Raw genomic sequence first — 48,749 nt, forward strand, 5'->3', positions numbered from 1 at the left:
GTCAATCCCCGGCAATCCCGAGGACTTCGATTCGCACTCAGTCACGATCAGCGATGTCAATGAAGCACCCACGATCACTCTGTCATCCGTGGTCAGCAACCTCGATGAAGATGCCGACACCAGTTCCGCGATTGTTGTCGCAACGATCGCTGTCAGTGATGATGCACTGGGCACCGAAACACTTTCACTGACCGGTACCGATGCGGGGCTGTTCGAAATCGTCGGCAATGACTTGCGATTGAGGGCCGGTTCGACTCTCAACTTCGAGACGAATCCGTCGCTCGACGTGACTGTTAATGTGGACGATGCGTCAATCCCGGGCAGTCCGGACGACTTCGATTCGCACTCGGTCACGATCAGCGATGTCAATGAAGCACCCACGATCACGCTGTCGTCCGTGGTCAGCAACCTCGATGAAGATGCTGACACCAGTTCCGCTATCGTGGTTGCGACGATCGCGGTCAGTGATGATGCATTGGGCACCGAAACACTTTCACTGACCGGTACCGATTCGGGGCTGTTCGAGATCGTCGGCAATGACCTGCGATTGAGGGCCGGTTCGACGCTTGACTTCGAGACGAATCCGTCGCTCGATGTGACCGTCAATGTGGACGATGCCGCCATCCCCGGCAATCCCGAGGACTTCGATTCGCACTCAGTCACCGTTGGTGATGTCAACGAAGCCCCCACGCTAGGCGACTGGACGGGTACGGTGGTTTCAGGTCAGCAACTAATCGTTAGCTCGGACGTTTTCCAAAGTCTCAGCAGTGATATGGACGGTGACCTCGTAACAGCGGTGCTTGTCACCAATCCGGAATCTGGAACTTTAACATTGGATGCAGACGGACAATTTCACTATCGGTCTCGGCTCGGATTTGTCGGCGACGTGAGTTTCCAGTGGAAGCCAAACGACGGGCTGCTGGATGGAAACACAGCGACCGTGGTCATCTCGGTCAGCCCCGCCCCTCTGCCACCACAACCTACACCACAACCGGATCCAGTTGAAACCACAGAAGACACCTCCAATGAAGATTTCGCTGAGGAAGCGGAAACCGATGACTCCGATGCGGACTCCTCCGAAGAAGACTTTGAAAACGAATCCGAACCGGTTGCAGAGCCAATCCCAACCGCTCAAGAATCCGTTAAGGGCCATCACCAAGCAAAGAATGCAACAAATGTACTCGATGAGATCAACACGGCACGGGACAACGACGATGTTGCCGTATTCACGAAACAGTTAAGTCTGAATACTGAAACACAATGTGTTAGAGATGCAAATGATTCTGCACGCAGCGAATATCGATCAGACACAATTGCATCATCGACATACAGTTCAAATGGATCGGTAGCCGTCGCAATCTCATCGGTTGACTACGCATTGATGACCAAGCCAGGAAAAATGTGGGATCAGTTAGACCATTGCCAAGAGGCACTGGAATCCCAGATCCGTGGTGACCTGATTGTTGTCGGTACCGCTGGAGCGGCCGCATCGAGCTTCACAATCGGCGTTGTTGCCTGGGCGTTACGAAGCGGATTCCTAGTCTCGGGCTTGATCGCTCAAATCCCAGCTTGGAGAGGTGTTGACCCGCTTCTAATTATGCAGGGATTAAGCAGCGGAGACACTGGCGAAACCTTAGAAGAGTTGATGGATCGTCGCAGCCGAGAAATCGAAGATCAAGAAGATTGAGCATCCTGCGGGCATACCGCCCACAGGGACAAAAGCACGGGAAAAGCAAGAGATAAACGATGAAAATATTTCAACGAATTCCTATACGCATTCGCATTTCCTTCGGACTCGTCGGTCTGATGGTGGGGAGCTTACTCGTGGCTAGCGCCGCTGGTTTTTTCCCCAATGAGCAAGAGGAAATCCTGCGCGGTCGCGCCAAGCTATGCGAAACGCTAGCGATTAGCGGCACAGCAATGGCATCAAGTGGGCAAATTGACAACTTGAATGTAACGTTGGCTTCGATTGTCCATCGCGATCCCCAAGTCGTATCGATTGGCTTGCGATCACGAGACGGAAATATGATCGTATCCGCAGGTCCCCACGAACAGAGATGGAACCCAGGTCTAGAGAACGGTATGGACCAAATGCACGTTCCGGTTTTTCGCTATGGAGAAAGATGGGGTGAATTGCAGATAACCTTTGAATCAACGGGCGGTATATTGGGGCTCAATTACTGGGCACCGGCGTGGTTGCTGATCGTGCTCGTCCCCGCTTGTTTTCTGCAATTTTCGTTCTTCCTCCGCAAAACTCTCGAGAGTCTCGACCCAAGCGGTGCAGTCCCAACGCATGTCGAAAAAGCGTTTGACACATTCACGGTAGGATTATTCTTACTGAATTCTCGTGGCCGGATCATTTTCTCAAACCAACGATTAGCGACATTATTGAACATCGAGTCTTCCAAATTGCTCGGCATGAAGCTCCGCGAATTGGAATGGATTGTTCCTGATGACTCAACGGGCGAATTGCCCTGGGATCAGGCGAAACGAAGCGGTGAATCCGTCCTCGACCAAATCATTCAATTCGACGTGGCCGACCGCCGTTTGACATTCAGCCTGAACTGCACGCCAATCGCCGGCCAGGGTTATTTAGTCACGTTTGACGACATTACGTTGATCGAAGAAAACAAGCTGGCTTTGGCCGAAGCACGCGACGCCGCTCAGAACGCCAGCGAAGCCAAGAGTGCGTTCTTGGCCAATATGAGCCACGAAATCCGCACCCCGCTGAACGCCGTGCTCGGTTTCACCGACGTGTTGCGACGCGGATTGGTCAGCGATAGCGAAGAAGCGATCGGTCACTTGAACATGATCCATACCAGTGGTGCACACCTTCTTGAATTGATTAACGACATTCTCGACCTTTCGAAAATCGAAGCTGGCCGATTACAGTGCGAATCGATTGAGACTCAATTGGATTTGATCGTTGAAGACGTTGCGAACGTTTTAAACGTCCGTGCGCACGAGAAAGGGATCGCGCTTCGAACCGAATTCAAATCGGCGATCCCCAAAATGATCCACACCGATCCAACGCGACTTCGCCAAGTGATTACGAATCTCGTCGGAAACGCAATCAAATTCACGGACGAAGGCGAAGTGACGATCGTCACAAAAATGATTGGCTCAGAAGACACCTCGCCACAGATACAGATTGACGTCAACGATTCGGGGATTGGCATGACGCCCGAACAACAAAGCAAGATTTTTGAATCTTTCGTCCAAGCCGATAGCACGACAACTCGAAAATTTGGTGGCACGGGATTAGGACTTTCGATTAGCCGACGCTTGGCCGAGGCGATGGGTGGCCAATTGACGGTCGCAAGCGAAGCCGGCGTCGGAAGCACCTTTACTATCTCGATCCCAGTTAACGCCAATAGCAGCCAAGAATGGTTAACGCCTGAGCAAATTCAAAGTGGGGCGGCTAAGCGAGCTGCTAATGACTCGGCCGGTGGCTTGATCCGCTTGCCAAACAAACCGATTTTGGTCGTCGATGATGGCGATGCGAATCGCCGATTGATCGAACTCGTTCTTTCCCGCGCAGGTGCCGTTGTTTCCAGTGCCGAGAACGGCCTCGAAGCCATCAAGGCTGTCAGCGAAAATGACTATTCGATCATTTTGATGGACATGCAGATGCCAGTGCTCGACGGTTACACAGCAACACGTCGATTGCGTGAAGCGGGCCTGACAACGCCGATCATCGCCTTGACAGGCAACGCAATGAAAGGCGACCGCGAAAAATGCATGGACGCCGGTTGCGACGACTTCCTTACTAAGCCAGTCGACATCGACAATCTGCTCGTGTGTGTCAGTTCTTACATCGGAACTGGCGAATCGTCGCCAGACGAACCACAAACGACAGAGGTAAATGCACTGGTTCAGCCCGCGGCTCCCCTCGCGTCCAGCGATTCGGTCCGATTCGATGCACCATCGGCGATTCACCCAACGCTGCCAATGGATGATGAAGATTTCCGTGCGATCACAACCGACTTTATTCACCGACTCGGTAGCCGGCTCGACCAAATTGAAATCGCCATCAAAGCGAATGACTTTGAAACCGTTCGATCGGACGCTCACTGGTTAAAGGGGGCTGGTGGAACAGTCGGACTGCCTGCATTTAACGAACCAGCCAAGTCACTTGAGGAAGCATCCAAGGTGTCCGATGTAGAGCGAGCAGAGGAATTACTAACCCAAATCCGCGACATCCATTCGCGAGTGGTCATTCCCGGGATGCCGCAAGCCCCAGCGGCGGATTCGAACACACCTCTACCCACAAAACCAACATCCGATTCGACCGAGATTTCATGCACGATGGAATCGGACGAGCATCCGATCTATTCGTCGCTACCACTCGATGACGCAGAGTTCTGTGCAATCATCATCGATTTCGTCACCAAATTGGATACTCGATTGTTGGAAATGCAAAATTTGCTTGAGTCCAACTCTTTTGTCGAGTTATCCGAACGAGCTCATTGGCTCAAAGGTGCCGGTGGAACAGTCGGCTACGGTGACTTTACGGAACCCGCCGCCGAACTCGTCAGTGCTTCGCGGGGTTGCGATTTCGAACATAGTGAACATTTGCTGAGACAAATCCAAGCCATCCGAAAACGCCTTGTGGTTCCAAAGATCGAAGTCGCCCATTCCCCCCAAGAACCATTGGATGCTCCCCACAACTGCGAGCCGATTTAATCGTCAAATTCGACAAAGCCAGCGTAGGCTTTCATCGTAATAGGTCGGCTCGATCATAGGATCGAACCAGCGTACCGTTTTGTAAGCCACGTTTAGATACCCGAGAAACAACCAATCCGGTTTTTCACACAATAACATGAGCACTCCAATACCAACCGCGACGCCACCCAACGCTTTCCCCACATCGGAATCCGCCGCCAGCATGCCTGTCGGCCACGGTAAACCAACGGTGGGGAATACGGCAGCGCGTTCGTTGCATGGCAAGATCATGATTGTCGACGATGAAATCGCGAACGTTCTCGTCGCGAAGAAGCATCTCGAGCGTGCGGGTTACTATATGTTCGAAACGACGACCGACTCTTCGGTCGCGGTCAATTTGATCTGCTCGACTCGACCCGACGTCGTGTTACTTGACATTAACATGCCGGACGTCAATGGCGTTGAAATTTTGCGACAAGTCCGCCACCGTCCCGAGTTCCGTCATTTACCAATACTGATTTTGACAGCGAATAACGACGCGGAAATCAAACATTCATGCTTAGAACTGGGCGCGACTGACTTCCTGGTCAAGCCAGTGGACCCAATGGAATTGGTTCCACGGGTTCGCAACTCACTGCAAATCAAATCCTATCACGACCAACTTGAAAATCATGCCGCCGACCTTGAAGAAAAGATCAGTCAACGGACGGCCGACTTAGAGAAATCACGACGCGAAGTGATCTATTGTCTCGCAAGGGCTGCGGAACTTCGTGACAACGACACGGGGAATCACGTGATTCGTGTCGGACGCTTCGCAGGCTTAATCGCGGCTCAATTGGATCTTCCTCAGTGGTACGTGGAAGATGTAGAATTGGCAGCACAACTACACGATGTCGGTAAGATCGCTGTGCCTGACGCAATTCTTTTAAAACCAGGCTGTTTGGAGCCTGAAGAATTCGAGGTCATCAAGAGCCACGTGAAGCTTGGACGACAAATCATCAAGCCACATACGATTAACGATGCCGATCTAATTCGAAGGCACGCAGATATTGGCTGCGAAATGCTGCGTGACGGAAGTTCGTTGATGAGATTGGCCGCCAGTATCGCGCAAACGCATCACGAGAAATATGATGGTAGCGGCTATCCAATCGGATTGGCCGGTGAAGACATACCACTTGAAGGACGCATTACCGCGGTAGCCGACGTCTACGATGCTCTGGCGTCCGAACGTCCCTATAAGAAGGCGTTGCCACGTCAGAAGTGCTTCGACATTCTCGAAGAAGGTCGTGGTACTCATTTCGACCCGAATGTTCTAGATGCTTTCTTTCGTGCGTCAAAAGACATTGTTCGAGTTCAAGTGGAATTCATGGACTTCTGCACCCCCGCAACAACACCCGCGTCGTAGTCTTGGCGATGCGACCGTCGTGAACGGATCGGCTTATTGGACGTCGTTGCGAAAAACACATAGCAACCGGACCAACATTGGCGTTTCGTTCGCTAAAGTCACGGCGAATTGTTTCTTGTTCACGTCCGAGGCGGAACACTCCAATTAAGGGCTGCGCGACTGTGGTCTTCGATACACCACACCGTCCTTACTGGGACAACGCCACTTTCATCAGCCGCAGCACGTTAACGAGTGGGAAGTTGCATGACAAAGCCCAAGAAACAAAGGGCATGAACTTAGTGAGCTCTCATTCGCTTGGATGATCGTCCTCGCCTTTGTTCAGGCATTAGGTTGAAAGAAGGAAGTCGTGAGTGGGTTGGTAAGCCGGGTTCTGTGACGAAAACCAAAAAATTTTCGCCGACGACCATTTATCTGTGCACGACGATTGCTCGCCGCCTCAATCGCGACCTACCCGAGTGTCGATAGCCGTGCGGATCACACGCCGGGACCGATCCGAAGACCGATTCACTGCACTCTGTTTGGTCTAGCTCCGGATGGGGTTTACCAAGCCGATCGAGTCACCTCGACCGCTGGTGCGCTCTTACCGCACCGTTTCACCCTTACCACGCATGTCAAAGACACCGTTCGGCGGTCTATTCTCTGCTGCACTTTCCCTAGCCTCGCGGCCGGTCGACGTTATCGACCATCCTATCCTGCGGAGCCCGGACTTTCCTCCAGAAATCGCCACCGCTTTCGCGGAAACGACTCCAGCGATCATCTTGCCCACTCACGACCACCAACACATGATAGATTAACCACAAAACGGCAAAAGGCTGACTCTCGCACAGCCGCCCATAATGTGGATAATTTCGGTTTGAAGCGGACAGAATGTTGAGCAAATTGCCCGAGGAGTAGTAACAAAGGCTCATGGTGGATCCCGACGACACGAATGATCGAGACGAGCAAGCTGATCGAGACGAGAAAACAGACTCGCTCGACGAAATCCGCGTCGCGTTAGTGGGGCGTTTCGGTTCGATGTCGCGCCGCGAGGCTGCCAATGTCCTGAGGTCGTTCGGTGCGACTGTGGTCGATCAGAAACAACCGGACGTCGATTGGGTGGTGATTGGCGCCGATCAATCGCCGCTCGCTGAAGCAGAACTTCTGACCGAATCGACGCAACAGCAGATTGCGATCGGCGCACGAGAATTAATTCACGAAACGGAACTTTGGCAACGCATTGGACTGTTGGATCTCGAGCAATCAAACCGCCAATACTACACACCGGCAATGTTAGCCCATTTGCTTGGCGTTTCCGTAAGGGTGGTACGTCGTTGGCACCGCTTGGGGTTGATCACTCCGGTGGAAACCTTGCACCGGTTGCCATACTTTGACTTTGCCGAAATTACAACGGCCAAGCGTTTGGCGCGTTGGATCGCCGAGGGGGAAAGCGCCACCGCAATCGAACACCGGTTGGTCGAATTGGTGGAATTATTACCGAATATCCATCGCCCCCTCGATCAATTGTCGATCTTGATCGAAGGTAAGCACGTGTTGCTTCGGGGCGGCGAAGGACTAATTGAGCCAGGCGGCCAAATGCGGTTCGATTTCGATTCGCTCGACGATTTCGTCCGCCAAGATCATGACCACCAAGCAACCACCGAGCCTCGCCAAGTGTTGTCGATGGTCCGAGAAGAAGATGCTTCGTTTCCTTCAAGGAGACAACACCTCGAACCCGAGGATTCTCTTTTAACAGCTGCCTATCAAGCCGAAGATGAAGGGAATTTGCAACGGGCAATCGACTATTACCATGCGATTCTTTCACGTGACGGCGCACACGCCGATATTTGTTTTCAAATTGGCGAGTTGCTCTATAGGCTCGGCGAGCCGGTGGCAGCACGCGAGCGATACTACGCCGCGATTGAATTGGACCCAGAATTTGTCGAAGCTCGCGCGAGTCTCGGCATCGTTTTGAATGAAACCGGACAGTTGGACTTAGCGATCGCCGCGTTTCGCGGTGCGCTGCAAATCTTCCCCGACTACTGCGACGTCCACTATCACTTGGCAAGAATCCTAGATGAAACCAACCTTGCTTCCGAAGCGACGCATCATTGGAAACGCTTTCTCGAACTGTTCCCTGACAGTCCATGGGCGGAAGAAGCGAAGATGCGACTAGAGGATCGGCAAGACTAAGATCAAGTATTCGACCGACTAATACGACCCCAGAGCCCGACGCTTCATACCCGACCCAATCAACACCAACGCCAAGGCCGTTCGTAATTCGCGAACCTTTAGCGGCAAACCAAGCATTTTGCGGTTTTCACCTCGAGTCGCTGTCGCGATCAAATTGGTTTGACGCCGGTCGACTAACAAAATGGTCGGAATGTCTCTGGTCAATTCGTTCTCGGCGAACCGGTTATGCGCGTCCAATGCGGCAGTTCCTAAGTCCGAAGCACCAAAAATCACGACGTCAGCGGGTCGTTCTTCGCCTTCGTCGAATCGGGCCAGCGCCCGATCGGGGTCTTGGATAATCAACACACGATATCCGCGTGCCTTGAGTCGATCGCGAACGGCGTTTTGCAGTGTTGGTTTGGATTCCACAAACATCACAACATAGCCTTCACCTTCATTGGAAGGCAATTCATCATCGTCATGGTGTTCTGCCATTGGTTGTTCATAACCATCGGCCCCAGTGACACTATGACCCTTTTCCAGAATCGTGATTGCCTTTTTAACTTCCGCCTGCATCTCGGCCGCAGTTTGAAAGCGTTCGTTCACATTGTACCGCATCGCCTTTTGAACGATTTGGTTCGCAACCCCCGGCACATCAGGCACAAGCGTTGGGAGCGGAACAATGTCAATGAACCGATTGATATTCAAACGCTGCAACCGGTCGCGAGTTTCCGTCAATGCGGGCTCACCGGCAAGCATGTGATAGAGCATATTGCCAGCGAAAAATACATCGCTACGCGGATCGTCTTTGCGAACCCCTGTACCACGTTCAAGAGCGGCATAATCGATCGCGCGGGCATTGGGGCAATCCGCAACCTGCTCAGGATTTTTACGATCCGCAAGCGCAGCAAGCCCAAAGTCTACTAACTTCGCTTTGCCCTCCGTCGAAATCAGTACGTTGGACAATTTCAAGTCGCGATGTGATATCCCGAGCGAAGCCGCATGAGCTAAGGCCGAACAGACTTCATAACTCAATTTTAACGCTAAGTCCGCTGGCAGCTTTCCGCGAACTTTCACGAGCTCTCGAAGCGTTTGCCCTTCGACAAACTCCATCACCAAAAAAGGATGACGGACATCAGGCACAACTTCGTAAATACTCACAATGTTTGGATGCCGCAGCTTCAACCCCATCTTGCCTTCACGCAAGAATTGTTCGAGCTCCTTGGGTTCGTCGCGAAAGCGTTTTCGCAACACCTTCACTGCGAAAACCTCTCCGTCTTTCGACGCTCGGTAAACGCGTGCGAAGGTACCCGCACCAATCATATACAAAACTTTGTATTGACCATAGAAATAGCCTGATCGATCACCCCGCAATATCTTTTCGGTTTGTAGCGTGCTGACAACACCAGCACGCTGCATCGCATCAATGATATCTTGGAGCGTATGGTCACCGGTTCCAATATCGCTACGTACACGATCGACCGTGCGACTGTCCGCAAGTCCAAGATCCTTGATCCGCAGGATAAATTGTTCGGGGGTAAGCGAACTCATACAGCTAAAAAAGTTAAAACGCCATAACTAGAAAAAAAATCGCTGTACCGCTGAACACATAGTCAGAGGGGAAGGGATCCAAAGCGAGACCATACTCAGTTTACACAAACCACTGCGTTTTGCGCCACTTCGTTTTTGTGGTTTCTCTCTTCAAATCAGCGGATCATGCGACAAACGAGCCCCAAAACCGGGTTTTCCGTCGCAGTCACCACAAGCCTAACGAGATACTGCCTCGAGCAGGTCGAGTGCTTGACGTGTCTGATCGTACCCACCCAATTGGTTGCTGATTTCCTTTAATTGCAACAAAGCCTCAAACGAAGTCGTTCTAACAGTCGAAGTTTTCCTGACCGATCGAGAGGCCGATGTCGACTTTTTGCCAGCCGGACGGCCGCGTTTTCGGCTCATGCCACTGCTCTTCCTAGCCTGCGATCGAATCGTGCTAACGTATTGGACACTAACGTTGACGCCATTCTTCTTCAATTCTGCAGCAACAACGGTCGGCGACGTGCCTGGATGGGCTTCGTCGAATTCACGGATTGCTGCAGCACGATTGACTTTCGACTTCTTTTTAGCCATCTGTTTAAATTACCTATTGGTTAAAAAACATCCATGTCTCAGAAACTGCCTATTTTCCGTCTCGGATAAACTATAGAAAAACGCGGAGACGTCAATTGTCTATTCACGAGCAGAGAACAAGTTATGGATGAATGATTCTTATGGCGCGATCGACGACCAAAGTTTTGAGGACCAAGGTCCTACATTCTGGCGATAACTCGAATCCCCAAGAGATCCAACCCAAGACGCAGCACTCGTCCGCACAATGTGACAAGTGCAAGACGTAGCGTCGCAATTTCTTCGCTCTCCGCTTTCAACACATGACAATTGTCATTGAACACGGCATACGCTTTTGCCGTTTCATACAAATAGTCAACCAGTGCGTTGGGCGCATAATCTTGATGAACCGTTGCCAATGCCTCCTCCATACGTAGCAGTAGCAGCGCCAACGCTCGTTCAGCAGGATGGGTGAATTCGCATATCGATGGATCGATCGACGTGACACTCTGTTCGCTCCAACCCGCTTTGCGAAGAATGCCTTGAGTTCTCGCAAAGGAATACTGAATATAGGCCGAGGTATTACCGTCAAGCGAAACCATTTTGTCGAGACTAAATCGATAGTCGCTGGTTCGATGATGGGACAAATCGGCATATTTGATCGCTCCTAGACCAACCACTTCGGCGACTTCGCTTTGCTCAGCAGCATCCATCGGTGGATCAATCTTCATAATTCGATCGGGATTACAAACGACTTGCCGCGCTCGATCCACTGCATCCGCAAGTAATCCTTCCAAACCGATCAAGGTACCACTTCGCGTTTTCATCGGACGACCATCTTCGCCGAGCACCGTACCGAAATTGACATGCACAAGCTTGACATCTTCCATGCCGATATTCTTTGCTAGCGCAAACAGTTTCTCGAAATGCTCGCTTTGACGCGTATCAACCACATAAACAATTTCGTCTGGATGAAATTGTTCAAGCCGATACGAAAGCGTCGCAAGGTCGGTCGTTGCATAGAGATACGCACCGTCCTTTTTCTGGACGATCATCGGCGCATCGAAACCGTCAAGGAAGACACAAACCGCACCTTCACTGTCACGCGCCAATCCACGTTTTTCGAGATTTTCGACGACTCCGGCCAGCATTGAATGATAGAAACTCTCGCCGAGCGTATGATCAAATTCGATCGATAACGCATCGTACACACGGTTGATCTCGTTTTTGCAATGAGGCAAAAACTCTTCCCACAAACGCAAATTCTCAACATCGCCCTGATGCAGCTTGACGGTCTCTTGCAGGACCGCTTCATCGACATTCACATGAGCTTCCGCTTTGGCAAAAAGATCCGAGTCACTTTCCACCGCTGCGATTTTTTTGTTCGCCCCCTGCAGTTGCGATTCGGCGCTCTTGAGTTTCGACTGAGCACTCGCCAATCTCTTCTTGGCTTTCTTGCCTTCCTTGGGGTCCGAAATCGATTCAGATTCTTGTTGACATGCCGACAACTCCACTTCAGCGACCGCAATGTTTTCGGCAAGCGTTTCCGTCGACCGTTTGGCCTTGCGATACTCAATCAGTTGGTTGACCAATCGATAGAGCTTGGCTAGTTCTGGCACCGGGTCTTTCGCAACTTGCTCGGGATCACCGAAGTGTTTGTAGCCATAAATAATGATGCCGAACTGGGTGCCCCAGTCACCGAGATGGTTGTCGGTGATCACTTCGTGACCGAGAAAACGAAGCGTCCGCGCAAGCGAGTCGCCGATCACCGTGCTTCGGATATGACCGACATGCATCGGTTTGGCAACATTAGGTGAAGAAAAATCAACGATGATGCGACGTGGCGATTCCACTTTGGAAACCAAACATCGATCGTCGACGAGCATCGCGCGCAGTTGATCCAGTAGAAAGGCATTCTTCAATCGCAAATTGATGAATCCTGGACCTGCAATTTCAGGTGGATCACAAAACTCATCAACCTTCAACTGCTCGACAATTTCCGCAGCCAATTCGCGTGGTTTTTTGCCTCCAAGCTGTTTGGACAGTGGCATCGCACAATTGGCTTGATAGTCACCGAACTTGGGATCGTTGGTCGAACGGATCATCGACGCGTAAGTGACGTCGTCGGTCAGGTTCTTCAGAGCGTCGGCGAATCGCAGACTGAGTTGTTTGGGTAGATGCATCGTGCGTCAGTGGTTCTGGATTCAGGAGTTTTGCGTCAACCCGAACTCTTCGAGTGGAATTCGCGTGCCGTCAGCCCAGAGTGATTCGAGGTCGTAGTATTCGCGAGTCTCTTCGTCGAACAAATGAACCACAACACTGCCATAATCGAGCACGATCCAGCGGCTCTCCTGATAACCTTCGATTCCGAGACGCTTGTCGCCGATGACTTTTTCCAATTCATCGTCGATCTGTTCGCTAATCGCGTGCAATTGGCGCCGGCTCGAACCGCTGGCGATCACAAACAGATCGAATTCGGCAGTTTGGCCACAGACATCGAGGATCAAAACATCTTGCCCCTTATTTTCCAGGGCAATTCGGGCGGCAGCAGCAGCCAGTTTTCGGCTGTAATCCGTTCCGTGCGGGCGGATCGCTCGCGTGGCAGTCAACATGGGATTTTTGGGTTTCTTTCCAGGTCCCGCGCCGGCTGACTCAGCTTGGACCGCTTCCGCAGTCTTTTTCGAGGCGTCATTTTCGTTTATAGATTCAGTCATATCGGCAGTTTACTGGATTTATAGAAACTGTCACGCCTTAGAGGCGTTGTTTCTTGACCAATTGGCTAATCGCTTTGAATTCAGGATGTTTCGAGGTTCCGAGCCACTCGAACATGACCGATTCGGCCGTTAACACCGTCGCTCCGCAGATCACCATACGCCCAATGGCCGTTTCGTGATCACGACCATGACGCGAAGCAACCGCTTCGGCAACCACATAAACACGGAATCCTTCGGCGATTAGATCCAAAACGGTCTGCAACACACACACGTGTGTTTCGATGCCAACGATGACAATTTGGTCCCTGCCTTGGTTCGCCCATGAATCGATCGCTTGGCGACAAACAGCAGCACTGAAGGCGGTCTTTTCCTCCGGTTCTGGGACCCGATTTGCGATCGGTGGAACGAGATTGCCAAGTCCTTGTGGATACTGGACCGTCGCCGCGAAAGGAACATCTAACCGGTCGGCGGCATCGATCAACCGCTCGGTCTGTTTCACCACGGCTTCGCCCGAGGGGATCACCGGTACTAGTTTTTCCTGCAAATCGACGACCAACAAAGCACTGCGGTCGGCTGACAAACGCAGTGGAGATTGAACGTGGGGCATCGTTAAGAATCCTTGCTGCTAGATTTCGGTTTGGATTCCGCCTTGGGCGTGCTCTTGGCTTCGCTTTTTGACCCGCTTTTTGACGCGATCTTAGACTTTTTGTCCGCCTTAGCAGCCTTCTTATAGCCTTCGCTGCGGTAGTCCGTTTGATAGAAACCACTGCCTTTGAAGACGATCGCGGCACCACTGCCGAACAGTCGTTTCAGCTTATTCTTTTTGCATTTAGGACATTTCTTTTTGATAGGATCATTGATCCCTTGAAAAATCTCGAGAGTATGTTCGCAAGCATCGCACTCGTAATCGTAGGTTGGCATTGAGGTTTGCCCCAAAAAGAGACGGTAGTTGATAATGGAATTTTGTGATTGGCGTGACAGATCGAATCACTCCGATGGTCCACTGCTGACCACCACTTGGCTTGGTCGAACGACTCGGTCATGCAATTGGTATCCAATCACAGCCACATGCGAAATCGCACCCGCCGGATGCTCATCACTTGGCATTTGCGAAATCGCCTCATGCACGTTTGGGTCAAACGACTCTCCATCGGTCGGAATGGGGCGAACGTTATACTTGGCTAGCGTGTCATCAAGTTGTTTAACGACCATGGCTACACCCTCTCGCAATCCCGCAGCATCACTGCTCGATTCGGCCGCTTCGATCGCCCGATGCAAGTTGTCGCGGACAAGCAACAAATCGTTGACCAATGGCAGCGAAGCGAAACGGAGCTGGTCTTCGTAATCGCGACGCATCCGTTTTCGAAAATTCTCGGCTTCGGCCTGAGCTTGCAGCACTCGCTTCTCCGCCGATTCGGACGACACTCGCAAACGCACAATTTCCTCATCGCGAGTTTCTGCCTGAGCGACGTCCTTGGCAAGATCCTCCGAAAACTCGCCCGAGTCGAAATGGTCGTTAACCGATTCTTCCGTGTTCACAGCCGAAGGTTCACTTTCGGGTGATTCGTGTTCGTTCATTTTTGCGTCTCTGTATCTTAATCTGTCGTCTAAAAACTAAACTTCTTGAGCTTTGTCATCGTGTTCAAAAAACGTCTTCAATTTCTCGAGAAAGGAATTGCGGTGAGGCAAAACTGACTCTCGTTCCAAATCCGCTAGCTCTCGCAATAGTTTTTCTTGATCGCCCGAAAGCTTCTTCGGTACTTCAATAAAGACTTGCACGAGCAAATCACCGGCCCGGCCGCCTCGCGGATCCATAATGCCTTTGCCCTTCAGCGTGAAGACATCGCCACTTTGAGTCCCTGCTTGGACTTGAAGCGAATTGGGGCCTTCAAGTGTTGGTACTTCAATGTCTGCCCCCAGGGCTGCTTGGGTGTACGAAATCGGCAATTGCAAAATCAGGTGGTTGCCATCCCGTTTGAACAATTCATGTGGCAGCACGGAGATAAAGCAATAGCAGTCGCCCTGCGGCCCACCGTCGGGGCTTGCTTCGCCTTCGTTCTGCAATCGCACTCGCATGCCATCATCGACTCCCGCAGGAATCTCGACCGTCAATTCTGCCTTCTCTTGCTGCAAACCGGTGCCGCGACAATCGCTGCACTTTTGGCTGATTTGTTGCCCTGCGCCGTGACAATTGGGACATGCAGTTTGCACTCGCAATATCCCGGCGGACTGGATCACTTGGCCGTGACCACCACACGTTGTACACATTTCGGGTTGGCTGCCCGGCGCCGCACCGTTTCCGTCGCACGTTGTGCAGCGAACTTTTCGGCGAAACGTAATATCTTTGCTAACACCTCGAGCGGCTTCTTCGAGCGTCAGTGTCACGTTGCAGCGAATATCGGCGCCACGACGTGTTCGACGTCGTCCACCGCCACCACCCCCACGATTCCCAAACAAATCGCCGAACATCCCGCCGCCAAACAAATCACCAAAGGCTTCAAAGATGTCTTCCGCATTATTGAATTGGTGAGCGGCCCCCTCGACACCTGCGTGTCCATATCGATCGTAGCGTTCACGTTTTTCGGGATCGCAGAGGATCTCGTATGCTTCGGAAGCCTCTTTGAATTTCTCCACCGCGTCTTCGTCGTTGCGGTTGCTATCGGGATGAAATTTGATCGCCAACTTTCGATAAGCGCGGTCAATTTCCCCTTTCGCCGCACTGCGTGAGACACTGAGGACTTCGTAGTAGTCGCGTTTTTCAGCCATAAGAGAGGGCGGTGGTTCCGTGTGCTGCTATGATCCAACTAGTTTCAATTACCATTGATTTAACGAAAACGGGTCGCGCACCAACGTCTCGATGGCGACGACCCGTTCGTTAACTCGAAAATGAACTCATTGAGTTCATCTGACTTTAAGAAACGACGCCTTCAACTTGGCGCTTTTCTTTGTCTTCATCTTCAAAGTTCGTCACGAGCGCTTCGGTCGTTAGAAGCAATCCCGAGATACTGCCGGCATTGGCCAGCGCGGTGCGTACAACCTTCACCGGATCAATCACGCCCGCTTTGACGAGGTCAACGTATTTCCCCGTGTTGGCGTTGTAGCCCATCGCCCCGGTCTTCTGCAAGACTTCGTCAACCACGACACTGCCGTCGATGCCGCCGTTGTCTGCAATTTGACGCATCGGAGCATCCAAGGCACGCAAGACAATATCGACGCCGATCTTTTCGTCGCCCCTTGCCTTCTTCTTAGCGGCCTCAACCGCTTCGAGACAGCGAACCAAAGCCACGCCGCCACCTGGCAACACACCTTCTTCTACCGCAGCACGTGTGGCATGAAGGGCATCTTCCAAACGAGCCTTGGTTTGCTTCATTTCCGCTTCGGTTTCTGCACCGACGCTGACCACGGCGACTCCGCCGGAAAGCTTCGCCAAACGCTCTTGATACTTTTCCTTGTCGTACTCCGAATCGGTTTGATCGATTTGAGCACGGATCTGGCCGACTCGTTTGTCGATCTCTTGGCGGCTTCCGCTACCTTCGACAATCGTCGTGTTGCCCTTTTCGACGGTCACCTTCTTGGCACGCCCAAGTTGTTCAAGCGTGACATTTTCCAGTTGAATACCGAGATCTTCGCTAATCAGCGTACCGCCGGTCAACACAGCGATATCGCCAAGCATTGCTTTGCGACGATCACCGAAACCAGGAGCCTTCACAGCACAAACGTTTAACGTGCCACGCAGCTTGTTAACCACCAACAATGTCAACGCTTCTGCATCGACGTCTTCGGCGATAATCAGAAGCGGCTGACTCGTTTGAGCGCTCTTTTCCAACAAGGGAACAAGATCACGGATGTTGCTGATCTTCTTCTCATAGAGCAGCACCAAAGCGTTTTCAAGGTTCGCCTCCATCGTGCCGGGGTCATTAATGAAGTACGGTGAAATGTAGCCCTTATCGAACTGCATCCCATCCACGTAACTCACTTCGGTCTTGCGGCTCTTGCCTTCTTCGACAGTGATCACGCCATCTTTGCCAACTTTTTCCAGTGCATCGGCGAGCAAATCGCCAATTTCACGGTCATTATTGGCACTGATCGCACCGACGTTGGCGATCTGATTTTTGCTGGAAACCGGAGTCCCCATTTCGATCAGCTTCTCCGAAGCAGCATCCACAGCCTTTTCGATCCCACGACGGATCGCCGCTGGATTGCTGCCAGCGACGATATTGCGAAGACCTTCTTTGAAGATCGCTCGCGCCAAGACGGTTGCGGTCGTGGTGCCATCGCCAGCGATATCGCTAGTTTTTTGCGCCACTTCCATCACCAACTTGGCACCCATATTTTCGAAGCGGTCTTCGAGTTCAATTTCTTTTGCGACCGTGACGCCGTCTTTCGTGACGGTAGGACCACCGAACGATTTGTCGATAATAACGTTTCGGCCAGTCGGCCCCATGGTTACCGCAACCGCGTTGGCCAACTTTTCTACCCCCGCCAACATGCGTGTGCGGGCGTGGTCGTCGAATAACAATTGTTTTGCCACGACAGGATTCCTCTAAATGGTAAGTTGATTTGTTGTTTGGTATTTGTTGGAACTCGGCCTTTAGGATGCTACGTACGACAAAGCACTTGCGGCTTGATCCGAAGCACCCCAATGGAGTGAACTCCAACTTCGCTCGGCTGGTTACAGAACCTTCGCCAAGATGTCGCTTTCACGAAGGATCTTCAATTCCTTGCCATCGACTTCGATGTCGCTGCCACCGTAACGACCGTAGATCACGGTATCACCAACGGTGACCGACAATTCGCCACGGTTGCCGCTGTCGAGCAATTTGCCAGGACCAACGGCGACGATCGTTCCACGAAGCGGCTTTTCGCGAGCTGCATCCGGGAGCACAATTCCGCCTGCGGTCATCTCTTCGGCTTCTTGAGGTTCAACAACGACGCGATCATCCAAAGGACGTAAACTGAGTTTTGCCATGTTAGTTATTCTTAGTGTTAAAAAATGTTTTGATTGATAAAGGAAATTACGAGGTGGTGTTGGTGCCTTGGCTTTTGCTGCCTAACCCTCAAGCCGGGCAAGGCCCTAACCCTCAAACCGGGCAAGGCCCTAACCCTCAAACCGGCCAAGGCATCGGACAACCCGACGCCCAAAACGCTTGAAGGCCTGCACCAACATCCGACATTACATCATGCCGCCCATACCACCCATGCCGCCCATGTCAGGCATACCGCCGCCCATGCCGCCCATACCAGGCATGCCGCCACCCATGCCACCCATGCCACCCATGCCGTGGTCATGGCCATGATCGCCGCCACCTGGCTCTTCCTTCACAGGAATGTCAGCAACCAACGATTCTGTGGTCAAAAGCAAGGATGCAACGCTTGCGGCATTGGTTAGCGATGTCTTCACGACCTTCGCGGGGTCAACGATTCCGGCTGCGACCAAGTCACAGTAGTTTTCTGCATTCGCATCGTAACCGTCCGCTTTGCCCTTCATCTGCAAAACGCGATTCACGACAACGGCACCATCAAGACCAGCGTTGTTCGCAATGGCACGAAGCGGTTGGTCAAGCACATTGCGAACGATTCGTACGCCGAGCTGCTCGTCCCCTTCGGTTCCCTTTTCCAACTTTGCAACCGATGCTCGGCAACGAAGCAGAGCGGTTCCACCACCGGGAACGATGCCTTCTTCGAGTGCCGCTTGCGTTGCCGCACGTGCATCATCGAGAAGTGCCTTTCGCTCTTTCATTTCCGTTTCCGTCGCAGCACCGACAGTGATTTGTGCAACACCACCGGCTAGCTTTGCCAAACGCTCTTGCAACTTCTCGCGATCGTAATCGCTGTCAGTTCCTTCGATTTCGCGACGGATCTGAGCAACGCGACCTTCGATGTCAGCCTTCTTCCCAGCACCGCCAACCATGGTGGTTGCATCGCTAGTGATGGTCACTTTCTTTGCACGACCAAGATCACTTAGCTTGACGCTTTCGAGGTCAATACCAAGATCCTTGAAGATCGCCTTGCCGCCGGTCAGAACCGCGATATCACCAAGGATTGCCTTGCGACGATCACCATAACCGGGTGCCTTCACAGCACAAACTGACAATATGCCACGCATCTTGTTGACAACCAGCGTTGCAAGCGATTCGCCTTCGACATCTTCAGCGATGATCAAAAGAGGCTTCTTCGCTTTGCTAACCGCTTCAAGCAGCGGAATCATCTTCTTGTTGTTGCTGATCTTTTCTTCGAACAAAAGAACGTAGCAATCTTCTAACTCAACGGTAACATCGTCTTGGTTGTTGACGAAGTGAGGCGAAAGGAAGCCACGATCGAACTGCATCCCTTCGACGACATCCACCGTCGTTTCGTTCGAGCGACCTTCTTCGACAGTAATCACGCCGTTCTTACCAACCTTGGTGAAGGCGTCCGCAAGTACATTGCCGATTTCGGGGTCGTTGTTACCCGCGATCGTTGCAACTTGCTTAATGTCGTTTTTGCTTTTTTCATTGATGGGCGTTGCCATCTTGCCAACTTGGGCAACCGCAACGTCAACGGCCTTCGCGATGCCTCGCGACAAAGCCATCGGGTCGGCTCCCATAGCGACCATCTTCAAGCCTTCGCGGAAAATCGCTTCCGCCAACACGGTTGCGGTAGTCGTCCCGTCCCCAGCGACGTCGTTCGTCTTGCTGGCGGCCTCTTTGACCAACTGAGCACCGAGATTTTCAAATGCATCGTCTAGCTCAATGTCTTCGGCCACGGTGACACCATCTTTGGTCACCTTGGGCGAACCCCAGCCTTTGTCCAGTACCGCATTACGGCCGCGAGGCCCAAGGGTACTGCGGACGGCTCGAGCGAGCTTGCTTACACCGGCCAACAGCGGCGCACGTGCATCGTCGTCGAAAACGATTTGCTTTGCCACGACGTTTTTCTCCTGTGGTTTCGTCTAGGAACTGCATCCCCAATCACGGGGGGCTTGCGTCGCACCAAAAAGCGACCGACCAAGACACCGCGGGAAAGGTAGCAGAGTAAATGAGTGGGTATGTTCAACGTAAGTCTGCAACGGTGGCAGTAGCCAACCGTATGTGGGCGTCTAACAGCAACCCTCGTGCCACGAACATAAAATTATCACTAAGCCGTTACTGCAAAAGGGCTTAGCCACACGGAGGAATCGCCGATGGCAAAGCCCCCCCACCCTTCGTTGCCAGCTTGGCAGCAGCGACGATCCGATTGCCCGACGGGCTGCTATCGGCCCGCTCGTTTGCACATATCACGAATGCGATTGGCCAATTCTTCGGTCAACGCATTGGATTCCAACCGCCATGCCCAACTGCCGGTCGCTTTACCGGGCTGGTTCATACGTGCCTCGCTGCCGAGGCCCAAGAAATCTTGAATGGGAATGATCGCTGTATCCGCCGCCGAATTAAGCACAGCCGCGACAAGCTGCATATGAATGTCATCTTCGCTCGTCACAACCTCTTGGACCAAATCCCCTTCAGCAGGATCGATGGTTCGACTGTAGTACCATCCCATCACCGTGTCGTTGTCGTGCGTTCCCGTGTAGGCAACACAGTCCTCGGGAAAGTGACTCGGCCGATGATAGACGTCATCTCTTTGCGAAAAGCCAAACTGTAGCACGCGCATCCCAGGAAAACCGAGGCGATCACGCAGTTGATGCACCCCATCGGTAATCATCCCAAGGTCCTCGGCGATCAGCGGTAGCTCACCGAGTTTGAAACGGGCCGCTAAAAAAGGCTTCTCTTGTGGCCCTTGTTGCCACTTACCACCGATCGCAGTCTTTGCTCCGGCGGGAACTTCCCAATACGATTCAAAGCCTCGAAAATGATCGATACGCATCAAATCGAATTGATGAAGTGCATGTGCAAACCGCTGTGTCCACCATGCATATTCGGTTGATTCCAAAACGTCCCATCGATATTGCGGGTTACCCCACAATTGGCCTGTCTTGCTAAAGTAATCCGGCGGCACACCGGCGATCAGGGTTGGTTTGCCCGATTCATCGAGGCTGAAAATTCCTTGGTTTGCCCACACGTCCGCACTTTCATGAGCGACAAAGATCGGCATGTCACCATAGGTGCGAATCTGACGCTCGTTTGCGTAGTGCTTTAGCGCCATCCACTGTTTGTCAATGACGAACTGCTGAAACTTGACGAACTCGATCGACTCAGCGAGTTCGTGATCCCAATGAGCCAACGCCGCGGGATCACGATGAACCAATTCCACGGGCCACTGAGTCCAATCGCTTTGGTCAAAATGGCGCATGAGCGCTTCGTAACGAGCAAAATCGTCGAGCCACCATGCCTGTTGAACAGCAAACGCTTTGAATGCCGCACGCTGCTCTTCCGACCCGGAACGCAGGAAATTGACAAACGCCTTTTCCAACAGCGGCCGGCGGAACTCTGCAACCGACTCAAAATCAACGTGGTTCGGATCGGCTGTTTGTGAGGGCCGCGCCAGGTCAATTTCTTCGTTAGTCAACAAGCCATCGGCAACCAGCAGCCGAGGATTAATTAACAACGGATTACCCGCGAACGCCGAGTAGGCGCTATAAGGCGAATTTCCATGCGCGGGGGGACTGAGCGGCAGGATTTGCCAGATCGTTTGGCCCGCAGCATGCAAAAAATCAACGAAACGGTAAGCCGCTTCACCAAAATCCCCAATGCCGAATTCGTTCGGCAAACAGGTCAAATGACAAAGCACTCCCGAAGAGCGAGGGAACCGCATTATGAATCCTGGAGCGGTTTGGCGCCCCAGATCTCGTCGGCGTACTGCTGGATCGTTCGATCGCTCGAAAACCAACCACTATTGGCCGAATTGAGGATACTCATTCGGTTCCACTTGTCTTGATCCGAGTAGGTTTTGGATGCTTCGGCTTGTGCATTGATATAGCCTCGCAAATCAGCAATCGTGAGCCATTGATCGTAGCCGCTACGAATTCCCTTGGTCAGCAAATCAAAAATGCCAGGTTCCTGTTGATTGAACGCACCACCTTCGAGCAGTTCCATGATGCGTTGAATATCAGCGTCACCCGCTATGATCGCATTGGGATCATAGTGTTTTTTGGCTTCAACAACCCCTTTGGCATCGAGTCCAAACAGAAAGAAATTTTCATCGGCTGCTTGTTCGCGAATCTCGATGTTTGCACCGTCAAGCGTTCCGATCGTCACCGCACCGTTCATCATGAATTTCATGTTTCCGGTTCCCGACGCTTCTTTGCCTGCCGTCGAGATTTGTTCGGACAATTCCGTGCCTGGGCAAATGATTTCCATCGACGAGACACGATAGTTCGGGAAGAAGACCAATCGCAACAAATCCTTGGTTTTCGGATCCGCATTCACGACGGACGCGACATTGTTGATCAATTTGACGATCAATTTTGCCACATGGTATCCGGGAGCAGCTTTACCGCCAATCAAAACGCATCGCGGGACCATGTCCTTGGTATCGCCCCGCGAAATGCGGTCATACAAGTGAATGACGTGCAACACGTTCAACAATTGACGTTTGTATTCGTGGATTCGTTTGACTTGAACATCAAACATCGCCGACTCCATGAACTCGACGCCCGTGTGGGATTTGACATACTCCGCCAAACGGCGTTTGTTCTGAAGCTTGACATCCTGCCATTTGTGACGGAAACCAGCATCGTCGGCGAATGGAACCAGCTTTTTCATATGCTGCATGTCCGATTCCCACTCGGTGCCAATGGCGTCATACAACAAATTCCGCAATCCGGGATTACAGTGCGACAACCAACGACGCTGGGTCACACCGTTGGTCTTATTATTAAACTTCTCGGGCCAAATGCGATAGAAATCGGAGAACAAGCCATTTTTGAGGAGCTCGGTATGCAAAGCAGCAACACCGTTGACCGAAAAGCTTCCAACGATGGACAAGTAAGCCATCCGAATATGAGGCTGGTCACCTTCTTCAATGAGCGAAACGCGCCGACGCAGCTCGGTATCTCCAGGATGCTTCTTGGCAACTTGCGTCAAGAACCGTTCGTTGATTTCGTAGATGATTTCCAAGAGCCGTGGCAACAAACGACTGAACAATGCGACGGACCAACGTTCGAGTGCTTCGGGAAGCAGCGTATGGTTGGTGTATGCCATGCATCGCGTCGTGATTTGCCAGGCGGAATCCCAATCGACTTTGTGCTCGTCCATCAATAGACGCATCAATTCGGGAACCGCACAAGCCGGGTGCGTGTCGTTCAGTTGGAAACAGTTTAAACGGCCAAAGTCAGTGAAGTCTTCGCCGTATTGGTCGACCCATTTTTCGAGCACATCCTGCATACTCGCCGAAACAAGGAAGTACTGCTGTTTCAGCCGTAATTCCTTACCATTCTCGCTAGCGTCATTCGGATACAAGACCATCGAAATTTGTTCGGCGTTGTTCTTTTGAACCACTGCATCCGGGTAATTACCCGAGTTAAATTCTTCGAGGTCAAACGTTTCGGTCGCTTCGGATTTCCATAATCGCAGCGTGTTGACAGTCTCGTTCTTGTAACCGGGAATCGGCATGTCGTAAGGAACCGCTAACAAGTCATGCGTTCCGACCCAACGGCTAAAGGGGGTTCCCTTTTCATCGAAACAGCGTTCGGTATGCCCGAAGAACTTGATCGTCTTGGTGTGTTCGGGACGCTCGATTTCCCAAAGGTTGCCATCACGAAGCCAGTGATCGGGAGCTTCCACTTGGCGACCGTCTTCGATGAATTGGTGGAACATGCCGAATTCGTAGCGGATGCCGTAACCAGCAACTGGCAACTTCAAATTCGCACAACTGTCGAGAAAGCATGCTGCCAACCGACCAAGACCACCATTACCAAGTCCGGCATCATGCTCTTCCTCTGCGATTTCTTCGAGCGTCACACCATATTGATGAAGCCCCTGGCGCGCTTCGGCATCGAGGTCCAAGTTTTGGACTGCGTTATTCAGGGACCGACCGAGCAAAAACTCGAGCGACAAATAATGGACGCGGCGCTCGGTACTTTCGCGGAATCGATGACGCGTCTCACGCCAATAAGGCACAACGCGGTCTCGGACGGCCGTTGCCAATGCGCTGTAGCAATAGCTCGGGTCCGACTCGTTCTCATGAATCCCCAAAGTGTAATACAGATGACGACGAATCTCGTCCGGCAGCGGTGCCAGCAATTCCGCCGTACTATCAAACGAGGAAGCGTCCGTGTCACGCGATGTTTCAGTATGTGAAGTCTGGTCGAGCATCTTCGTTCAGTGTCCTTGGGGAAGAGTCTTTGACTGAGTGATATCGGCTAGCGAAGCGGCATTCTTGCGAAATTATAGAGTTTTGTCGATGTTCATTCTCGTACAAACATCGCGAACGATCGATCAAAACCGATTGTGAATCGCGGCGGCAGAACGACCACCCAAAATCCGTGACTAGGGCGTTTCGCTTGCTTTTGACTTTCGGATTGCCTTGGTCAACAATCGATCAAAAGTCGCTGCAAACGCCTTTTTATCCGTTTCTTGGTAAGGCGCACTGCTGCCAACCGCCATCCCCGTTCCCCGCAATTCATCCATAAAGTTGCGCATCGAGAGCCGAGTGGCGATCGTGTCTGGCGAATATTCGTCACCGCGAGGATCGACTACAAAAATCCCTTTTTCTACAAGCAATCCCGCGAGTGGCAAATCCGCTGTTATCGCCAAATCGCCCATCTTGCCATTCGCGACAATGTATCGATCTGCCTCATCAGCCCCGTCTCGCACTTGAACGGACCTGACAGTCGTGAACGCAGGGGGAATATCGAGCGAGCGATTGGCTACCAAAATCGTCTCGATCCCCAATCGCTTCGCGGCACGAAACACGATTTGCTTGACCTCTTGTGGAGCCGCGTCGGCGTCGACCCAAACAATCATGGTCCAAGCCTCGGTTTGATGTTACGCACTTTGTCTCGGTAGTCGCGTCGCTGATTCTGATAGGTTTCGCTATCGGGCAGTTGCACCGATTCGGGATGTTCTTTTTCCATCAACTGTTTCAAAAATGGCCGACACCAACCACATCCTGTCCCTGCACCAAAACACTCCGACAACTGACTGACACGGGTCGGTTTTTCGACACGGATGTACTGGATGACCTTCCGCCGGTTGACATGAAAGCAAACACAAAGCTCTTCGTCGTCATTCACACTATGCTCCTGCGGTAATCAACCAAGACGCGATTCGGCAAGCATCAAGAAAGTCCCCGATCTCCAACCGTTCGTCCACGGTATGGATGTTCTTTTGGCCACATCCAAGTGTGACCGCTTCGATACCATGTTGGAATAACCAATTCGCATCGAGCCCTCCATTAGCAACCTCACAGGTAGGCGTTCGGTCGATTCGCTTGATCGCGACACTGGCCGCTTCGACCGACGGATGATCGTCGGACAAACGGAACGATTCGTAATCAACATTCGAATCAAAATCGATTGTACCTTTGACGCCCGAATCGGTCATCACACTTTCAGCCGCCTTAGTGAATGCGTCCCGAATCTCTTGCACGATCCGAGTTCGCATCGCCGCGTCGTGACTACGGCCTTCGGCCCGCAAAGTTACCTCGGGAGTGATTACGTTGGTGGCGTCACCCCCGTTGATGATTCCCACATTGGCCGTCCCCACGCCTTCATCCTTGACCACTTTCCCGAGCCAACCTCGACCATCCAAATCGGCAATGGCTTTGGCTGCCATCACGATCGCACTGGCACCTTGCTCTGGGGCGACACCGGCGTGGGCAGGCGTTCCCGTTAGCTTGATGTTGATCCGCTCGCCACCGACCGCGCCAGTTCGGATTTTGTCGGGCGACCCGCCATCAAAGTTAAATGCGCGATCAATCTGGCCAACCTTAGCGACATCTAAGCATCGAGCACCGTGCAGCCCGATTTCTTCTTGAATGAAAAACGCAATCACTGCGGGCGGAAAGTTCTCGTCGCCCAATCGGATGCGTTCGATCGCCGCGGTCAGGATCGCGGCGCATCCGCTTCGGTCATCAGCCCCTAATCCCGTTTTGACGCTGCTTCGGACTTGCCCCTGGTCGACGACCGGTTGGCTGCCGACACAGATCGGAACGGTGTCCATGTGAGCCGAGAGCATCGTTCGCACGCCGCTACGGTTGCCGGGAAGCGTCACGATCAGATTGCCGCAATTTCCTTTCAGGTGCGTTCGCGAATGGGCATCATCAAATTGAATCTGGGATTCGTCCAACCCAGCGGTCACTAGCATTTCAACAATTCGATCGGCAACGTCACGTTCTTCGCCACTGCGGCCAGGGATTTGGGTCAGATCGATGAATCGTTTCAGTGCGATGTCGGCATCCATGTCGTTTTCCGATTTCATGTCATTTTCCGATTTCAATGAGGGGGCGTTAAGCGAGTCGTCCAAAACAGACCAGGGCATCCTGAAAAACGAAAGTTACCATTTTCTCGCGTTCCGCGTCAGAACACCGTTTTTGGCTTTGGATTCTGTAAACCGGAATCGTGGGTTAGAATGCATCATCGTTTTCTCGTTCTCTTTCTCAATGTGAGTGCTGTGGAATTACCTGTTGTCCAATCGACGCCCGATATCGGAACTGCCCCAAGTGCTGATACGAGGGATGCCACCAACCAACCAACACGCCAACACCTGCTCGACATCAATCAAACGTCGTTGAAGGCTTGGCTTGCGGAAAAGGGACAACCTTCCTTTCGAGCCAAACAAATATGGGAATGGGTCTATGCTCAGCGAGCAAGTTCGTTTGACGAAATGACCAATTTGCCAAAATCGCTGCGTGAGGAGCTTGCAAAATCGTTTGTGATTTACCAAGCCACCGAAGCAGCTGTGACCACTTCGACCGATGGCACCGACAAGCTTCTGATTCGCTTATGCGACGGAGGCGAAGTCGAATGCGTACTGCTGCGTGATGGCCCGCGGCGAAGCATTTGTGTCAGCAGCCAAGTCGGTTGCGCGATGGGATGCGTATTTTGTGCCAGCGGACTCGATGGCGTTGATCGCAATTTGACTCGCGGTGAAATTCTCGAACAAATGCTTCGTCTTCAAGCGAGGCTAATGCCCGACGAACGGCTAAGCCATATCGTGATGATGGGAATGGGGGAGCCACTTGCGAATCTAGACCGAGTCCTCGAATCACTCGATGTCGCTCGGAGCCCTGAAGGTTTGGGAATCAGCCCGCGCCGGATCACGATCAGCACCGTTGGATTACCCCCCGCGATCGATCGGCTGAGCCAACATGGTGTACCCTACAACTTGGCCGTCAGCCTGCATGCCCCCAACGATGAATTGCGGAGCGAATTAGTCCCTGTGAACAAGAAGATCGGGATCGATGCGATCCTCGACGCTGCCGACCGTTACTTCGATTCAAGCGGACGACGGTTGACGTTCGAGTACGTGTTACTCGGCGGGGTAAACGATTCGGATGCATGTGCCCGCGAACTCGCGTCGCTGCTTCGCAAACGGACGGTGTTGTTGAATGTGATCCCTTACAACCCCGTATCCGGGTTGCCATACAAAACGCCCAGCCCACAGGCGATTTCAAGGTTCAAAGAGACGCTTGTCAGCGGTGGAATCAATGTGATGTTTCGCCAAAGAAAGGGGGATGAGATCGATGCCGCCTGCGGCCAATTGCGGCGAAACCGAAAAACAACCTAGCGGCGTCTAGCCTGTGGCCGTGGAAGTCTAGCCTGTTGCCGTGGAAGTCCAGCCTGTGGCCCAGGATGGCAGCAGCGGAATATTTCATCGCCGGATGCGGCATTTTGCGGAACTCACATTAGCTTGGACACAAACAAATCAGCTAATTTTTGATAAAACATTCCGCTCGTAACGATCAGGAGACTATCGGGTTGACCTTTTTCAGCTCAAAAGGTGATTTTCGCTCATTACTGCATTGAGTGCGACAGCAAGACAGATACGATCGACACTGTGGCCATTGGATTTCATGGTCATGCCACGGTGGTGGATTGGACCATCCACTGTGTTGATCACGCTGATTTTTTGTTGTTTTACCTCCCCAGGTTTCCTACTTATGGACATGAGCGAGACGAGCCGCCCCGTCGTCGATGAGGTCGATTTGATGCTGGCCAATGCCCGCTTGCGCGATGAACTTGAACCGTACCGCGACGAGTCGGTCGAGAGTCACTCGCTGCACCGGATGCCCCTGCAAACCGAAAATGAGTATCTCGCGTCAATGTTGGCGTGGGAACGGGCTCCTGCTTTGGCGATCGCCAATTGGTTTGATCCTCCGATGCAATTGCCGGCTCCAGAAACCGTCTCAGACGCCGCATTGCCTCGTCTGTTGCAGAATACGGTTGAACGCCTGTATGGCGAAAAAGTTGTGCTGAAATTCACCGACCATTTGTCCGATCGCGAGCTCTACAAGATCATCTACCGCGACATTTTACCGTCGTGTGAAAAGAAGCTCGACATTCCTGGAAAATTCCTTGAATGGCGATGCGTCGAAGACAACGAAACGTGGCTTCGCTATTATGCATCACCGGTCGAACGACGTCGCTTCCAAGAAGAACACGACATCGATTTGCCGCCGTCGCAACAGCCTGAGCTGAAACGAAACCTGCCAGGTAATTAATCTCTACCTTTGGTAGTCCTAGCCTTTGCGATAACGCCACATGCAGCCCAGTGCCGCGAACGCGTCTTTCCATCCAATTTTCTTGCCTTGGTCATAACCACGGCTCGAATATTCGGTAGGCACTTCCAGAACACGAATGTCCCTAGCGGCAATTTTTGCCGTAATTTCCGGCTCAAAACCGAATCGACATTCCTTCAATCCGATCGCTCGGATCGTGTCGCCATCGAATGCTTTGTGGCACGTTTCCATGTCCGTTAATCGCAAACCAGTCATCGAGTTGCTCAATTTGGTGAGAACCCAATTGCCGATTCGATGCATGAGTGACGGGTCCGAACTTCCGTCAAGGTAACGCGAGCCATAGACCACTTCGGCATCGCCATCGAGGATTGGCCAAACCACTCGCAGCAAGTTCGCAGGATCGTATTCGAGGTCCGCGTCTTGAATCGCCACCACGCCACCACGACTGTGCCGAATCGCAAGTCGAACTGCCGAGCCCTTGCCATGATTGCGGCGACGACAAACAACCGTGCGGCCTGCTCGTTCGGGCAATTCGGATAACCATTCGCTCGTTCCATCGGTGCTGCCGTCGTCAACAATGATTGTTTCCGTCGACGGTGGCATCACTTCGTCTAGCCGATCGAGCACCTTAGGAAGTGTTTCGCGTTCGTTGTAGACAGGTACGATAACGGTTAAGTCATACCGATTGAGCGGCGTTACGGTCTGTGCTGCGGTGACTGCTTCGGCCAACAGCTCGAGAGAATCCTCGGCACGACGAATCACGTCACAAGCAGCGTCAAAGGAATCAAGGGTCCAAGTTCCGGTGGACTCTTCGACAGACACGTCGGTGATTTCTTCGTGAGTTTTCGAAACGGATGGCATAACAAGCTCTACGGTGACTAGCAGGAAAAGACAACAATCGGTCCGTCACCTGAAACTTGGCCTACCAATGGCCCTCTGGCCCAAACAATGATTCCAACCCAACGAAACGGACAGCCTTGTACGGACGAGTTTGCCGGTTATGTCGATCGCACCGATTGAGGCTGATGGTGCGATACCCCCGTTTGGTCCACTGCCCTAGCCCTGAGCTGTCCTGTACGCACCTGAGCTGTCCAGTACGCACCTGAGCTGTCCTGTACGCACCTGAGCTGTCCTGTACGCACCTGAACTGTCCTGTACATTGTGTTAATGGCACCTGAGTCGATGCCCTTTTCGCTTTTGTATTCTCTGACGTTTGAATTTTCACCATGGACCTACTGCTTTACTTAGCGATGATCCCGGCGCTCGGCGTGACGGCCCAGTGGTTGGCTTGGCGTACGAATCTGCCAAGCATTTTGCTGCTTCTGCTTTTCGGCCTATTGATGGGTTTTTTCGTTCAGCCCGATAGTTTCTTGGCAAAATTGGTCGACGGTGATCCTGACCGAACTGGCCCTGAGTTATTGTTCCCTGTGATTTCGTTGTCCGTCGCGGTGATTATGTTTGAAGGTGGCTTGTCACTAAAATTTCACGAACTGCGAGAAGCAGGCAGTGCCGCATTTCGGCTCGTCACAGTCGGAGCCCTGATTACCTTTATCGGAACGGCAGCAGCGGCCCACTGGACGCTTGGCTTTGCGTGGCCACTGAGCCTACTGCTTGGGGCGATCTTGGTGGTCACTGGGCCTACGGTGATCGGACCACTGCTTCGCCAAGTTCGACCGACACGCCGTGTTGCTTCAACGTTGAAATGGGAAGGGATCGTGATCGACCCTATCGGCGCGGTGTTGGCCGTTCTGGTGTTTGAAAATGTACTCCTTCATTCGGCACAAACGGACTTTGCATCGGCCGCGTGGATGTTGGGTAAAACGACACTCGTTGGTGTTGGAATGGGCGTCGCCGGCGGTGCGTTTTTGACGAGCATTTTTCGCCGTTTTTGGGTACCCGACCATTTGCACGGTATCGGAACGCTTGCCGTTGCATTGGTGCTTTATGCGATCAGCAACACACTGGCCCACGAATCGGGCTTGATCACGGTCACCGTCATGGGGATTTGGTTGACCAATCAACACAAATTCGATATCGAACATATCGTCGAACTCAAAGAGAACCTGCGGACGCTATTGATTGGCTGTCTTTTTATTGTCCTCGGTTCGCGGGTCCAACTCGAGGACCTTACCGCGATCGGATGGCCAGGATTGGCGTTCTTGATCCTGATGATCCTACTGGTTCGACCGATCTCGGTATTCATATCCCTATTGGGATCACCGTTAACTTGGCGCGAACAAGCCTTCGTCGCATCGCTCGCGCCGCGCGGGATCGTTGCCGCGGCGGTCAGCAGCGTCTTCGCACTTGAAATGGAACGTCACGGCGAAACCTTGGCCATTGCCGGTGCCGATCAATTAGCCACGGTCACTTTTTTGGTAATCGTGGGAACGGTGGCCATCTACGGCATGTTGGCCTCGCCAATCGCAAAACTACTGGGTTTGGCTGACGAATCAACAAACGGAGTTCTGATCGCTGGCGCAGATGATTGGGTTCGCGATTATGCCTTGGAATTGCAGAAAGCGGGCATATCCGTTTTGTTGGTCGATACGAACTTCAACAAAGTCTCCCAGGCTCGCGTCAGCGGATTGCGAGCAGAATGCATCAACATTCTGAATGAACACGCACGGATCGATTTACCTCTAGCGGGAATTGGACGCTTTTTAGCAATGACCCCCAACGACGAAGTAAACTCATTGGCGGTACGCGAATGCCGTGAACTGTTCGATCGGGTCAAGTTGTATCAGCTGACCTTTAACGCAAAAAATTCGCAGGGTCGTCGTGGATTGACCCGCAATTTGATGGGGCGACCACTGTTTAACGAAGGATGGACGTTTTCGAAGATTCGCGAGACGGTCCATTCGGGTGCCCAGTTCAAAGCAACGCGATTGAGCGAATCATTTACTTACCCTGAATTCCAACGTCGCTACAATGATACCGCAGAGCTTTTCAGTCTGATCAAAAGCGATGGGACTTTGCAGGTGAACACGGTCGACGCTCCACTCGTGCCCGAACCGGGACAAACGATCATTTGTTTGGTGTCGTCGGTTCCGATTCCCTTGGACCATGTTGCCACTGAGAACAAGAGCGAAATTGAGCCCGAACCGGGGACCGAAACCGATTCCCAAACCGATTCCCAAACGTAGAATAAGTTGCCAATGTCGATAGCGCCATTCACCATCCTCCTCGCTTTCTTACCGCTGGTCGGTTACTTGCTATTGCTCGGAGCGATTCGCATGCTGGGCCGGACACTGATCACGACCGGATCACGCGACATTGCGGCACTCGGAATCGCGATCAGTGGGCTGGTCGCCGTCGGCCCTGCGGAACTTTTTTTTCCGTCCGCCGCCGCGACCGTTTTCGGGCCCTACGTTTGGGTTTCGCTAGCGATCTTCTACTTGCTCTGTGTCTCTTTGATAGCGCTCACCAGTACGCCAAAGTTGGTCGTCTACGGTCGATCGCCCCAGCAGATTTACGAACCGCTGCTGCGAGCGGCTCAGCATCTCGACCCTGCGGCGAGCGGCGACCCCAATACCATGCAGGTCCACCTACCCACCGCCAAGGTTCGGCTTCGCCTCGACAGCCAACCCGGTGCCGATTACGCCCAAATTTTCGCCTTTGAACCAAACCTCACGCTAAGTTTTTGGAATCGGCTTCAGGCTCACCTTCGCAATGAAGTTGTCGAAAGTCGCATCCCACGAGGTGTCGGCGGATTGGCAATGCTGGTTACTGCGGCACTAATGATCGCCTTTCTCGTTTGGCAAAGTGCGGGTCGTGAAGAGTTGGTGGTTGAGGGCTTTCGGAAGTGGCTATCCCGATGAAATAATGTCGCTCGACTTTCGTACAATTTCTCCTCGGTGGTCTGTCCCATAATAGGCTTCGATCGGCCACGGACAACCAACTCCTAAACAGGCAAACATAGACAGGCAGGCTCATGCTGGCAAAAGAACTGAAACCGGGAACCGTTGTTAATCACGACGGCAACCCCATTCTGATTGGATCAATGACCGTCCAGTCCCCCTCGGCTCGTGGCGCGGCGACGTTGTACAAATTTCGCGGCAAGAATGTGTTGACGAAAAACAAGGTCGACATCACCCTCAAAGGGACCGATGTGATCGATGAAGCGGACTTTTCGAGGCAAAACGTCCAAGTGATGTATTCTGATCCAACCCACATATTTTTGATGGATCAAGAAAACTACCAGCAATACGAATTGCCGCTGGAAGACGTTGCTGAACAAATCCCCTACATCACCGAAGCACTCGAAGGGATTCGTGCACTGATTTACAACGATCAATGCATCGGTATCGACATTCCCGCTTCGGTGGAATTAGTAATTCAACAATGCGACCCAGGTGTCAAAGGAAATTCGGCGACTTCTCGCACCAAACCCGCGACGCTTGAAACCGGCTTGGTGATTCATGTTCCCGAGTACATGAAAGAAGGCGAGTTGGTCAAAGTCGACACGCGAACGGGCGATTTTCTCTCCCGAGCGTAACGCGAACCGGGGTCGAATGGGGCAAGAACAGGACAGTCCCGAAATTCTTGTACGTAGTTCCAACTTGGACTCACTAAACCAGTAAACTTCTGCCGAACTACTTTGCTGACCGCCTAAGCGAGTCTAAGATATGGTTGTGCGAGCTGAAAAAGCTCCCACAACCGCTTTGATCGTCTAATTTCGGCAGAGGGATCATTTTTAGGGTTCGCCAAAGTCATTTCAAGGCTTGTGCAGTAGCACGCTGAGACTTTCGCGTTTCTCCCAGCGGCTCCATTTTGCCGCCGATCGATCGAAGCATTTACAATAGCCGGCCGATGATGTGAAAACATCATCGGCCGGTTTTTTTTTCGAATAGATGCGACTACAGAATATCGCTAATTCACCCCAGCGTTGATTGCCCCAGCATGTCGAGGCAAATCCTCGATCTTTGTCGAACCAACCCCCATCGGTGGCTCCGAGGGATTGATCTTATGATCTTCCCAGTACCAACCGTCCTCTCGCTCATCCAAAGTTCGATGTTTGCTGCCGACTGCGAGGGGAGCTGGATCTTTTGGGATGTGCTGACGCAAACGAGATGCGATGTCCACAAGTGACTCGTCATGGATCCGATTCCTAAATTCGTTTGGATCCTTTTTCAAATCGTAAAGTTCTTCGCTGCCATCGGCGTAATGAATTAGCCGATAGCGTTCATCGCGGACTGACGCGTTACCAGGATTGTGCTCGGTGATTGCCGGACGTGGCACCTTTGCATCGGGGTCACGAATCAGCGGCACCAGACTAATCCCATCGATAGACTCGGGAGCCGACAACCCGGCCAAGTCGGCAAGTGTCGGATAGACATCGATTAACTCCACCGGTTGCTCACTCGATCGAGGCTTAATCCCAGGACCGGCAAAGATCAGCGGTACATGGGTCGATCGTTCCCACAAAGTATTCTTGCTCGTCATTTCTTTTTCACCCAAATGGAATCCGTGATCACTCCATAAACAAATGATCGTGTTGTCTGCATGAGGCGAATTTTCGAGCGTCGTTAATACGCGTGCAACTTGGCTATCCATAAAACTGATACTCGCTAGGTACCCGCGGACGAGATTCTTGTGTTCGCCGTAATGCTCCAGCCAACTCAAACGCGGTTCGGGAAGATTCCAGTGCAAGTACCAACTAAAAGGTGAGCAATCGGCGCGGTCATCTTTTTGCATCGCTGGCATTTGCAAGGTTTCCTCGGGATACATGTCCCACCATTTTTGTGTGACGTGGCATGGAACGTGTGGCAAAAAGAAACCAACTGCCATAAAGAACGGTTTGTCCTCGGGCATTTCCTCCAACGTTTGCTCGGCCCAATCAGCAACAATCCAATCCCCTTTTTGGCTGTCCTTGTGATCGAACACCCCCCAATCAACCAAGCGGTTGTTTCCAGCGGGCGTGGGTGGAACGATCTTCTTTGATGGCATCACCCCGGGCCCTCCCCGGGGACCCCAGTGAAAGAATTCTGGCTCGGCTTCGGCAGGCGGATTCCTGCCCTGACTATTGTGATAGACCTTGCCGCCCGTATAGGTTTCGTATCCCGCGTCGGCAAAGTGCTGGGGTAGCGACTTCGTGTTCAGGTGCTCGGGCATACTACGGAACCATGGAGCCAAGCCATAGATACCGGTTGTCGATGGACGCAGCGACAACATCAAACTGGTTCGCGAGGGATTGCATAGCGGTGCTTGACAGTGGGCGTTGCGAAAGTTCAAACCTCGCGTGGCCAACGAATTGATTGCAGGAGTTTTCACCTGAGAATGCCCACCCAAAGGTTCAATCCAATCGTTCAAATCGTCGATGCAGATCATTAGCACATTCGGCTTTTTTGTTTCCTCGGAAGCACCAGACGGATCCTCCGCAACCGATCGATACGGACTAAGTAACAACAACCCGAGCAATGGAACCAACAGCCGAAATTGCCTTGGAAGTTTTGGACGTAACGTGGTGAAGTGGTACGATAGTCGGATCATGGGATAGACAATTCCATCGGAATAAGGGGCGGGTGGAAAACGGAGTTCCCCAAACCTTCTCTAAGGTGATCACAGAAACTAAATATCGATCGTACTTCAACGGCGGTCCCAAAACTAGAACGGTTCATTGACATTCTATTGATGGCGTTTCTTTCCATTGAAATCTCGGTAAACTGCTTCGCATGAACCGCTTGCCAAGACACACCGTCAAGTCACGACGCTCGTTGCCCCTTGGACAGCCATGGCAAACGCCACGGTTGACGATGTTGGCGTTAATCAGCCTTCCCGCGGCTTTGGCAATCCTCACGATGCTGTGGATTGGGACTTGGTGGATGGCCGTCTTTGTTACGATCGTCACCGTGGCATGCATATGGACGGCAAAACGCTTGGACCAAAAACAAGCAGTCTCTGCGGAAGAGGTTTTCCAAAATTGTGTTTCCGAAACGCGTCAACATGAACTCGCACTAACGTCGCTCCGAACTTCAGCAGAGCAAGCCACCATGGCGCTTACCAAAATGCGAGACGGCGTCATCATGTTGTCGCCGACACGAGAAATTTTGGTAATTAACCCATGGTCGCGTCGACTACTGGGGCTTTCCACCGAAGGCGATTTACGTGGCCGGTTGTTTCGCGAAGTGGTTAGAATCCCCGAACTTGTCAACGCCGTCGAGGTGGCTGTTGGCGGTCAAACACCACAAAAATTGTTGCTCGAAATCGTCGATGGCGTCACAACACGCCCTGTGAAAGCAAGAGTCGATCGAATCACGACTGACAAGGATTCGAACCTGCTTATGACCCTGCGTGACGAAACCGAAGCACAGCAAATCGAATCCATGCGCCGCGAATTCATCGCTAACCTTTCACACGAAATTAAGACACCATTGGCGGCCATCAAAGGCTACGCCGAAACCGTCGAATTGGCGATCGAGGATGACCCCGCAGCGGCAACTCATTTCATGGCGCAAATCCGTGGGCAATGCGTTCGGTTGGAACGATTAGTTGCCGACATGATGCAATTGGCACGAGCTCAATCAGGGCGGGAAAACCTGCAGCTAAAAACCGTTTCGCTCGCCGAAATTGTTGACGAGTCACTCTTGTCTTACCGTCCTGTCGCCGAGGCGAACCAGATCACCATTTCTCTCGATGAACACCTTGATCCGAGCGATCGAGATCGAACTTCCGAGCCCAACGTCGTTGCAGATCACGAAGCTGTTCTGACAATCGTGAACAATTTGGTAGGTAACGCGATCCGTTATACACCCCAAGGAGGCGATGTACGACTGGCATGCCGCCGACGACTTGACAAGTGGGTCTTGATTGTAGCCGACACCGGAATGGGGATGACCGAAAGTGAACAACGGCGTGTGTTCGAACGCTTCTATCGAGGCGAGAAAACACGCAAATTGGCTGCAGGCGGAACCGGTATCGGATTGTCAATCGTGAAAAATCTAACCAAAGCACTGCGTGGCGAAGTGCGACTTGAGAGTGAACCGGGAAAAGGATCCACATTCGAAATTTCACTTCCCGCTGCCGATTAGCACGCCCTCAGCCTCGCTGGTGAGCCAGCCAAACCGCATCGCTTAACTCAATTTTAACAATAGTTTCACACGATGATGGCTGTCGTACGGGTGCCCATCGGCGACTTGATCGATCAAAATACTCCCTTCATGAACGATGCCCAATCGAGGCTAGTCACTGACTGTCCGCCCGAACGAGAAAACAAACATAGATGTCTACCACGAAGGTTCTTGTCGTCGAAGACTACCGCCCTTTGGCAGAAACACTCGAATATCAATTGCGACGTGCCGGTTATGAAGTGTCACGTGCCGCCGACGGACGCGACGCGCTCAACCAAGCCAAACTTTTGTTGCCCGATGTCGTGTTCCTTGACGTCGACCTTCCAATCCTCAACGGCGTGGAAGTGTGTAAACAATTGCGAGCCGACCCGGCGACCAAAGATACGATGATCTTGATGCTAAGCGCACTCAGTGAAGAATCGGATCAAGTCGTCGGTTTCGCGGTTGGTGCCGATGACTACGTGGTCAAGCCAGTCGAAAGTTACAAGGTACTGCTACAGCGTCTCAAAGCGCTTCTACGTCGCCGGGAACAGACATTCGAGGAATCCGATTCCGTCACTCGGCATGGTGTCACAGTCGACCGACGCCGTTTCGTCGTAACAATCACGGGCGAAGTGCTGAAATTGACCAAAAGTGAATTCCGATTGCTCGAAACACTGATCCGGCAACCCGGCCGTGCGTTCGGGCGAAATGAATTGGTGGATGCGGCACTTGGCGAAGACACCATGGTGCTCGATCGCACGATCGATGTTCATGTCCGTGCCCTAAGAAAAAAGATGGGGCCCGCTGCTGATTTGGTCGAAACGGTTCGCGGGATTGGGTATCGGTTCAAAGAGTAAAGACACGCTAAATCCACTCCTTGGGGGGCAGCTCTTCAGCAAGGTTTTCAAAAGATTTTGAGAGCTGTGCCATAAACTCCCTTTTTGGCAATGTCGAATCAAGTGGATGGCCAACGAAGACGTCACAAAAAAACGGCACCAAGATCGCTTCTCCTTTCGGCAAAGCCTTGCCGAGTCCATGCATGAAAACGGGAGTGACCGGGACTTCGGGATGACGCCGTGCTAGGTGGGCAACGCCCGCTTGAAACGCATCAAGCTTCTCGGGCTCGCCTCGCGTCCCCTCGGGAAACAGTAAAACGATACCGCCATCGCGAAGCACTTCGGATATCGGTTCAAGGGGATGATGACCTCCATCACCGCGCCGTGATTTGGTTCGGTCGATCGGGATAATGCCAACAATTCGAGTTGCAAACCAACGACGAAACGGACGGGTCATAAAATAGTCCGCCGCCGCAACCGGTCGCACCGAAGCAAGCGGTTTGAGCCCCAAGATATTCATCAGCGCAAAAACATCCAAGTGACTATTGTGATTGGCAACAATGAGCGCCGGACCTTCCTTGGGCAATAATGCATGGCGACGGACATTCGTCCCCAGTACGACCATCATTAACGGGCGAACAATTAAAGCAAAAAACAAAGGTCGCAGAATTGAGTTCATTCGCGTTATTCAATCATCCATAGGTGTAATATATAAAATGAAAAAACAGCGGCGAGGTAAAGACCAACGAATCGACTCGGTCCAAGACGCCGCCGTGACCGGGAAGCGACGCACCAAAATCCTTGATCTTCAAATCTCGCTTCAGCGCCGACATGCACAAGTCGCCCGCAAAGCCAGCGATGGCAATAATGGTTCCTGCGATCAAAGATTGCCAAGGTCCCATCAACGTCAATTTGGGGCCAAGAATGCCAGCGAACAAAATTGTCGTTGCGATGCCTCCAAGCAAACCTTCCACCGTTTTTCCAGGGCTCACTCTCGGAGCGACTTTGTGCCGTCCAAATGTTTTGCCCCATAGATACTGAAAAATATCGTTCAATTCCGTCACCAAAATCAGGAACAATAACAAACCGGCCCCTGGATAAAGGGCACCGAGTTCCGATGGAAATTGAGCGGCGATGCGCGGCGTCGGCCCTTCCTGAAAAACCAATAAATAGGCAGCGTGAGAAAGACTGAACACGGTGATCATCAATGCCCAATGCAACGTGCCGGCGGCTCGTAGAAAACCATCTGTTTGGCCGATCATCAACATCCGCGTCGGGAGCCAAATGAACATCAACACGGGGATGAACATGATGAACATCCCATACCAAGCACTGGCGGCAAAATAGTATTGGCCAGCAATCGACAAGTACGCGTAGAACAACACTCGCCGATCCGATCGGCGTGTCGGCGTCATCGACAAAAATTCCTTCAACGCCAAGAAACTGACAAAAGCAAAGAAGACAATCGCCGCGGTTCTTGACCAAAACAAAGCGCACGAAAAGATACCAACGATCGCCCACCACGTGCGTACCCGTTCACGGAGTTCCACGAAATCGCGATCCGGATTGAGTCGTTGAATCACAATCGACACAACGCTTGCGATCAACAACGCTGCAAAAATGCAAACAATCGCGATCCGAACTTCGGGACTCAATTCCATGGTAGCTCATTGGTGATGGAGGCTAAACAATTGCAGCATCAGTCTAACAGGAGCCCGCGCAGCGTGTTTCTGCGCGAAAGAAACGAGAAAGCCGGACAAGATTTCAGCAATCACCTACCGAGCTTAAAAGCTTCGACTACATCGCGTTTGCAGACCAAAAGTGGAACCGCCTGGCGTTAAGACGAAGCCAATTTTTCTCGCATGTTGTCCTTTGCTACTCCGATGGCTTCGGGCAACTTGCTAGGGTCTTTGCCACCGGCTTGCGCCATATCGGGGCGACCTCCGCCACCTCCGCCGACAATTTTCGCTGTGGCTCCGACCCATTCGCCCGCCTTGATGCCTCGCTCCACCAATTCACGGCTGACTCCACCTACCAAAACCACCTTGTCGCCTTGGATAGCGGCCAACAAAATGGCCGTTGGCAGATCGCTTTTTTTGCGGATTTGGTCAATCCAACCTCGCATCACATTCGGGTTCGCTCCTGGCGTTTCAGCTACGATCACCATTGAATCGCCGATCGTTTCACCACCGGCAATCAAATCATCTGCTGTCAACTTGCCGCCCGCTGTGACTTGACTCAGCTCTTTGACAAGTTTCTTACGATCACCAAGCAATGAACCGATTCGATCGACAACATCACTAACCGAGACATTTAGTCGACGCGTAATTTCGCGAACCGCAGCCCGAACCGAATTGTAATCGTCGGTATCCACTGGCTTGTCCGCTTTTTTGGCGACAAACGCTTCCGAGTGTTGCAAAGGCTTGCCAGCAGAAAGCTCCTTTTTCAATTGCCGCACTTCGGCCGACAATTCTTCCGTTGCCGCAATCGCGTCTTTGGCATCACACCCTAAAGTCTCGGCAACCTTTCCGAGTAATTCACGTGTTTCAACGCGGTGAGATTGAGCCCGCGTGCCTGTCAATGCTTCGATCCGTCGTGTTCCAGCCGAAACACTTTCTTCGACCACCAACTCGAACGCTTCGACTTGCTTGGTGTTCGACAAGTGAGTTCCACCGCAAAGCTCTTTGCTGTACTCGCCCATCGAAACCATGCGAACCGGGTCAGGATACTTTTCGCCAAACAACATCATCGCTCCAGCGGCTCTCGCGTCGACCAGCGGCACGGTATTCCAAACGATTGGGTCAGCCGCTTCGATGCACATCCAAACATCTTTTTCGATTTCGACAAGGGTATCTTCATCGATCGCTTGTTGATTGGTGAAGTCGAACCGCAAGCGATCCGCTTCGACCTTACTCCCCTGTTGCTGAGCGTGTTTGCCGATGTTTTTGTGCAGAGCAAAGTGCAGCAGATGGGTGGCCGAGTGCGCACGGCACAACGCTGCGCGATGTTTCGTATCCACGGTGGCGGTACAGGTTTCGCCTTCGTGAATTTCCCCATTTATCAAATGGCCGTGGTGAACAATCAAGCCTGCGTGACGCTGTGTATCGGTCACGAGAAACTCAAACTTGTCACTCGAAATCACACCATTATCGCCAACTTGGCCGCCCGACTCTCCATAGAACGGAGAATGATCCAAAACGAGCCGAAGATCACTCTTTCCAGGTCGATCGACATGACTAAGAAGTTGCCCGTCGTCGTCCCTACCGCCTTGGCCTGTGATGACGCCCTTGATAATTGCTTGAGACTGAGTTTCCTCGTAGCCCACAAACGGGGTCTCTCGGAGTGCTTCTTTGAGTGTTTCGAGTGGTCCGGTTTGGAACAATTCACGCTGACCAGCACCGCTAACCAATGCATGTTCGTCCATCGCCTCGCGATACCCTGCCCAATCGAACGTAAAGTTCTGTTCGGCGCTAAGCGTTTGCAACAACTCCGGTGGCACGCCATAGGTGGTATTCAGGACTGCCGCTTCGGCACCAGGAACCATCACGCTTGATTCATCTCGCATTTGCTCAAACAGTTGCTCAATTCGTTTCATCCCTCCATCGATCGTGCCAAAGAATGCGTTCTCTTCTGACTTAATCACCTGCGCAACTCGCTCGCTCGTTTCGCTCAATTCCGGATAAGCAACCTTCGATGCTTCGGCAACCGCTTCGACCAGCTTGTAAAGGAATGGTTCGCGCAGATCCATTTGATAGCCGTCCAATACCGCACGACGAATCAACCGCTTGATGACGTACTTGGCATCCTTGGGACCAGGATAAACGTTTTCGTGAATCGCAAAAACGCTGGCACGAGCATGGTCGGTAATCCTGCGCAACCGGCGACCATTGTCGCTGAGGTAGTCATATTTGACACCGCAAACTTCCGAGGCAGCCTCAACGATCGGGAACAGACTGTCAATGTGAAAATTGGTCGGAACGCCTTGCATCACACTTGCCGTTCGTTCCAACCCCATTCCCGTGTCAATGTTCTTGCTCGGCAACGGGTTGAGGTTTTCGGGTGGTTCGCCGACGCGGTTGAATTGGGTGAAGACCAGATTCCAGATTTCAACGTCGCTGCCGTCATCAAGGTGGTAATAGACTTCGCTACAGGGACCACAAACGCCATCGGGGCCTTGGCTGGGAGCCGAAGCAGGCCAAAAATTTTCGTCTTCGTCCATGCGAACAATCCGCGACTCGGGAAGTCCGACTTTGTCTTTCCAAAGGTTGAACGCTTCGTCGTCATCCTTGTAAACGGTCACCGACAACCGCTCACCGGGAATGTTGAGCCATTTTTTGTCGGTTAGGAATTCCCAAGCCCATCGGATCGCATCTTCTTTGAAGTAATCTCCAAAGCTGAAATTCCCTAACATTTCAAAGAACGTATGGTGAAACGCCGTACGGCCAACGTTGTCGATATCGCCCGTTCGCAAGCATTTTTGGCACGTTGCCGCCCGAGTGAACTCCAGTTTCACTTTGCCAAGAAAATGGTCTTTAAACTGATTCATCCCCGCCGGGGTGAACAGAACCGAGGGGTCCCAAGTCGGTACGAGCACATCGCTCGGTTTGCGAACACACCCTTTTGACTCGAAAAAAGCTAAATATTTCTCGCGTAACTCGTCAGTTTTCATAGCGTTTGCAGCGGATAATCAGTGAAAAGACCCAGAAAATTTCGATGGAACATCAGTCCCGCAACTGTGATGATATCGAAACGAGTCTTTTCAGCAGAGGGTACATCGAACCGAGAGCGGATATAATGCGACAAGTCGAAACTGTTTCCTCCCCTCTCAATCAACGAAATGCTATCTGATGGCTATCCCTCCTTGGACTGTTGAATTGCTCCGCCGTGGCCTGAGCGATGTCGCGCGGCGTGCCAGCGAACCTGAAACGCTCGAAAAACTAAAAACTCAAGCGACCGAGATTATCAACGAACTACCGCAAACGGCCGCTCGCGGGTTCGACGCGGTCATGCGTGCCACCGAAGCGGGCCGCAAGAATGTTCAGCGCTGGAGCCAAAGGCAATCGGCCGTGACGATTCCGCTGGTCAACGCGAGCGGTGTGCTGGTTTCACCTTATGGCACCGGCGTTCGGGTGTCCGACCAAGCGGTCGAAGCAGCCTACGCATGTCTGCACGGCGATATCCGCAAAGACCATCAAGCAATGGAGCGTTTGCAACGGCATTTGCACCGCCAACTGCCATCGACGTCCGATGTCGATATCGCTGTGACGACCAACTTCCAGGCCACCCTGGTCGCGCTCGTGATTGGCATGAGCCAAAAAGACATTTTGGTACATCGCAGTCAAGCAATTCGGCTTCGTGGCGGCACATCCCTTGTCGACACGATGAATGCTCTGGTACCGATCGTTCAAGAGGTCGGCGCGAACGACGGCGTTGAAATGTCGGACTTTGATGAATACGATTCGTTTTGCCTCGTTCTTGCCGATGACGAGACTCACGACGCCTTGCCAAAGCCGCTTGAATTGAACGATCGTGACTGTATCCAAGTGGTCGTTTTGCCAATCGCGTCGCTAAAGCAATCAGCCAACGATACTCTTCCCTCGGTCGAAAAGATGCTCGACGCAGGAGCCGATTTGGTCATCGTCGAAGGAGGTGGCGTGTTCGGCGGACCGGAATGTGGAATCATGATCGGAAAAACAAACTTGGTTCGATCGATCACCTCGACCGCAATTTGGCCCTCGTTCGCAGCCGGCAGCGCGGTGATGGCGATGTTAGCATCGACAATGCAAAACTTAACCAGTGCGCTCGGTGCGTCGCTGCCGATTGAAGAATTAATTGAAACGAGTGATGACAATTTACGTTTACGAGCCGAACGAATGGCGACCCGATTGAGTGCTTCCGATTCGATCAAAAGTTGTCAAGTCACCAACGATGAGGCTCGAGTGACCACGAAAGGCCGATGGCGATTCCCATCGCGTCAAGTGCGTATTGAACACGCATCGCTTGACGGACAGGAATGGGCCGACCAATTGAGAGACGAATTTCCATCGCTATTGGTTGGGGTCGAAGGCTCGGCAATCAAGATCGATTTACGTTGGATCGCTCCGGCCAATGACGCTCGGATTGGTGAGCTTTTGGTTCCGCAGCACGATGTTGACGCTACGGAGAATCCCGAGACGACGAGTACGCCATAGAGGCGTTTTACGGTAACGGGCCCGAAAGGTTTCGTCCGTCATTTCCGCCCAACCGTCAAGCGGTAATGTTTGCATCGGGTACGACTGGGTGCTTGTGGTTTCTTGACGATTGGTTTGTCGACCTGGGCGCCGCCTATGGGGCTTTCGATTCCATGGACAAACCTCTTGGCAAACATCGCACCCGAACACCCAATCGCCGATGCCCAATTCGAGGTTCGGATCGATCGATTGTTCAGCCTTCGATTCGCTATCACATCGCTTTTCAATCGTCAAATAGCTAATGCAGCGTGTCGCATCGAGCACGCCGGGTCGAGGAAAAGCATCGGTCGGGCACGCATCGAGACAAGCCGTACAGGTCCCACAATGCGACGAAACGTGAGGTTCATCTGGTGGCAATGCGACATCCGTAAGGACACAAGCAAGAAAGAAGTAGCTGCCGAGTTGTTTGTTTAGCAGCAGTGTGTTCTTTCCTCGCCACCCCAAACCCGCAAGCTGCGCCACTTCGCGTTCCATCAACGGCGCAGTATCAACAATGCCTCGCGCCTTTGATTCGCTGTTCCAATTGCGAAGCATTCGACAGAGTCGTTTGAGTTTCGGATGGATTTGATCATGGTAATCGTCGCCACTCCAAGCATAACGTGCCACTTTTCCCCTGCCGACCGGGACTGTGGGGGTCGGAGTGTCGGACGGGTAAGGATAGGCAAGACAGATCACTGACTGGCATCCTTCGAGAACGCCGCGAGGGTGTCGGTAGGCATCGAGCCGATCAGCAAAGTATTGCATTTCGCCCGCGAAACCAGCATCAATCCACTCGACTAATCTTGAAAAGCCCGTTGCATTGACCGCTTGCGCCACACCGACTTTGGCAAACCCAAGACGAGCCGCTCTTGCTCGAAAGGCATCCATGAAAGCTTCCGGCGAAAAACCGGATAGAGCAGTCGTTTCGTTTCCAAGTATTTCGTTCATCCAATCCCCATGGCGCGAAGCGGCGCGATACAATTACGGTCACTTTCCATTTTGTCTGTTTTCATCTAGCTCGCGCTTAGCCGCTTGGCCGATCGTGGATACGCTAATGTGCCAGCCAAGCCCTTCATTCTTTGTGGAGCCGAGTATGACCAGTGACGAAAACCTGTCGACCGACCTGAACGCATCCGACTCAACAACAACCGAAACGCCTTCCGCGAAACAATCGAGTTCCCGTCGATTGCTTCTATTGCTTGGCGTCTTGGCGCTAATGTGCGGTGCACTGGCATTTGACTACAAAGTCGCGCGACCGTCGGTACAAAATGCCCATGATGCGGTCGCCGATTTGAACGTCATGCATAACGCGGTGCCTCAGTTTAACGTAATGACCAATCAGATGGTTGAGGAGATTGTCGGCAAGCCACCTGCAGATACATTCAAGGATGGCAATTACACGGTTGAAGTCTATAGCTGGCAATCGGGGCTTCCTTTTCGTACTTACAAATTGTACGCCGTTTACCAAACCGTTGGAAAGAACCTGATGTTGTTTCGTTTACATAAGTTCAATTACGAATTGACCAAAGACGTGATTCCGTTCCCCGAATCAACGGTTATGAAAGCCACCACTGAGGAATTAGCGGCGTACAAAATTGAAGAAGACTTAGCTGCAATGGAATCGATGCGTTACCTTGAAGAGTACAAAAGTTCGCAAAGCTTATATACACCGATTAATGTGTTTAAAGACATCTCACCCAAATCATCCGGCAACCCTCCAACCGGAATCTAACCGCCGCGCAGATGGTGAACACCTTGATGGTTCCACGCGGTTCTTGGGCGACTTTCCTGGTCTTGGCGATTTCCCCCGTCACTGATCCCCCCGTCACTGATCCCCCCGTCACTGATCCCCCCGTCACTGATCCCCCCGTCACTGATCCCCCCGTCAACGCCGCACATTTACTCAATGAACTCGGTTACAATAAGGGTCCTGCCTAGCAACTTACCTCGCCTGCGAGACTCTCACTTGCGTCCTTTGTTTTTGGATACGCTGAATTGATGCTTTCTCGATCGCCTTCTTCATTGTTCGTCATTTGGGTTGCCTTTGCGTTCACCCTACCTACGCTTTCCTCCGCGGACGATCTCGTCCTACCGCTTGCCGATGCAGTAGCAACTTCCCAAGCGGAAATGAAACCCTACGCGGAAGCCATCGAGCATACTGACCAGGAAATCGAGATGATGCCAATTCCCGGTGGCACGTTCCTGATGGGCAGCCCTGATTCGGAAGCCAATCGACGGAAAGACGAAGGGCCGCAGCATGAAGTCTCGGTCGCGCCGTTCTGGATCGGCAAATACGAAATCACTTGGGATCAATACGATGCTTGGAGTGAGAAAATGGACCAACTTCGACGCCAAATGATGTCACTAGCAGCGTCTCCGCGTGATGCTTTAGTCGATGGTGTTTCAAGACCAACCGAGCCCTATACCGACATGAGTTTTGGAATGGGAAAAGGCCAATTCCCGGCGATTTGCATGACCCAGCACGCCGCCAGAAAATTTTGCCAGTGGTTATCAGTCAAGACAGGAAGGTACTACCGTCTGCCCACCGAGGCCGAATGGGAATATGCCGCTCGCGCCGGAACGACAACGTCCTATTCATTCGGCGAAGACTCTGAACAGCTTGATGACCACGCGTGGTACTTCGACAACAGCGACGATGCTTATCACGAAATTGGTCTGAAAAAGCCAAATCTTTGGGGGTTACACGACATGCACGGCAATGTCGCGGAATGGGTCTTGGATCAATATATCGCGGACGGCTATTCGCAAAACGCCAATACGGATAACCCGCTTACCATACCAACCACCTTGTTTCCGCGAGTGGTGCGCGGTGGCAGCTGGAACAATGATCCCGCGATGCTTCGATCAGCCGCGCGCGAAGGATCTTCCGCAAAATGGAAAGATCAAGACCCTCAATTGCCGCAAAGCATTTGGTACCTAACCGACGCTCTTGGCGTTGGATTCCGTATCGTGCGTCCGCTGACGGAACCGACCGAATTAGAAAAAACAGAAAAATGGGCCAACACCGCTCCTGAACAAAAGGACCAAGAATAACACTCAGCTGCAAATTGAATCACCTCTGCTCGTTTCCCACCAAAGTTTTCCTATCCCCTCCTTCAAAGGAATCACCCGATGAAAACCACGCTTACTCCCTCCAATGAATCACGTCGTGAATTTTTCAAAAACACTGGCAAGATTGCGGCCGCATCGACGTTGGTCGCCGCTGCGAATAGCCGCGTCCATGCAGCAGAGGACAACACGATTCGTGTCGCATTGGTTGGTTGTGGCGGGCGTGGAACCGGTGCCGCACTGAACTGCTTGGAAGTCGACAACGGACCGGTGAAATTGGTTGCGTTAGCGGATGTTTTTGAGCAAGATTTGCGAAGCACTCATGCGGCACTTTCGGGACATAAGAAAATCAAAGCAAAGGTCGATGTTTCGGAGGATCAAAAATTCATCGGGTTCGATGCCTACAAGAAGGCGATGGATTGCCTGCGACCGGGTGACATTGTCATTCTCGCAACGCCTCCCGGATTTCGTTGGGTTCATTACACCTACGCGATCGAGAAAGGACTGAATGTTTTCATGGAGAAGCCGGTAACGGTGGACGGGCCGACATCCAATCGGATGTTGGAACTCAACAAGAAAGCGCTCGACAAAAACTTAAAGGTTGGCGTCGGATTGATGTGCCGTCATTGCAAGGGACGCCAAGAACTATTTGACCGCATTCAAAATGGCGAAATTGGTGACGTTTTGATGATGCGTGCCTACCGGATGTCGGGGCCAACCGCGACCGCCGCTGTCATGCCCAATCCAGGGAAGATGAGCGACTTGATGTACCAAATCAAAAAATTCCACGGCTTCCTTTGGCTCAGTGGCGGTGCAGTCAGCGATTTTTTGATCCACAACATCGACGAGTCTTGTTGGATGAAAAACGATTGGCCAGTCAAAGCGATTGCTCTTGGTGGTCGTCATTATCGCGGCCAGTGTATCGACCAAAACTATGATTCTTACGGAATCGAATACACCTTTGGTGATGGGACCAAGTTGTTCGTTGACGGCCGAACCATCGCCGGTTGCAAGCAAGAATTCGCTAGCTACGCACATGGTTCGAAAGGCTTGGCCGTGATCAGTAGCGCCTCACACACCCCTGCAAAATCGCGGATCTATGAGGGTCAAAACTTTGACAAAAACAAGATCACTTGGGCATTCCCGCAACCTGAACCGAGCCCGTATTTCGAAGAGTGGGTCGACCTGATTGATGCAATTCGCAGCGACAAGCCGTACAACGAGGTCGAGCGAGGCGTGATGGCGTCAGCCGTGACTTCGATGGGGCGTATGGCTGCTCACACTGGCCAAGAAATCACGCTTGAACATTTCATGTCGCAAGACCATGAATTCGCTCCCGAAATTGACAAGCTAACTCTCGACTCGGAGCCACCGCTGAAGCCGAACGCAGAAGGCCGCTACAGCGTCCCAATGCCTGGCCTCGTCAAGAAGCGCGAATACCTATAACGACTGGGTTCGCCCTGGTAAGTCAAAAGCCTCTGACTAGATCACCCCCGCAGAGGCTCGTGTCGGGCCGTTTAGCGGCAGCGTCATTCGACCGGATTGCTGCCCTGAAACACGCCGGTGGTTTGTCTTGACGCTTGCTTTGTCTTGACACTGAATGCCATTTTTTGCCAACACGCGTATTTCAACCTACCGGCCCGACGGTTTGCTCATCATGAGTTTGTAATGTCCCGTACCGAGTAGATCGTCGATCCTAGTTCGCAACTCCGGCGTGATGTCGACCTTATACTTATCGCTCTTCATATGGACGACTTCCCCCTCATCCAAGCTCAAACTGAGTAGCATTTCTTTGGGACCAGGATAGCCACGCAGAATCTCTCTTAGTCGGTTCAGCACTTCGGGAGTATGCGTTTTTTCATCGATCCGAATTCGCATTCCATGCGTGTATCTTTGGTCGAGTCCTTCCAGTGGAATCAACTCATCCACAATTAGATTCGCCTCATCCCCCCCCC

38 protein-coding genes and 1 other RNA gene are annotated in these 48,749 nt (G+C 52.3%); 15 read left to right on the forward strand and 24 right to left on the reverse strand.

Translation table 11 applies throughout. The features are described 5' to 3' along the window. From CA13_RS33015 to CA13_RS33025, 3 genes are all read left to right on the forward strand, one after another. Window positions 1-1,687 (forward strand): Ig-like domain-containing protein (locus tag CA13_RS33015; protein ID WP_419195276.1); only part of this gene is annotated, 1,687 nt, incomplete at its 5' end. Window positions 1,688-1,746: 59 nt separating this feature from the next. Continuing rightward, window positions 1,747-4,686 (forward strand): ATP-binding protein, encoded by a 2,940-nt coding sequence (locus tag CA13_RS33020; RefSeq protein WP_419195277.1) that lies wholly within the window; start codon window positions 1,747-1,749, stop codon window positions 4,684-4,686. Between the two features lie 136 nt (window positions 4,687-4,822). Next, the gene (locus CA13_RS33025; protein ID WP_146404352.1) at window positions 4,823-6,070 is read left to right on the forward strand and encodes an HD domain-containing phosphohydrolase; all 1,248 of its coding nucleotides are present in this window, start codon (window positions 4,823-4,825) and stop codon (window positions 6,068-6,070) included. 343 nt (window positions 6,071-6,413) lie between these two features. Here CA13_RS33025 and rnpB read toward each other — a convergent pair. After that, an RNA gene (rnpB, locus tag CA13_RS33030) (RNase P RNA component class A) lies at window positions 6,414-6,839 on the reverse strand. A 137-nt stretch (window positions 6,840-6,976) separates the two neighbouring features. Here rnpB and CA13_RS33035 point away from each other — a divergent pair. Beyond that, window positions 6,977-8,239: a tetratricopeptide repeat protein gene (locus tag CA13_RS33035; protein ID WP_146404353.1), complete on the forward strand. Its 1,263-nt coding sequence runs from the start codon at window positions 6,977-6,979 to the stop codon at window positions 8,237-8,239. A gap of 18 nt (window positions 8,240-8,257) precedes the next feature. Here CA13_RS33035 and CA13_RS33040 read toward each other — a convergent pair whose 3' ends face one another. The 16 genes from CA13_RS33040 to CA13_RS33115 form a co-directional block, all read right to left on the reverse strand. Continuing rightward, window positions 8,258-9,769: a serine/threonine-protein kinase gene (locus CA13_RS33040; protein ID WP_146404354.1), complete on the reverse strand. Its 1,512-nt coding sequence runs from the start codon at window positions 9,767-9,769 to the stop codon at window positions 8,258-8,260. Window positions 9,770-9,985: 216 nt separating this feature from the next. Continuing rightward, window positions 9,986-10,345, reverse strand: a complete 360-nt coding sequence (locus tag CA13_RS33045) for a hypothetical protein (protein WP_146404355.1) — start codon at window positions 10,343-10,345, stop codon at window positions 9,986-9,988. 179 nt (window positions 10,346-10,524) lie between these two features. Next, complete coding sequence (gene argS, locus CA13_RS33050) at window positions 10,525-12,504, reverse strand: arginine--tRNA ligase (RefSeq protein ID WP_146404356.1); 1,980 nt, start codon at window positions 12,502-12,504, stop codon at window positions 10,525-10,527. A gap of 21 nt (window positions 12,505-12,525) precedes the next feature. Further along, window positions 12,526-13,035, reverse strand: coding sequence for a ribosome silencing factor (gene rsfS / locus CA13_RS33055; protein WP_419195278.1), 510 nt, complete (start codon window positions 13,033-13,035; stop codon window positions 12,526-12,528). A 37-nt stretch (window positions 13,036-13,072) separates the two neighbouring features. Further along, window positions 13,073-13,642 (reverse strand): isochorismatase family protein, encoded by a 570-nt coding sequence (locus CA13_RS33060; protein ID WP_146404357.1) that lies wholly within the window; start codon window positions 13,640-13,642, stop codon window positions 13,073-13,075. Between the two features lie 2 nt (window positions 13,643-13,644). Then, the gene (locus CA13_RS33065) at window positions 13,645-13,956 is read right to left on the reverse strand and encodes an FmdB family zinc ribbon protein (protein ID WP_146404358.1); all 312 of its coding nucleotides are present in this window, start codon (window positions 13,954-13,956) and stop codon (window positions 13,645-13,647) included. A gap of 66 nt (window positions 13,957-14,022) precedes the next feature. Continuing rightward, window positions 14,023-14,613 carry a nucleotide exchange factor GrpE gene (locus CA13_RS33070; RefSeq protein ID WP_146404359.1) on the reverse strand — a complete coding sequence of 197 codons (591 nt, stop codon included), beginning with the start codon at window positions 14,611-14,613 and terminating at the stop codon, window positions 14,023-14,025. Window positions 14,614-14,649: 36 nt separating this feature from the next. After that, complete coding sequence (gene dnaJ, locus CA13_RS33075) at window positions 14,650-15,801, reverse strand: molecular chaperone DnaJ (RefSeq protein ID WP_146404360.1); 1,152 nt, start codon at window positions 15,799-15,801, stop codon at window positions 14,650-14,652. A gap of 145 nt (window positions 15,802-15,946) precedes the next feature. Beyond that, window positions 15,947-17,566 carry a chaperonin GroEL gene (gene groL / locus CA13_RS33080; RefSeq protein ID WP_146404361.1) on the reverse strand — a complete coding sequence of 540 codons (1,620 nt, stop codon included), beginning with the start codon at window positions 17,564-17,566 and terminating at the stop codon, window positions 15,947-15,949. A gap of 141 nt (window positions 17,567-17,707) precedes the next feature. Continuing rightward, complete coding sequence (locus CA13_RS33085) at window positions 17,708-18,004, reverse strand: co-chaperone GroES (protein ID WP_146404362.1); 297 nt, start codon at window positions 18,002-18,004, stop codon at window positions 17,708-17,710. A gap of 204 nt (window positions 18,005-18,208) precedes the next feature. After that, on the reverse strand, window positions 18,209-19,942 hold the full coding sequence (groL, locus tag CA13_RS33090) for a chaperonin GroEL (protein ID WP_146404363.1): 1,734 nt from the start codon (window positions 19,940-19,942) through the stop codon (window positions 18,209-18,211). 323 nt (window positions 19,943-20,265) lie between these two features. After that, window positions 20,266-21,765 carry a 4-alpha-glucanotransferase gene (gene malQ, locus CA13_RS33095; protein WP_146404364.1) on the reverse strand — a complete coding sequence of 500 codons (1,500 nt, stop codon included), beginning with the start codon at window positions 21,763-21,765 and terminating at the stop codon, window positions 20,266-20,268. Beyond that, window positions 21,765-24,266: a glycogen/starch/alpha-glucan phosphorylase gene (locus CA13_RS33100; RefSeq protein ID WP_146404365.1), complete on the reverse strand. Its 2,502-nt coding sequence runs from the start codon at window positions 24,264-24,266 to the stop codon at window positions 21,765-21,767. Before CA13_RS33100 ends, malQ begins: the two co-directional genes overlap by 1 nt. 174 nt (window positions 24,267-24,440) lie before the next feature. Beyond that, on the reverse strand, window positions 24,441-24,917 hold the full coding sequence (locus CA13_RS33105; RefSeq protein ID WP_146404366.1) for a YaiI/YqxD family protein: 477 nt from the start codon (window positions 24,915-24,917) through the stop codon (window positions 24,441-24,443). Next, window positions 24,914-25,186, reverse strand: a complete 273-nt coding sequence (locus CA13_RS33110; RefSeq protein WP_146404367.1) for a (2Fe-2S)-binding protein — start codon at window positions 25,184-25,186, stop codon at window positions 24,914-24,916. Before CA13_RS33110 ends, CA13_RS33105 begins: the two co-directional genes overlap by 4 nt. A gap of 1 nt (window position 25,187) precedes the next feature. Further along, complete coding sequence (locus tag CA13_RS33115) at window positions 25,188-26,372, reverse strand: M20/M25/M40 family metallo-hydrolase (RefSeq protein WP_419195279.1); 1,185 nt, start codon at window positions 26,370-26,372, stop codon at window positions 25,188-25,190. Window positions 26,373-26,522: 150 nt separating this feature from the next. On the opposite strand from CA13_RS33115, the gene rlmN reads away from it, so the two are divergent. After that, window positions 26,523-27,680 (forward strand): dual-specificity RNA methyltransferase RlmN, encoded by a 1,158-nt coding sequence (gene rlmN / locus CA13_RS33120; protein WP_146404368.1) that lies wholly within the window; start codon window positions 26,523-26,525, stop codon window positions 27,678-27,680. 373 nt (window positions 27,681-28,053) lie between these two features. After that, entirely contained in the window at window positions 28,054-28,614 is a 561-nt protein-coding gene (locus CA13_RS33125) for a hypothetical protein (RefSeq protein WP_419195280.1), read from the forward strand. An 18-nt stretch (window positions 28,615-28,632) separates the two neighbouring features. Here CA13_RS33125 and CA13_RS33130 read toward each other — a convergent pair whose 3' ends face one another. After that, window positions 28,633-29,493, reverse strand: coding sequence for a glycosyltransferase family 2 protein (locus CA13_RS33130; RefSeq protein WP_146404369.1), 861 nt, complete (start codon window positions 29,491-29,493; stop codon window positions 28,633-28,635). A 365-nt stretch (window positions 29,494-29,858) separates the two neighbouring features. On the opposite strand from CA13_RS33130, the gene CA13_RS33135 reads away from it, so the two are divergent. The 3 genes from CA13_RS33135 to CA13_RS33145 all read left to right on the forward strand — a co-directional run bounded on the left by CA13_RS33135 (window position 29,859) and on the right by CA13_RS33145 (window position 33,127). Then, window positions 29,859-31,775, forward strand: a complete 1,917-nt coding sequence (locus CA13_RS33135; RefSeq protein ID WP_146404370.1) for a cation:proton antiporter — start codon at window positions 29,859-29,861, stop codon at window positions 31,773-31,775. A 12-nt stretch (window positions 31,776-31,787) separates the two neighbouring features. Continuing rightward, a complete protein-coding gene (locus CA13_RS33140; RefSeq protein ID WP_146404371.1) occupies window positions 31,788-32,450 on the forward strand; it encodes a hypothetical protein in 663 nt (220 codons plus the stop codon). A gap of 113 nt (window positions 32,451-32,563) precedes the next feature. Further along, entirely contained in the window at window positions 32,564-33,127 is a 564-nt protein-coding gene (locus tag CA13_RS33145) for an elongation factor P (protein ID WP_146404372.1), read from the forward strand. 374 nt (window positions 33,128-33,501) lie between these two features. Here the strand turns inward: CA13_RS33145 and CA13_RS33150 are convergent, their stop codons facing one another. Further along, window positions 33,502-35,121, reverse strand: coding sequence for a sulfatase (locus CA13_RS33150; RefSeq protein WP_146404373.1), 1,620 nt, complete (start codon window positions 35,119-35,121; stop codon window positions 33,502-33,504). Between the two features lie 182 nt (window positions 35,122-35,303). Here CA13_RS33150 and CA13_RS33155 point away from each other — a divergent pair, with 182 nt between their 5' ends. Beyond that, window positions 35,304-36,659, forward strand: a complete 1,356-nt coding sequence (locus CA13_RS33155; protein ID WP_146404374.1) for a sensor histidine kinase — start codon at window positions 35,304-35,306, stop codon at window positions 36,657-36,659. 191 nt (window positions 36,660-36,850) lie between these two features. Beyond that, the gene (locus tag CA13_RS33160) at window positions 36,851-37,537 is read left to right on the forward strand and encodes a response regulator transcription factor (protein ID WP_146404375.1); all 687 of its coding nucleotides are present in this window, start codon (window positions 36,851-36,853) and stop codon (window positions 37,535-37,537) included. A 7-nt stretch (window positions 37,538-37,544) separates the two neighbouring features. Here the strand turns inward: CA13_RS33160 and CA13_RS33165 are convergent, their stop codons facing one another. From CA13_RS33165 to alaS, 3 genes are all read right to left on the reverse strand, one after another. After that, a complete protein-coding gene (locus CA13_RS33165) occupies window positions 37,545-38,195 on the reverse strand; it encodes a lysophospholipid acyltransferase family protein (RefSeq protein WP_146404376.1) in 651 nt (216 codons plus the stop codon). 13 nt (window positions 38,196-38,208) lie between these two features. Next, window positions 38,209-39,177: a phosphatidate cytidylyltransferase gene (locus CA13_RS33170; protein WP_146404377.1), complete on the reverse strand. Its 969-nt coding sequence runs from the start codon at window positions 39,175-39,177 to the stop codon at window positions 38,209-38,211. Between the two features lie 176 nt (window positions 39,178-39,353). Further along, window positions 39,354-42,185, reverse strand: a complete 2,832-nt coding sequence (alaS, locus tag CA13_RS33175) for an alanine--tRNA ligase (RefSeq protein WP_146404378.1) — start codon at window positions 42,183-42,185, stop codon at window positions 39,354-39,356. Window positions 42,186-42,363: 178 nt separating this feature from the next. Here alaS and CA13_RS33180 point away from each other — a divergent pair, with 178 nt between their 5' ends. Beyond that, window positions 42,364-43,707 (forward strand): hypothetical protein, encoded by a 1,344-nt coding sequence (locus CA13_RS33180; RefSeq protein ID WP_146404379.1) that lies wholly within the window; start codon window positions 42,364-42,366, stop codon window positions 43,705-43,707. On the opposite strand, the gene queG is transcribed toward CA13_RS33180, so the two are convergent. Then, window positions 43,603-44,673, reverse strand: a complete 1,071-nt coding sequence (gene queG / locus CA13_RS33185; RefSeq protein WP_419195281.1) for a tRNA epoxyqueuosine(34) reductase QueG — start codon at window positions 44,671-44,673, stop codon at window positions 43,603-43,605. The two genes, CA13_RS33180 and queG, sit on opposite strands and share 105 nt — an antisense overlap. A gap of 145 nt (window positions 44,674-44,818) precedes the next feature. Between queG and CA13_RS33190 the strand changes: the two genes are divergently transcribed. The 3 genes from CA13_RS33190 to CA13_RS33205 all read left to right on the forward strand — a co-directional run bounded on the left by CA13_RS33190 (window position 44,819) and on the right by CA13_RS33205 (window position 48,240). Then, window positions 44,819-45,457 carry a hypothetical protein gene (locus tag CA13_RS33190; RefSeq protein WP_146404380.1) on the forward strand — a complete coding sequence of 213 codons (639 nt, stop codon included), beginning with the start codon at window positions 44,819-44,821 and terminating at the stop codon, window positions 45,455-45,457. 266 nt (window positions 45,458-45,723) lie between these two features. Next, entirely contained in the window at window positions 45,724-46,779 is a 1,056-nt protein-coding gene (locus CA13_RS33200; RefSeq protein ID WP_146404382.1) for a formylglycine-generating enzyme family protein, read from the forward strand. A gap of 78 nt (window positions 46,780-46,857) precedes the next feature. Beyond that, window positions 46,858-48,240 carry a Gfo/Idh/MocA family protein gene (locus CA13_RS33205; RefSeq protein ID WP_146404383.1) on the forward strand — a complete coding sequence of 461 codons (1,383 nt, stop codon included), beginning with the start codon at window positions 46,858-46,860 and terminating at the stop codon, window positions 48,238-48,240. Window positions 48,241-48,426: 186 nt separating this feature from the next. Here CA13_RS33205 and CA13_RS36005 read toward each other — a convergent pair. Then, window positions 48,427-48,749 (reverse strand): hypothetical protein (locus CA13_RS36005; protein ID WP_419195282.1); only part of this gene is annotated, 323 nt, incomplete at its 5' end.

The sequence above is a fragment of the Novipirellula herctigrandis genome (genome assembly GCA_007859835.1).
In the GTDB taxonomy this organism is placed as follows: Bacteria; Planctomycetota; Planctomycetia; order Pirellulales; family Pirellulaceae; genus Novipirellula_A; species Novipirellula_A herctigrandis.

Coding starts and splice junctions, on each gene's coding strand:
- CA13_RS33155 (WP_146404374.1), top strand. CDS start 35,304: ATGAACCGCTTGCCAAGACACACCGTCAAGTCACGACGCTCGTTGCCC.
- CA13_RS33085 (WP_146404362.1), bottom strand. CDS start 18,004: ATGGCAAAACTCAGTTTACGTCCTTTGGATGATCGCGTCGTTGTTGAA.
- CA13_RS33165 (WP_146404376.1), bottom strand. CDS start 38,195: ATGAACTCAATTCTGCGACCTTTGTTTTTTGCTTTAATTGTTCGCCCG.
- argS (WP_146404356.1), bottom strand. CDS start 12,504: ATGCATCTACCCAAACAACTCAGTCTGCGATTCGCCGACGCTCTGAAG.
- CA13_RS33105 (WP_146404366.1), bottom strand. CDS start 24,917: ATGATTGTTTGGGTCGACGCCGACGCGGCTCCACAAGAGGTCAAGCAA.
- rlmN (WP_146404368.1), top strand. CDS start 26,523: ATGCATCATCGTTTTCTCGTTCTCTTTCTCAATGTGAGTGCTGTGGAA.
- CA13_RS33130 (WP_146404369.1), bottom strand. CDS start 29,493: ATGCCATCCGTTTCGAAAACTCACGAAGAAATCACCGACGTGTCTGTC.
- CA13_RS33035 (WP_146404353.1), top strand. CDS start 6,977: ATGGTGGATCCCGACGACACGAATGATCGAGACGAGCAAGCTGATCGA.
- malQ (WP_146404364.1), bottom strand. CDS start 21,765: ATGCGGTTCCCTCGCTCTTCGGGAGTGCTTTGTCATTTGACCTGTTTG.
- CA13_RS33150 (WP_146404373.1), bottom strand. CDS start 35,121: ATGATCCGACTATCGTACCACTTCACCACGTTACGTCCAAAACTTCCA.
- rsfS (WP_419195278.1), bottom strand. CDS start 13,035: ATGACTGAATCTATAAACGAAAATGACGCCTCGAAAAAGACTGCGGAA.
- CA13_RS33060 (WP_146404357.1), bottom strand. CDS start 13,642: ATGCCCCACGTTCAATCTCCACTGCGTTTGTCAGCCGACCGCAGTGCT.
- CA13_RS33145 (WP_146404372.1), top strand. CDS start 32,564: ATGCTGGCAAAAGAACTGAAACCGGGAACCGTTGTTAATCACGACGGC.
- CA13_RS33045 (WP_146404355.1), bottom strand. CDS start 10,345: ATGGCTAAAAAGAAGTCGAAAGTCAATCGTGCTGCAGCAATCCGTGAA.
- CA13_RS33070 (WP_146404359.1), bottom strand. CDS start 14,613: ATGAACGAACACGAATCACCCGAAAGTGAACCTTCGGCTGTGAACACG.
- CA13_RS33180 (WP_146404379.1), top strand. CDS start 42,364: ATGGCTATCCCTCCTTGGACTGTTGAATTGCTCCGCCGTGGCCTGAGC.
- CA13_RS33065 (WP_146404358.1), bottom strand. CDS start 13,956: ATGCCAACCTACGATTACGAGTGCGATGCTTGCGAACATACTCTCGAG.
- CA13_RS33040 (WP_146404354.1), bottom strand. CDS start 9,769: ATGAGTTCGCTTACCCCCGAACAATTTATCCTGCGGATCAAGGATCTT.
- CA13_RS33115 (WP_419195279.1), bottom strand. CDS start 26,372: ATGAAATCGGAAAACGACATGGATGCCGACATCGCACTGAAACGATTC.
- queG (WP_419195281.1), bottom strand. CDS start 44,673: ATGAACGAAATACTTGGAAACGAAACGACTGCTCTATCCGGTTTTTCG.
- CA13_RS33190 (WP_146404380.1), top strand. CDS start 44,819: ATGACCAGTGACGAAAACCTGTCGACCGACCTGAACGCATCCGACTCA.
- CA13_RS33025 (WP_146404352.1), top strand. CDS start 4,823: ATGAGCACTCCAATACCAACCGCGACGCCACCCAACGCTTTCCCCACA.
- CA13_RS33160 (WP_146404375.1), top strand. CDS start 36,851: ATGTCTACCACGAAGGTTCTTGTCGTCGAAGACTACCGCCCTTTGGCA.
- CA13_RS33020 (WP_419195277.1), top strand. CDS start 1,747: ATGAAAATATTTCAACGAATTCCTATACGCATTCGCATTTCCTTCGGA.
- dnaJ (WP_146404360.1), bottom strand. CDS start 15,801: ATGGCTGAAAAACGCGACTACTACGAAGTCCTCAGTGTCTCACGCAGT.
- CA13_RS33170 (WP_146404377.1), bottom strand. CDS start 39,177: ATGGAATTGAGTCCCGAAGTTCGGATCGCGATTGTTTGCATTTTTGCA.
- CA13_RS33100 (WP_146404365.1), bottom strand. CDS start 24,266: ATGCTCGACCAGACTTCACATACTGAAACATCGCGTGACACGGACGCT.
- CA13_RS33125 (WP_419195280.1), top strand. CDS start 28,054: ATGGACATGAGCGAGACGAGCCGCCCCGTCGTCGATGAGGTCGATTTG.
- alaS (WP_146404378.1), bottom strand. CDS start 42,185: ATGAAAACTGACGAGTTACGCGAGAAATATTTAGCTTTTTTCGAGTCA.
- CA13_RS33205 (WP_146404383.1), top strand. CDS start 46,858: ATGAAAACCACGCTTACTCCCTCCAATGAATCACGTCGTGAATTTTTC.
- CA13_RS33200 (WP_146404382.1), top strand. CDS start 45,724: ATGCTTTCTCGATCGCCTTCTTCATTGTTCGTCATTTGGGTTGCCTTT.
- CA13_RS33135 (WP_146404370.1), top strand. CDS start 29,859: ATGGACCTACTGCTTTACTTAGCGATGATCCCGGCGCTCGGCGTGACG.
- CA13_RS33140 (WP_146404371.1), top strand. CDS start 31,788: ATGTCGATAGCGCCATTCACCATCCTCCTCGCTTTCTTACCGCTGGTC.